Source organism: Janthinobacterium sp. TND4EL3 (assembly GCF_900156175.1).
Lineage (GTDB): Bacteria > Pseudomonadota > Gammaproteobacteria > Burkholderiales > Burkholderiaceae_D > Janthinobacterium.
Window position 1 is genome coordinate 1 of sequence record NZ_FTMV01000014.1, and the last position, 54,055, is coordinate 54,055.

The window sequence follows — 54,055 nt, forward strand, 5'->3', positions numbered from 1 at the left end:
GCCGTGCGGGCGCACCTTCAATGCGCTCACCGGCACGCCGCTGGCGCGCCTGCGCCTCAAGACCTTGTGGCTAGCCTACGCCGATTGCCTGCTGGCATCGGTTTCCGTGCGCAAGGCAGCAAACCAGCTGGGCGTGCACCGCAACACCACCTTTCGCTGGCGCCACCGGTTTTTGACGCTCGCCAGGACGGACCGGCCGCTGTGCCTGCACGGCATCGCCGAGGCCGACGAGGTGTATCTGCTGGAATCGGAAAAAGGATCCAGGCATCTGACGCGTCCGGCACGCCGCCGGGGCGGCCACGCCCGCCAGCGCGGCATTTCCAGTGAACAGGTCTGCATCGTGGTGGCGCGCGACCGCACAGGACAAACCCTCGATTTCGTCACGGGCAAAGGGGCGCTGACCAAGGCGCAGCTGCATGCCTGCCTGCCACCCGTGATCGACAAGGACGTCTTGCTGGTCACCGACGGCCATGCCGCCTATCGCGCCTTCGCCCGTGAAGCGGGCATCAGCCACCGGGCCGTCAACCTGCGTGCCGGCATCCGCGTGCAGGGCGCCGCCCACGTGCAGAACGTCAACGCGTATCACAGCCGCTTGCGCGGCTGGCTGCGCATCTTCCATGGCGTGGCCAGCCGCTATCTGCCGAATTACCTGGGGTGGCGCTGGATCCTCGACGCCGGGCGCATCCGCTCGCCTGAAGCGTTATTGAAAGCAACGGTGGGAGCATTCCCACACCTGACGGTGACATAGCCAATGAAAAAGCCGGCTCGCGCCGGCTTTTTCATGAACCACAGCAATTCTCAGCGGAACTTGCTCTTGTGCCCAGTCTTGAGGTCCAGCGCATAGCGCACGCCATTGTCCGTCAGCATGACTTCATCGGGCGGTTCCTCGCCGGCCAGGGCGCCGTCGATCAGGGGCAGGCCTTCGCCCTTGCGCATCAGCTCGTCGCAGCGCTCGTACACATTGACGCAGCCCGTGGAGGCCATCAGCGATTGCACGATGGCCACTTTCCACGCGTCGACGCCGCCGGCGTTGAATTCGCAGATCAGATAGCCCTGCACGCCGCCGAACAGCTGCACCACCAGGCCCGGCAAGCCCTCGTCTTCGCCCTTGATCAGGGTCAACAGCTGGTTTTCGCCCGCCTTCTTGATGGCCGGCAGTTTTTTCTCGATGGCGGCCTTCACGCGGCGCTTGATCAGCGCGTGGTCGACCGGTTCGTCTTCCTTGAAGCTCCAGATGCGCGCGCGGATCTGCGACTTCGAATTGTAGGCGGCGCGGGCGATGAATTGCTTCGACGAACTCTGCACGATGGCCGTCGAGCCGGGCTTCATCTTTTCCTGCGGCTTGCCTTCGACTTTTTCAATCGCGGACGCGTAAATCCACGATTGGCCCAGCAAGCTCTTTTCCTTGCCCTGTTTGATGGTGATGATCAGCATGTAATTCCAGTAGTGTGAGCGGCGCAAGCCGCCCGTCATATGTCCAATACCCGCATGATACCTCATGCCATCCTGTCGCATCCTCCTGCATTCCATGCCGCCGCTGGCGCAGTCTGTCGCAGCGCGGTACGCAGGCGCCGCCCGCTGGCATACCATGTACTTAGACCAATTCAACACAGGGAGCCAGAATGACACAGCCACTTTTCCACCGCCACCACCGCCGCGCCGGCGCCGCCCTGCTGCTGGCCGCCTGCGCCCTGGCCATCCCGGCCGCGCCGGCGCTCGCTTCGCCGCTCGACTGGATTTCCGGCAACAGCATCCAGGGCAGCGGCAAGCTGCAAAAGCAGGCGCGCGAGGTGGGCAGTTTCCATGGCGTGGCGCTGAACGTGCCGGGCACGGTCGAATTGCGCATCGGCAACACGGACAGCGTCACCATCGAGGCTGACGACAACATCCTGCCGCTGATCGACACCGTCGTGGAAAACGGCACCCTGCGCATCCGCCCCGCCAGGCGCAACACGAATTTCCGCCAGAGCAGCCTGAACATCGTCATCCAGGCGCGCCAGGTGGAACGCGTCAGCGTGGGCGGCTCGGGCAGCATCACGGCGACGGGCTTGCGCGCCGAGAAGCTGCGCTTCGACGTGGGCGGCTCCGGCTCCATCGATGCGCGCGGCCTCGACAGCCGCGCGGTGGCCGTGGCCATCGGCGGCAGCGGCAACTTCAAGGCCAGCGGCAAGACGGAACAGCTGACGGCCTCGATCGGCGGCTCGGGCAACATCCAGGCGGGCCGCCTGGCCGCGCGCGAGGTGCAGGTGAGCATCGGCGGCTCGGGCGAGGCCGAAGTGTGGGCCAAGGATGACCTGACCATCAGCATCGGCGGCTCGGGCGAAGTGAGCTACTACGGCGATCCGCGCATCAGCCGCAGCATGCAGCGCTCGAGCAGCATCCGCCGCCTGGGCGCGGCGCCGGATTAAGCGCCCAGGCCGGCCAGCACGGCGGCCAGTTCCCGCGTGGCGGCCTCGCCCAGCGGCTGCAGCGGCGCGCGCGGCGTGCCCACGTCCACCCCCTGCAGCGCCAGGCCCGCCTTGACGGTGGGCGGCAAGCCCCCTTTCATCAGGCATTGCAGCAACGGCAACTGCCGGAAGAACAGTTCGCGCGCCCGCGCCAGGTCGCCCGCCTGCACGGCCGCATACAGGGCCAGCGGCAAGCCCGCATGCAGGTTGGGCGCGGCCGTGCACCAGCCGCGGGCGCCGGCCGCCAGCGCGGCGAAGGCCAGGGTGTTGCTGCCGTTATACAACGGCAACTCTCCCCCGCTCAGCTGGGCCAGCCGGTGCATGCGCTGGATATCGCCCGTGCTTTCCTTGACCATCGTCACGTTCGGCACCGCGCGCCAGATGCGCACGATCAGCTCGGGCGACATGTCGATGCCGCTGGTGGCCGGGTTGTTGTAGAGCATGATCGGAATGCCGACGGCGTCGCCGATGCGCGCCACGTGGCGCACGATTTCTTCCTCGCTCAGTTTCCAGTACGACACGGGCAAGACCATCACCGCGTCGGCGCCCTCCTTTTCCGCATGGCGGGCGCGGCGCATGGCGCCGGCCGTCGTCAGGTCGGAAATGCCCACCACGGTGGGCACGCGCCTGGCCACGGCGGCCAGCGAGGCGGACGCGACGGCGTCCCATTCCCCGTCCTGCAGATAGGCGCTCTCGCCCGTGCTGCCCAGCGGCGCAATGCTGTGCACGCCGTCGGCGATGAGGCGGTCGATCAGCTGGCGCAGGCGCGGCAGGTCGGCGCCGCCATCGGCCGTGAACGGGGTGACAGGGTAGGCAATGATGCCGTGAAATGGTGTCTGCATGATGTTGTTTCCTTTAATTGGTGTGTGTGCTTATGCGAGGCAATCGGCGTGCCGGCGCAGGGCGCGCCGCGCGTAGTAGGCGAAGGTCACCGTGTCGCGCCGGGCCGTGGAAATCCAGTCGTGCGCCTCGCGCGCCAGGGCCGGCGGCAGCGGCTGGATCTTGCCGGCCGCCATGGCCAGCAATTGCAGGCGCGCGGCCCGCTCGATCAGCAGGGCCAGCATGCACGCCTCTTCCACCGTGCGCCCCACCACCAGCTGGCCATGGTGGGCCAGCAGGATGGCGCGCTTGTCGCCCAGGGCGGCGGCGATGATCTCGCCCTCTTCGTTGCCTACCGGCACGCCCGGCCACGACGGCAGGAAGGCGCAGTCGTCGAACAGGGGACAGGTATCCATGTGCGACACCAGCAGCGGCTGCTCCAGCATCGACAGCGCGGCCACGTGCGTGGGATGCGTGTGGATGATGCAGGCCACGTCGGGACGCTGGCGGTAGATCCAGCTGTGGAAACGGTTGGCCGGGTTGGGGATGCCCTCGCCGTGCAGCACGCGCAGGTCGTGGTCGACCTCGAGCAGGTTGCCGGCCGTGATTTCATCGAAGCCCAGGCCCAGCCGCTGCGTGTAAAACGTGTTGTCCTGCGCGCCGCGGCAGCTGATCTGCCCGGCCAGGCCCGCATCGTGGCCGCCGTCGAACAGGATGCGGCAGGACAGGGCCAGGGTTTGCAGCGCCGTCCACGGGCTGTCCTGCGTGACACTGGCCAGGCGCCGCTCGGCGATGGCCACCAGTTCGTCTTTCGACAAGGCCAGGCTGGCGCCCGGCGCTGCCGCTTCATAGGGAGTATTGTGCTGCATCGTCTTTCCTTCACTCATGCTTGCCACGCTTCCCGGCATGCACGGCAGGGGCCGTGCAACCCAATCCAAGGAAACTGAGTGTATTTTAGGACACTTTGTGTCATGAGGTACAATAGTTTTTTTAAATCGAACGATGCGACCATGGCCATGCGTCTGAAACTGCTGAGAAAACACAAGGGCTGGACCCTGGAACAGCTGGCGGAAAAGAGCGGCTTGACGAAGAGTTATCTGTCCAAGGTGGAGCGGGGCCTGAGCGTGCCCTCGATCGCCGTGGCGCTGAAACTGTCGCAGGCCATGCAGGTGGACGTGGAGCAGCTGTTCAGCGACAGCCACCGGCAGGCGGCCGTCACCATCACGCGCGCGGGCGATCCGGGCGGCGCGGGCGCAATGCCGCCGCTGCCCCATTTCGCCAGCATCGCGGCCGGCGTGGCGCCGAAGAAAATGCTGCCCTTCATGGTGTATCCGGCGCCCGATTTCGCCGCCTCCGCCTTCAAGGAGCATGCGGGCGAGGAATTCCTGTTCGTACACCAGGGCACGATTGAGATCGAATTCCCCCAGGAAACCGTGCAGCTGCACACGGGCGACTCCGTGTACTTCAACGCCCTGATTCCGCACCGCACGCGCAGCATCGGCGCGCAGCAGGCGCAGTTGCTGGTAATCGTCAGCAACGACGAGGACGCGGCCCCGTAACAGCGGCGGCGCCATGCAAAAAGCCCGGAGCGATCCGGGCTTTTTTGCGTTTCAGACAATCAACTTCAGCGTGCCGGCTTCACCGGTTCGCGGTCGATCAGCACGGTGTTGACGCTGTCGGTCAGCCAGATCTGGCCATCCTGGATCGTGCATTGCAGCTGCATGGTGCGCTGCGCCAGCTTGCTCATCTCTTGCGCCGCATCAGACGGCAGGTTGATGACCGTCAAGTTCTTCGCCCGTTCCAGCTTGTTGGCGATCTGCTTCCACCAGATGTGGCTCGTTGCGCCATAGCTGTAGACGATCACCTGCTCCGAACGCCCGCAGGCCTTCAGGATGCGCTTTTCGTCGGGCTGGCCCACTTCGATCCACAGCTCGATGGCGCCCGTCAGGTCCTTCTGCCACAGGTCGGGCTCTTCCGTGTCGAACAGGCCCTTGGTAAACGTCAGCGCCTCGTTGGCGTGGATGGCGAACGCCAGCAGGCGCACCATCATGCGCTCGTCCGTTTCGGACGGGTGGCGCGCCAGGGTCAGCGCGTGATCCTGGTAGTAATTGCGGTCCATGTCGGCGATCTGCAGATCGGCTTTGAAAATTGTTGCTTTGAGGGCCATCGTGTTTCTGTCTCGGTAAAGTGAATAGTGAAGTCGGTATCAGCGGAAAACCACGGTCTTGTCGCCATTTTTCAGGATGCGGTGCTCGACGAACCACTTCACGGCGCGCGCCAGCACCACGCACTCGACGTCGCGGCCGATGGCCGTCAGGGTTTCCGCATCCATCGCATGGTCGACGCGCTCGACGTCCTGCTCGATGATGGGGCCTTCGTCCAGGTCGCCCGTGACGAAATGGGCCGTCGCGCCGATCAGCTTGACGCCGCGGTGGTGCGCCTGCGCATACGGCTTGGCGCCCTTGAAGCTGGGCAGGAAGGAATGGTGGATATTGATGGCGCGGCCATCGAGCGCCTGGCACAGGCCCGGCGACAGGATCTGCATGTAGCGCGCCAGCACGACCAGGTCGATCTTGTGCGTGTCCATCAGCTCGATGATCTTCGCTTCCTGCGCCAGCTTGGCCGCTTCCGGCGCGCCGGTGGCCAGCGGCAGGTGGTGGAACGGGATATTGTAGCTGGCCGCCAGCTGGTAGAACTCCATGTGGTTCGACACGATGGCGGGAATTTCCACGTTCAGCAGGCCGCTCTTGTAGCGGAACAGCAAATCGTTGAGGCAATGGCCGATCTTCGACACCATCAGCATGACGCGCGGCTTGACGCGCGCATCGTGCAGCTGGCCATGGAAGGGTCCATTCAGCTGCATGACTTGCGACAGGTCGGCGAAGTCGGCGCGCAGCTGGGCGTCGCTGACGGCGCCGTCTTCCAGCGCGAAATGCACGCGCATGAAGAAGAGCTGGGATTCCTGGTCGCCAAACTGGGCCGAATCGAGGATGTTGCAGCCATGGTCGGCCAGGAAGCCGGAAACACGGTGCACGATGCCGCGCTGGTCCAGGCAGGACAGGGTCAGGATGTATTCGGGATGCGTCATGGTCGCGAAATAAGACAAAAAAGTGGGCTATGCTCGGCTCAGCCACGCGCGCCGGCCATCGGCTGCGCTGCCGCGAGCTGGCTATTGTCGCATGCCGGGGCCCGTCAACCCGCATTTTCCGCACCACGGCCCCGGCCGCCGCTGGCGGCGGCCCGTATTCACGTTTCTTTGATCTGGCGCAAAGGCACGGCGTTTTGCGGGCGGCCGAAGGCCATTCTCCCCACAAACCGGCATCGGGCATGGAACCTGGCGCGCCGTCCGGCGTCTATCTCTTTGCTTGTTGCAGCACACGCCACACCCGGTGCACCGGGTGTTTTCCGGACCAGATTTTCATTGAGGTAGAACATGTTCACAAACGGTATTACTCCCAGTCTCAGCCCCGCCCTGAAGTCCCACCTGGAAGCCCAGCTCAACTTCGCCACCGAACTGTCGCGCAAGATGTTCGACACGGCGCAGAAAATAAGCGAACTCCATCTGCGGCTGGCGCAAGACCTGTTCCAGGAATGGAGCAACGCCGGCCAACAACTGCTGTGTGCGCGCGACACGGGCGAGTTCATGTCCACGGCAGCGGCCCAGCTGCAACCGGGCGGCGAGAAGCTGCGCCAGTACCAGCAGCAGCTCGGCAATCTCGTCGCGCATGCCAATGTCGAACTGAACCGCACGGCCGAGACGCACATCCCCGAAGCGAGCCGCACGGCCGTGGCCTTCGCCGACGAAGTGGTGCGCAAGACGGCCGAAGAAACAGAAAAAGCCACGCAGCGCCAGCGCGAAATGATCGAAAAAATGCATGCCGCCGGGCACCGCGACGGCGCGGGCGGCAGCCGCGATACCGGCAGGCAATCCGAGCAGGCGCATTGAGCACCGGCATTGACCACTTGACCCCACTCGATCGCAAGGAGAACGACATGGCTAGCAATCAAGGTAACGAACAAGGCAAGGGCGCTGGCAGCAGCCAGAAAGCAGCCGAGTCCGGCAGCACGAAGGGTACGAGCAAGCGCGGCTTCGCCGCCATGAACGAGGAACAGCAGCGCGAGATCGCCAGCAAGGGCGGCCAGGCCGCCCATCAAAAGGGCACGGCGCACGAGTTCGACTCGGAAGAGGCGCGGCGCGCCGGGCAAAAAGGGGGCGAAGCCGTCAGCCGCAACCGTGAACACATGGCGGAAATCGGCCGCAAGGGCGGCGAAAGCCGGCAATCGGCCCAGCGCGCCAATGAGAGCCGCAGCAGCACGGCGGCGCGCGGCGGCACCGAACAGGGCCGCACTGGCCGGCAGGGCGGCAAGGACGACGACGACAAGGGCTGATCGGGCTGGCCGGCGGCGTGCGGCTAGACGACGGCACGGGGCCGCCCTGGCAGCCCCGTGCCAGGGCGGGCCACAGCGCCGGACGCGGCGGTATGGTACATTCTCGCCTCGACCGACCCGCCCGCCCTCCCCGCATGCAGCCATCCCTGAAATACCTGAGCGCCTATTCCGAACAAACGCAAGCGCAAGTGCAGCAGCTGATCGCGCAAGAGAAGCTGGGCGAAGTGTTGCTCAAACGCTACCCGAACGCGCATGAGGTGCGCAACGACAAGGCGCTGTACCAGTACGTGCAGGAGCTGAAGAACGAGTTCCTGCGCAATGCCGAACCCATCAACAAAGTGGCCTTCGACAGCAAGATCCACGTGATCCAGCATGCGCTGGGCTTGCATACCTCGATCTCGCGCGTGCAGGGCGGCAAGCTCAAGGCCAAGCACGAGATCCGCGTGGCCACCATGTTCAAGGAAGTGCCGCTGGAATTCCTGCGCATGATCGCCGTGCACGAACTGGCGCACGTCAAGGAAAAGCAGCACGACAAGGCGTTCTACAAGCTATGCACCTACATGGAACCGCAGTACCACCAGTATGAATTCGACGTGCGGCTCTACCTCACCCAGCTCGACCTGTCGGGCCAGCGCCTGTGGTCCTGAGGAGGACGGTGGCTGTGAGCGCAAAAAAGCCGCCTGAAACAGGCGGCTTTTGCTTTTTGGTGGCTACCGGCGCGGCCGGCGCCAAGTTCCGGCTCGGGCTCAGGCGGCGTTCTTGCGGCGCAGCATGAAGCCCAACAGGCCCAAACCGCCCAGCAGCATGCCATAGGTGGCCGGCTCCGGCACGGCGCTCACGGTGGCGGCGATATTATCGACCTGGAAAGTATGGAAGGCACCCTCTTTCCACGATGCCGACAGCAGGTTATCGAAGCCCGTGAAGGTGTAATTGCTGAACGTATGGCTGCCGTTGAGGTTGAACGTCTGCGTCACCGTGCCGCCGCCCACCTGGTGGCCGACGAAGGTCACGTCGTAGGAGCCGGGAAAGCTGACGAAATCGGCCAGGCTGATGGTGCTCAGCGAAAATGCCGCGCCGTCCGTGCGCTTCAGGGTCGTCGTCGTCAGGGCCAACGCGCCCAGTCCAGCCGAGCCGGCGTAGGCAAAATTGCCTTGATGGGCAGAGCTCAGCAGCCCCAGGAAGCTGCTGTTGAAGTCGTAGCCGCTTTCCGAGTACGACGTAAACACGGAGCCGAAGATGCCCGGATGTTCCAGCGCATCGAAGCTGATGGTGGTGCTTTGTGCCTGGGCGCCACCGGCGGCGGCAAGAATGGCGGCAACAGCAGTCGCGCGCAAGAGGGTCATAGGTTTCAAAATAGCATCCTTTCAAGATGATGAAGTAGCGAGGTCGTGGCAACTTGCAACATGCGGCATCGCAGGGGGCGGCGCCATGCGCCCAGCTGGCGATCCGACATGCCTGTCTTGTGAACCAGGCAAGTAGACCACATACTTACATAAAAAGCATCTTGATTTTCAAAAGAACATGCATTAAAGGAAATGTTATCGAAACATTTTTATCAATCAATTTGTTGAGATTGATCAATTTTCCTGTGTGGAAATAAAAAAGCCATGCACCGGCAGTGCATGGCTCCTAATAAAGTTCCATACGGAAATTTACGGCGCGCATTCCTTCAGGCGCTGCATCAGTGCAGCAGGATCGGCATCGGCATTCAGGTAGGCCGCGTGTTGCGGGCGGATGAAACCCTGTTCCTTGCCGTTTTGCACAAATTCCAGCAAGCCGTCATAGAAGCCGTCGACATTGAGCAGGCCGATGGGCTTGGCGTGCAAGCCCAGCTGTGCCCAGGTCAGCATCTCGAACAGCTCTTCCAGGGTGCCATAGCCGCCGGGCATGGCGATGAAGGCGTCGGACAGGCTGGCCATCATCGCCTTGCGTTCGTGCATGTCCTTCACGATGAACTGGCGCGTCAAGCCCGTGTGCCCTACTTCGCGCTCGACCAGCTGGGTCGGAATCACGCCCGTCACCTCGCCGCCCAGGCGCAGCACTTCATCGGCGATCACGCCCATCAGACCGACCTTGCCGCCGCCATACACCAAGGAAATATTTTCCGATACCAATACGCGCGCCAGCGCGCGCGCCGCCTCCGCATAGTCGGCAGAGACGCCCGCATTGGCGCCGCAGTACACACATAAAGCCTTGATCACGGTATTCCTTACTCTTTCAGTTCATCAATCGCCGCCTCGACCTCGAGGCGCTCCTTGGCGTCCAGCGCCACGCACTGGGCCGCCTTTGCATACAGGGCCAGCGCTTCCGCCAGCTTTTTCTTTCCGTCAAGCATGTTCAACGCGCGCGCATACTCGCTGTGGGCCAGCGCCGAATACGGCGTCAGCGCCAGCGCCGTCTTGAAATGCTGGTAGCCGTCGTCCTTGTTGGCGCCGTAGGTGAGGCTGCCGATCATGGCGCCGACCTTGTCGATAATTTCCGTATGATAAATCCCAAACGCGATATGCGCTTCCGCATGCATGGGCGCTAGGGTCATCGTGCGGTCCAGGCTGTTGCGCACGCGTGCGCCCATGCCCTGGGCCAGCGCCTTGACGACGGAAGTACCGAGCGCATAGCGGCCCAGGCTGTAAGCATGCCAGTAGTAGCCGGCCGGGTTGTCCGGCTGTTCGTTCTGCTGGCGCTCGCAGCGCTCGGCCACTTCCTCGTACATGTCGAGCTTCTGCTTGTCGTCGACTTCCAGGTGCGTGGCATAGATGCAGGTGGCCTTGTGCGCGACCGCATAGCCGGGCACGCCGATGGCCAGGCCCAGCTTCACGGCCCGCTCGAAGTCCCCGGCGTGGAAGGCCAGCCAGGCCTGCACCAGCGCCGCTTGCCGGGGAAACGCTTCCACGTCGCCCGCATGCAGGCGCGGCCAGGCCGCCTCCAGGCTTTGCGGGGTGTGGACATAGGCGTCGTCAGGATAGGGGAATTGTTTCCAGGCCATACCGTGTCTCCTGTTATAAGGTCATGCCCACGCACCCGGCGGCGTTGGCGCGCCGGGCACGGCCGTCAGTCGTTCTTGAGTTTAGTCACATACTCTTCCGACAACTTACGAAACAACAAATGCGTTTCATTGCGCAGATACGGCCCGATCAGCGACAGCACCTGGTAGCAGCCGCGCGCCAGCGCATCGGCCATCGACTGCTGTTCGCTGTACTTGCGCGGATTGCGCACATACTCGTACGACAGCCAGTAGGTGGCGACCACCACCATGTTCGTCGCCATGGCGCCAATTTCCATGTCCGACGCCTCCAGCGACTGTTCGCTGCGCAAGTCTTCGCACAGCTGCGTGGCCACCTTGATCTTGTGCGCCAGGATCAGCTTGAAGTGCAGTTCCAGCTTGCGGTTGCGCGACAGCAAATCGTTGAGGTCGCGGTAAAAGAAGCGGTAGCGCCAGATCAGCTCGAACATCAGGTGCAGGTACAGCCAGACGTCCTCGATATTCGAGCGGCGCCCGTCGGGCACGGTCAGGATGCGTTCGATTTCCGCCTCGAACTGGACGAAGATCGAGTTGACGATATCGTCCTTGTTGCGAAAGTGGTAGTACAAATTCCCCGGCGAGATATTCATCTCTTCCGCGATCACGGTGGTCGTGATATTCGGCTCACCAAACTCGTTGAACAGGCGCAGCGACAATTCCAGGATGCGTTCGCGGGTACGGCGTGGTGCTTTTTGTAGCATGGCGGGCAATCTCTCTTTGTTCTGCCTCAAGCATACCACCTAAGATAGCTGCAATGAAACACTACGCCCCATGGCGGGGGCGAAAACAGCAGGCAAAAAAAAGCCTGCGCAAGCAGGCTAGGGGAGCGTCGGGGCCGGTTCAGGCCGGCGGTGCTTTCTTCTTCGCCGCCGGCCTGGCCGCTGGCTTGCCCGCAGGCTTGGCTGCGGGCCTGGCCGGCGCCCTGGCGGCGGCCGTTTTCGGCGCGGCTTTCGGCGCCGCCTTCACGGCGGGCCTGGCCGCCTTCGCCCTGGCCGTCGGCCTGGCTGCCGGCGCCGTCTTGCCGGACAATGCCGCCACCTGCAGGCTCAGGGCGTCGATCTTGGCGTGCAGCGCGGCGATGTCGTTTTGCATGGGCACGCCGATGGTGGCCAGCGCGCGCGAGACGCGCTCTTCAAACACCTGTTCCAGCCGGTCCCAGGAGCCGCTGGCCTGCTTGCCGACGCCGTCAGCGAGCTTGCTGACGCTGTCGCTGACACCCGCCACCTTGTCCTCGGCGCGCTTCTGGAATTCCGTGCCTTCCTTTACCAGCTTCGAGAAGACGCGGCCGCCCTCTTCCTGCGCCTTGGCGAACGCGCCCAGGCCCGCCTGCCAGATCTGCTGCGCGGACGAGCGCACGGCGTTCGCCAGTTCCTTGTCGTCCGCCAGTTCCTTCAGTTTCTTGACCATCGTCAACTCCCGTCATTTGCAAGGCCATGTTCGTCATGGATGCTTTTTATTCTAGTGAGCAAAACTAGAGACGGGAGTCTAATCCGACAGGAATCCCGCGTGCACGGTGCGCCAGCGCACACGGCGGCCTAGGCGGCCGCCTTGACGGGGCCGTGCAGCAAGCCGTGCAGGCGGAAGCCTTCGCGGATATTCTCGCGCAGCACGGCGCCCTTCCACGGCTTGGTGTAGAAGCGGTCGACGGCGCCGCGGTTGATGGCCGCCATGATGGGCGTCAGGTCGGCAAAGGCCGACAGCATGATGCGGAAGGTGTCGGGGCACAGGTGCTTGACCCGCTCCATGAATTCCGTGCCGCTCATGAGCGGCATGCACTGATCGCACAGGATCACCTGCACCTTGTGCCGCGCCAGGATGTCGAAACCCTCGGCGGCCGTCTGCGCCGTCAGGATGCGGTAGCCGTCCTGCGCCAGGAAGTCGCTGAGCACGTCGAGCATGAAGACGTCGTCGTCGACGATCAGCAAGGTTTGCTGCTCTTCGCTGCCCGCGTCCTGCGGCGCCTGCAGCAGCTTGCCGCCCATCAACATCTGCTCGAACTCTTCCTGCGGCACGGGGCGGCTGAAATAATAGCCCTGCATCTCGTCGCAGCCGTGGCGGCGCAGGTAGGCCAGCTGCGCGTCGTTTTCCACGCCCTCGGCGATCACCTCCAGCTTCATGCTGTGCGCCATGCTGATGATGGCCAGCACGATGGCCGCATCGTCCGGGTTGCTCGTCACTTCGCGCACGAAGGCGATGTCGATCTTCAGCTTGTCGATGGGGAAGCGCTTCAGGTAGGCCAGGCTGGAATAGCCGGTGCCGAAGTCGTCGATGGAAATCTGGATGCCCAGCGCCTTGAGATTGCGCAAGACGGAGATGGTTTCCTCGGCGTTCGACATCAGCGAGCTTTCCGTCAGCTCCAGCTCCAGCAGGTCGGGCGCGATGTCGTACTTGCGGATGGCCTTGAGCACTTCCTCTTCCAGGCCGCCGACAAAGAACTGGATGCCCGACACGTTGACGGACAGGTGCACGGGACCGATGCTGCTGGCGCCCCACTCGCTGATCTTCTTGCACGCCTCGTCGAGCACCCAGTTGCCGACCCGCACGATGAGTCCCGTTTCTTCCAGCAGGGGGATGAACAGGGCCGGCGACACCATGCCGTGGCCGGGGCGGCGCCAGCGTATCAGCGCCTCGGCGCCGCTGATGCGGCCCGAGATGATATTCACCTTGGGCTGGAAGAACAGCACGAATTCCTCGTTCTCGATGGCGCGCCGCAGGGCGTTCTCCATGTCGAGGCGGGCCATCGACTGCGCATTCATCTCCGCCGTGAAGAAGCGGAAGGCGTCGCGCCCCGCCTCCTTGGCGCGGTACATGGCCGTGTCGGCATACTGGATCAGGGTGTCGGCGTCGACGCCGTCGTCGGGATACACGGAAATGCCGATGCTGACCGTCACCGTCACCTCGTGGCCCTGCAGGTCGAAGGGCTTGCGCATCGCTTCGCGGATCTTGTCGACCACGCCCACGGAATGCTGGGCGCCCTCGGGCAGCACCAGGATGGCGGCAAATTCGTCGCCGCCGAAGCGGCCGATGGTGTCGCGCACGCGCAGGCAGTCGACGAGGCGGCTGGAAAACTGGCGCAGCAGGTCGTCGCCGATGGTGTGGCCCAGGGTGTCATTGACGTTCTTGAAGCGGTCCAGGTCCATGAACAGCACGGCCACGGCCCACTGGTGTTCGGCCGCCTGGGCCAGCGAATGGGTCAGCGAGGCGTAGAACTGGCCGCGGTTCGGCAAGCCCGTCAGGGTGTCGAAATGGGCCAGCTTCATCAGGCGCTGCTCGGCATCCTTGCGCTCGGTGATGTCGCGCGCCACGGCCACCAGGATCCAGCTCTGGCCCGAGCGCAGGGTGCGCCGCTGCACTTCCACCGACAGCGGCGAGCCATCCTTGCGCTGCAGCTGCAATTCCGTCATCGGGCCGCCCTGGTCGCCGGCCAGCAGCTTGTTGTACAGCTCTTCCAGCTGGGTCTCGCCCTCGTGGGCGTGGCCCGGCCCCACGCGCAGGAAATCCTCGCGTTCGAAGCCCAGCATGCGGCAAGCCGTCTGGTTGACGTCGACGAAGCACATGCCGGCGCGGTCGACGAGGAAAATCGCATCGGCCGTGGCATCCATCGCCAGGCGGAAGCGGCGCAGGTCTTCATCGAGGCGGATGCGCGCCGCCATGTCCAGGGTCAGCTGCTCGTGATGGCGCTTGATTTCGTCGTACAGCAGCAGGTTGTCGTAGGCGACGGCGATCTGCGCGGCCACCGTGGCGGCGACGCGCTCGTCGACTTCGGAAAACTCGTTCGCGCCCAGCTTGTCGACCAGGTACAGCCAGCCGTGGCTCCGCTCGCGCGAGGCGATGGCCACGCCGAGGAAGGAGTGCACGGGCGGATGCGTGTCGGGCAGGCCCAGCGCGGCCGGATCGCCCTTCAGGCCATTCACGCGGTAGGGCTGGCGCTGTTCCAGCAGCCGGTTCAGGATGCCCACGCGCGGCGCGCTGGCGATGCGCTCCAGGTTGCTCTCGGCGCCGCACGAGGAAAAATAGCTGAGCTTGTCGGCGTCCGGCTCCAGCACGCCGATGCACGCATATTTCGACACGCAGATATTCTGCGCCACCTTGCAGCCCGCCTCGATCAGCGCGCGCGGGTCGCGTTCGGCGCCCAGCTCGATGCCCAGCTCGATCAGGGCCGTCAGGCGCAGGCTGACGGCCTGCAGGCTGCCCAGCGAGCGGGACAGGCGCTCCGTCATGATGGCCAGGTCTTCCGGCACGGCCGCCTGGCCTTCGCCCTGCCCGGCCAGCTGCGAAATCTTCTGGCTCGACGACTCCAGCTCATCGAGGTAGCCGCTGACCTGGTGGTCGATGCCGGTCAGCTTGCTGCCAGCCTGCCCGGGGACGCCGTCCGGGCGGCCCGGCACCCTGGCCACGGGCGGCATCAGCCCCAGCGCCTCGTTGACCGTGCGCACGATGACGTCGGGGTCGGACGGCTTGGGCAGCACCCAGCGCACGCCGCACGCCTGCGCCAGCAGGATCGCTTCCTGTTCGCGGTAGGTGGCCGTATAAAAAATGATGGGCACGTCGGCCAGCGCGGGGTCCTCGTGCACGCGCGTGACGAATTCATAGCCGTCCATGTTCGGCATGAGGATGTCGGAAATGATCAGGTCAGGGCGCTCCGTGCGCATCAGTTCCAGCGCGTCGGCGCCGTTCGCCGCCTCCATCAGGCGGTGGCCGCCGTAGCCCAGCAAGGCGGTGAGGAATTCGCGGTTCAGCACATGGTCATCGACGATGAGTATGCTGGCTATGTCGTTTTTAACTGGCGTCGACGGCGCCCCGGGTAAAAAAGACTCCAGCTCCGCCACGAACAGGTCCGGCTCGATCGGTTTGCCGATATAGCCATTGAAACCCGCTTCGAGCAGGCGTTCGCGGTCGCCCACCATGGCCAGCGCCGTCACGGCCAGGGCCGGGATCTTGCGCAGCAGCGGATCTTTCTTCAGTTCGGCCACCACGCCATAGCCATCAAGCTTGGGCAAATGCACGTCGCAAATGATCAGGTCGGGCACTTCGCTGCGCGCCATGCGCACGCCCTCTTCGCCGTCATAGGCGGCCAGCGGCGTGTACCCGAAGGCACGCAACAGATACACCATCAATTCCATATTGGTGGCGTTATCTTCGATAATCAGGATTCGTGCGGACAATTAGCACCCCCAATAAAAACTGCATTGACCCATTTTCTGCCTGCGCTCATCTTCCGCTTGCGCGTGTAACATGATAATCCTACAACATTTTGCCATACATCCCGGTAAATATCTCGCCGGCGGCGTTCAGCGGCATGGCCAGGCGGCCTCAGGAATGGGTTTCCCGATATCACCTTCCTGACGTTAGCTTAATACAGTACGCCAGTGGAAAACAGCATTTTCTGCCCCTGGCATTGTTAAAAGCAGGCAACAGCAGAGTTAAAACAGACAGTCTTGCCATGCAGATAAAACACAACACGGTTCAGGCCAGGGGAGGGGCAAATGCGGGCCGGGCGACTTCGCTCTTGATAGTGATTTCTTCGAGCACCAGGCGCAGCACGCGCGCGTCGCTGGCCAGCGCCACGTGGCCGATGCCGCCAAAGGCGATATTGCGCGCGCCGGGCAGCTGCGCCGACGCTTGCGGCGCGACGATATTGTCGTGGTGCGAATAGATCGAGGTGATCAGGGCGCGCGCTGCCGGCGTCTCGCTGGCGGCCAGCTGCGCCAGCCAGGGGCTGGGGGCATCGTCAACGCGGCTCATCTGGCGCGCATTCGCGCCCGCCGCCAGATTGGCCAGCGCCGTGCCGTGGTGCGGCGTGCCCAGGGTGATGATGCGCGCGACGCGCTGCGCGCCATGGCGGCGCAGCCAGGCCCGCGCCACCAGGCCGCCCATGCTGTGGGCGACCAGCATCACGCGGTCGCTGCCCGCGCGGGCGCACAGCCGGGCGACGGCTTGCTCGACCTGCGGCACGAAGTCCTCGATGTCGGCGTTAATCGGTTCCAGGTCGACGGCATCGTGCGCGATGCCGGCCCGGGCCAGCTGGCGGCTCAGCTGCGCCCAGTAGCCGCGGTTGCACACATAGCCGTGCACCAGCAGCACCGGCAGACCCTGGCCAGCGACGTTGTCGGCCGCATGCAGGCGCGGACGCAGCATGTCCCACGACGAGGACCGCAGGGTGGCGCGCAGCTCGCCGAAAAACAGGCGCGCGGCACCCATGGCGCCCAGCTGGTATTGCGCTGGCACGGGACTGCCCAGGCGTCGGCTCTGCTGGAAATTGCGCGCCACGATCAGTGCGCGCACGGCCAGCAGCATGGCGGCCGCCAGCAGCAGGGCCATGGCGGGCGAGGCGACGCCCCACGCCTGCATGGCCAGGTACGCCAGCCCCAGCACGGCCAGCACCTGCAGCAGCATCAGCCATTTGAGGATGCGCGCGATCATGCCGTCGTCGCAGCAGAAACGGGAACGGGGGCAGGCTTGCCCGTCAGCTGCCGCGCCAGGCCGCTGGCCAGGCGCGCGGCCAGCGCGTAGATGCTCAGCTGCGGATTGGCGCCGATCGAGGTGGGGAACAGCGAACCGTCGTGCACGGACAGGTTGCGCACGCCGTGGTAGCGGCCGTCGGCCGCCGTCACGCCCAGGCGCGCATCGTCGGACATCGCGCAGCCGCCCATCACGTGGGCCGACACCACGCGCGCCAGCAGCGCCTGCATCGGCAGCTCGCCGATGGCCCGCTTCGCCTGCGCCCAGCCCGTGTAGTGGCTGGCCATCTCGTGCACGGGATACACGCTTTTCGCGCCGGCGGCGAACTGGATTTCCGCCATCGACAGCAGCGCGCGCCGCACGCCATCCCAGATGAAGGGCGTGAGCGGATAGTCGAGCACGGGCGCGCCGAAGCTGTCGATGGAGACCGTGCCGCCGACCGCCTCATGGTGAAAGCCGTCGCGCAGCAGCGCCAGCAAGGCGTGCGCATGGGGGAAGTCGCGCATGGTGCGCGCATGCTCGTCGCCGAAGCCGCCCATGGTGGTGGCCATCAGCAGCGGGTGCAAGGGCGGCGCTTCGAGCTTGTAGCCGATGGGACCGTCGATGGGCGCCACGTGCAGGAAATGGTCGGAATAGATCGTCTGCGGCGCACCCGCGTAGGCGTCGACGCGCTGCGGGAACAGCCCCGCCGACACCACGGTCGGATGCAAAAAAGTGCGCCGCCCCAGCAAGCCGTGCGGATCGGGCGCCTGCGAGCGCAGCAGCAGCGCCGGCGAGTTGATGGCGCCGCCGGCCAGCACAAAATGTTTCGCGCGCAGCGTCAGGCGCACGCCCGTGGGTGCTTGCCCGGCCGCGTCCAGCGCGGTGACTTGCAGGCTGTCGATGCGCTCGCCCTTGAAGGCAAAGCGCTCGGCGCGCGCGTGCACGAGCAGGCCGGCGCCCAGCGCCAGCGCCGAAGGAATCGTCGTCACCAGCATCGACTGCTTGGCATTCGTCGGGCAGCCCATGCCGCAGTAGCCGAGGTTCCAGCAGCCGTTCACGTTGCGCCGGATGGCGGCCGTGGGGATGCCCAGCGCCGTGGCGCCGCGGCGCAACAGATCGTTGTTTTCGTTGGGCGGCACAGCCCAGTCGCTCACGTGCAAACGCTTTTCCATCATGGCGAACCACGGCGCCATGGCGTCCACCGAATAGCCGGACAAGCCAAAGTGCCGGCGCCAGTATTCGAGGGTGCCGGGCGGCGTGCGAAAACTCGAGGTCCAGTTGACGGTGGTCGAGCCGCCCACCGTGCGCCCCTGCAGGATATTGATGGCCTTGTCGCGCGTCTTGCGCGCGGCCGATTCCTGGTACAGGGCGGGATAGGCCTGCGCTTCGCGCATCTTGAAGTCCTTCGAGGACTTCAAGCCGCCCTCCTCGACGATCAGCACTGTCAGGCCGGCCAGCGCGAGGATTTCCGCCGTCACGCCGCCGCCGGCGCCGCTGCCGATGACGACGACGTCCGCCTCCATGGTGCGGCCGGCGGCCAGGGTGCTGGCGTCGGTGACGTTCCAGCCGGCGGCAAGGCCCGCGGCGATGGGATCAGGAATGGGGGATGTGCTCATGGTGGCCTTATGCGCTCAGTTCGGGCAGCGGCCCCGGATAGCCGATGGCGGCCCAGTGGGCGGCATCGGCGTACCAGGCGCCGAGAATCAGGTCATGCAGGGCCAGGTAGGCCGTCTGCAGGGTGGCCAGGCGGTGCGTGCGCCACGACTGCAAAAAGGCGGCCACCTGGGCCGGGTCGGCCCCGGGCCAGCCACCTTTTACGCCGGCGACGAAACGCCGCGCGGGCGCCAGCGCCAGCAAGCCGAACAGATCCTGCACCTCCTGCTGCGCCGCCAGCGGCAAGCCATGGATGGCCGTGTCCACGCCGGCGATGGCGCCGTCGAGGGCTGCCGCCCGCGCGGGCGCTTCCTGCGGCAGGGCGCTGCCCAGCATGGCCGGCACGATGGCCGCCAGCGCCGCGTGCGCCTCGCCATCGAGCACGAAGCGGCCCGGCGGCGCCGGCCCCCGCACGGCGCGGTAGGCGGCGCCGCCGGCGGCCAGCGCACAGGCGCCGAACACACCCAGTTTCAGAAACGATCTGCGTCGCATTCCCATGTCTCCCCTTGTTGTGTACCGCCTTTTGCAGGCCAGTGTACGCCAAAGGCAGTGGGCGTTTGAACGCAAAAACTAGAGCGGGCCGTCTAGTTTGCGCGACTGGAAGCACAGCAGCAGCATGGCCAGCAGCGCCGCCAGCGCGCCGCCAATGGCGATGCCGGGCAAGCCGAAGGCGACGATCAGCATGCCGCCCAGCACCCCGCCCGCCGCCGTGCCCGCATTGAAGGCGGCAATGTTCAGCCCCGCCGCCACCGCGTCGCTGCCCGGGCAATGCTGCTGCGCCAGGCGCAAGAGACGCATGGTCGACAGGGTGACGAGGGCAAAGAACAGCAAGCCCAGGGTGCCGCACAGGGCCAGCATGGCCATGGCATGCGTGCGCAGCGCATAGAACCCCAGCAGGTTGAGCGCCAGCGCGGCCAGGGCCAGCACGGTGCAGCGCAGCGCGTGGGGGCGGTCCGCGCACCAGCCGCCCAGCAGGTTGCCGCCGATGGCGCACGCGCCAAAGCTCAGCATGGCGGCGCTGAGCCAGCCCGCATCGAGTCCGCCCAGTTGCAGCAGGAACGGCGAGATATACGTGAAAAAGCTGAAGGTGGCCACGCTGACCAGCGCCGCCACGCCGGCCGCCAGCAGCAGGGGCGGCTGCAGGATGGCGCGCAGGCTGGCCAGCGCCGGTGCGGCGGGCGCAGGGGTGCGCGCGCGCGGCATGGCGGACAGCAAGCCGGCGCCGCCGCACAGGGCCAGCACGCCGATGGCGGCGAACACCCAGCGCCACGACGCGACGGCGCCCAGCCACGTCCCCAGCGGCACGCCGCCGGCCAGCGCCAGGGTCAGGCCCAGCCAGACGATGGACAGCGCCCTTCCCGCGCGGGACGGGTCGACCAGGCTGGTGGCCGCATGCGAGGCGACGGCCATGAACACGCCATGCGCGAGGCCCACGGCAAAACGCACGCCGAGCAGCGCGCCCAGCGCCGGCGCCCCCGCCATGGCCACGCTGCCGGCCGCCAGCACGAGCATGGTGGCCACCAGCACCTGGCGCACGGGCCGGCGCGCCAGCAGGGCCGTCAGCACGGGCGCGCCGATGGCCGCTCCCAGCGCATACGCGGCGATGGCGCCGCCGGCCGCCGCCACGCTGGCGTGCAGGTCGCGCGCCATGGGGGTCAGCAGGCCGGCGGCGATGAATTCAGACAAGCCAAAGGCAAAGCTGCACAAGGACAGCCAGTAAATGGAAGGGGGCAGCGCGCCGCTGCGCGGCGTAACATTGGACATGGCATTCCCGACAGTCAAAACGCCATGCTGGCCCCTGGGCCATCATCTGTAAAATATCTTATTTATCTTGAAACGAAACTCTCAAAGTCTCATTCGGCAGCGGACAGCCACAGCTGCGCCAGCAGCCGCTCGCGCACGGCGCACGTGCGCCGCGGGTCCCACGCCATGTACAGGTCGAGCTGGCGCAAGGCCTCGGGCGCGCTGCTTGCCAGCGGCAGCATGACGACACCGGCAGGCCTGGACGCCGCCAGGCTGGCCGGCAGCAGGGCCACGCCGAAGCCGGCCGCCACCAGTCCCAGCACCGTTTGCAGCCGGCGCGCCTGCTGCGCCACGCGCGGCACGAAGCCCGCCTGCAGGCACAGGCTGGCCAGCTGGTCATGAAAACCCTGGCCCAGCTCGCGCGGCGAGGCGACGAAATCGTCACCGGCCAGGTCAAGCAGGTCCACCCGCGCCTGCCCCGCGCAGCGGTGTTCCGACGGCAGCGCGATCACGATGTCTTCGCCGGACAGGCGCTCGAAGCGCAAGCCCGGCGTGCTGCGGCCCGGCGCGCGCAGCAGGGCGATATCGACCTGCCCCGCTTCCAGCCACTCGACCTGCTGCTGCGTCGACGCTTCGCGCAAGGTGAATTGCACGGCGGGCGAAGCGGCGCGAAAGGCGCGCAAGGCGTTCAATACGTGGGCATACGGCGTGATGTGGATGAAGCTGAGGCACAGATGGCCTTCGATGCCCTGGGCCACCCGGCGCGTGGCGGCCACGCCCTCTTCCAGGCTGGCCAGCACCTGGCGCGCCGTGGCCAGGAAAGCATCGCCCGCCGGCGTCAGGCTGACCTTGCGGTTGGTGCGCTCGAATACGGGATAACCGAGCGCTTCTTCCAGCCGCAGGATCGCCTGCGACAGCGGCGGCTGCGCCATGTGCAGCCGTTCGGCGGCGCGCCGGAAGTTCAGTTCCTCGCCGACGGCGATGAACTGGCGCAGCAGCCGCGTCTCGATCATGGGCCTTTTTTGGCGACCGCCAGGATATGCCGCGCGATGCCGCGCAGGATATTGACTTCTTCCGTTTCCAGCCCCGTGCGCGAAAACAGGCGTTTCAAGCGCGGCATGAGCTTTTTCGGATTGTCGGCGTCGAGGAAATCGATGGCCACCAGCGCCTGTTCCAGGTGCGCATACATGCCGTCGACCTGGGCCAGGCTGGCCGCGTCGCCATGGAAGCCGACGGGGCTGGCCGCCCGGGCCTCGTCCGACGCATCGAGGGCCGCCACGCGGCACTCATAGGCGACGACCTGCGCCGCCTGCGACAGGTTCAGCGAGGAATACGCGGGATTGGCGGGAATGTTGATGAGCACATTGCACTGCTCGACGATCTCGTTGGGCAAGCCGAAGCGCTCGTTGCCGAAGATGACGGCCGCGTGCAGCTCCGTGCCGGCGGCCAGCTGGCCGGCGATGGCGCGCGGAGTGGTGACGGGTGGCGAGAACTCGCGCAGCCGGGCCGACACGGCCGCCGCGTAATTGCAGCCTTCGAGCGCCTCGGCGATCGAGCCGACGATGCGCGCGCCGGACAGGATATCCTGCGCGCCGCTGGCGAAGGCCACCGCTTCCGCATCCGTCAAGGCATCGGGAAAGCGGGGGTTGACCAGCACCAGATCGGAAAAACCCATCGTTTTCATGGCCCGCGCGACGGCGCCAATGTTGCCGGATCGACTAGTTTCGACAAGAATAAATCGCAGGCGTGTGAAAAGAGACGTGTTGATTTCGGGCAGATTCATTTAAAATAGCGCTATTGCGCGGTATCGATACAGGAAATTTCGGGAAACGGAGCCACAAAACGCTGACTCCAGGCCGGGATTTTAACCACTTCGGCACCGCTCCGCTCTTTAATTCATTCTTGCACTCCATCGTACCGGCGCCGAAAGGCGACGCTGGGCGGTCGCGTGCTTTTAACGGAAGCTCACATGCACCCAATGCTCAATACGGCGATCAAAGCCGCCCGCCGCGGCGCCGCCGTCATCAATCGCGCCTCTTTTGACCTCGACCGCGTCGTCGTCACGGAAAAACAACATAACGATTTCGTCACCGACGTCGACCAGGCGGCCGAACAAGCCATCATCGAGGTGCTGTCCAAGGCCTACCCGGACCACGCGTTCCTGGCCGAGGAATCGGGAGCTTCCGCCAACTCGCACGACGAGAATGAATATCAGTGGATCATCGACCCGATCGATGGCACCACCAACTTTATCCACGGCTTCCCCCAATACTGCATCTCGATCGCCCTCGCGCATCGCGGCGTCGTCACGCAAGCCGTCATCTACGATCCGGTGCGCAACGACCTGTTCACGGCCACCAAGGGCGCCGGCGCCTACCTGAACGAAAAACGCATCCGCGTCACCAAGCTCGACCGCATCGCGAACGCCCTGCTGGGCACGGGCTACGTGGCCGGCAGCGCCCGCGCACTGGACGAATACCTGAAGATGTACCAGATCATGGCCGAACGCAGCCAGGGCGTGCGTCGCGCCGGCTCGGCCGCGCTGGACCTGGCCTACGTCGCTTGCGGCCGCCTGGACGGCTTCTACGAAAAAGGCCTGAAACCCTGGGATATCGCCGCCGGCGCCCTGATGATCACGGAATCGGGCGGCATCGTCGGTGAATTCAGTGGTGAGTCGGAGTACCTGTACAAGGGCGACGTCATCGCCGCCAGCCCGAAGATCTTTGGCCAGATGATTACCCTGCTCACGCCATTCGCTTGATGTAGCGCAAGCAATACCCACGAAAAAACCGGCCCAGGCCGGTTTTTTTGCGTTCAGGGGCCGAGCTGCCCCGCCACGACGAAGCCCAGGGTCATGGCCACCACCATCGCCGCGCCCGTCGGCGTGGGCGGCGTGGGCGATGGCAGGTCGAACCAGCGGCATGCCGCCCCCACCAGCAATCCCAGCACGGCGCCGGCCAGCATGACGTTCATGGCGCCTCCCGTTTTTCTGCCTGCTCGCGGCGCTGCAGGTACAGTCCCGTGAGCCAGTAGCCGCAGCTGGTCAAAAATACCAGCAGCGCGGCGCCCGGCACGGGCGGCGCCGGCACGGGAATGCGCGCCAGCTGGCAGACGAAGCCCACGGCAAAGGCCAGCAGCAGGCCGAGGATGACTTTCTTGCAGCGCATGGCCCTCTCCTCTCTCAGAAAGCGAAGCAGCTGCAGCCCAGCGTGCCCCAGAAGCCGGAAAAGTCACTGATTGGCACGGCCGACTTGCGCGCCCGGTCGTGGGCATGCGCATGCACGCCGCAGGCGCCCGCGCACTGGTGCGGCAGCATGGCTTGCGCCGGCCTGGCCGCTGGGCGGTAATGGCCGGGTACCGCGCGCACGGGCGACCACTCGGGCAGCACGGGAATCGGTGGCGGCGCCAGGGCCGTGAATTCCCCCTGGCCGTAGACGACCTTGCCGCCCACCATGGTCAGCACGGATTCGATGGACTTGATCGATTCTTCCGGCACCGTAAAGTAATCGGCCGACAGCACGCTCAAATCGGCCAGCATGCCCTCGCGGATGCGCCCCTTCTTGCCTTGCTCGCTGGAAAACCAGGCGCTGCCCGCCGTCCACAGTTCCAGCGCCGTGTCGCGCGACAACCTGCCCGCCGCATCTGTCAAGGCCAGGCCGCCCACGGTGCGCCCGGAAACGAGCCAGTACAGCGCCGTCCACGGATTGTAGCTGGCGACCCTGGTCGCATCCGTGCCGCCGCCCACGGGCACGCCCGCGTCCAGCATGCGCTGCACGGGCGGCGTGGCCTTGGCCGCGTCCGCACCATAGCGCTCGACGAAGTACTCGCCCTGGAAAGCCATGCGGTGCTGGATGGCCAGGCCGCCGCCCAGCGCTTTCACGCGGTCGATATTTTTCGGACTGATGGTTTCCGCATGGTCGAACAGCCAGTGCAAGCCGCCGAACGGCGTGTCGCGGTTGACCTTTTCAAACACGTCGAGCATGCGGCTGATCGATTCGTCATAGGTGGCGTGCAGGCGGAACGGCCAGCGCTGCTCGACCAGGTGGCGCACGACCTTTTCCAGCTCGTCTTCCATGCCGGCCGCCAGCTCGGGGCGCGGTTCGAGGAAATCCTCGAAGTCGGCGGCGGAAAACACCAGCATTTCGCCGGCGCCGTTGTGGCGGTAAAAATCGGTGCCGTCGCCGGGTTGCACCATGCCCGTCCACTTCTGGAAGTCCTGCAGTTCCGCGCCCCTGTTTTGCGTGAACAGGTTGTAGGCGATGCGTATCGTCAACTGCTCCTGTTGCGCCAGCTCATCGACGACGGCGTAATCTTCGGGATAATTCTGGAAGCCGCCGCCCGCGTCGATGGCGCTGGTGATGCCGAGGCGGTTGAGTTCGCGCATGAACTGGCGCGTGGAATTGACCTGCAATTCCAGCGGCAGCTTGGGGCCTTTTGCCAGCGTGGCATACAGGATCATGGCGTTCGGGCGGGCGATCAGCAGGCCCGTCGGGTTGCCGGCCGCGTCGCGCACGATTTCGCCGCCGGGCGGGTTCGGCGTGTTCTTGTCGTAGCCGACGGCGCGCAGGGCGGCCCGGTTCAGCAGGGCACGGTCGTACAGGTGCAGGATGAAGACGGGCGTGTCGGGCGCGGCCGCGTTGATTTCATCGAGCGTCGGCATGCGTTTTTCCGCGAACTGGAATTCCGTCCAGCCACCGACGACGCGCACCCATTGCGGGTTCGGCGTGCGCAAGGCCTGCTCCTTGAGCATGCGCAAGGCGTCGGCCAGCGAGGGCACGCCTTCCCAGCGCAGTTCCAGGTTGTAGTTCAAGCCGCCCCGGATCAGGTGCAGGTGCGAGTCGTTCAGGCCGGGAATCACCGTGCGGCCGGCCAGGTCGATCAGCCGCGTGGCGGGGCCGCGATGGCGCATCACGTCTTCAAGGTCGCCGACGGCGAGAAATTTGCCATCGGCGATGGCGACGGCGGACGCCAGCGGCTGTGTCCTGTCGACCGTGTGGAAACGGCCATTGAGTAAAATCGTGTTGGCGTGCATGGGAACTCCCGGTTCAGGTGAAGGGTACGGCCCCGCCGGCGCACGGCGGGGCGGGGCATCAGTGCAAAATCAATGGCCTTCGCTGGCGTTGAACATGGATTTGGCGTAGATCAAGCCCAGGCCATAGCCGCCGCCGTGCGCCACGGCCGTCGCCACCGTGGCATTGTAGGTCTCGCCGCGGGCCCAGTCGCGCTGCAGCTCCAGCAGGTACTGCACGGACGTCATCGGCTGCGCGCCCGCCTGTATCATGCGCTGCATGGCCATCGCATGGGCTTCGTCCGAGACGTCGCCGCTGGCGTCGGCGATCACGTACACCTCGAAGCCCTGCGCCAGCGCCGACAGGGCCGGTCCGACGATGCAGACGGACGTCCACAGGCCGGCCAGCACGATCTTGCCCTTGCCGTAGCCATTGACCTTGTCGGCGATGCGCGCGTCTTCCCAGGTGTTCATGGTGGTGCGGTCGATCGGCGCCCGCTCCGGAAAGACGGACTGGATTTCGTCGAAGATGGGGCCGGAGAAGGACTTGGCCGCCACCGTCGTCAAAATCGTCGGCACCTTGAATTCCAACGCCGCCTTGGCCACCAGGGCCGCGTTGTTGCGCAGCAGGGCCAGGTCGATCGAACGCGTGGCAAACGCCATCTGCGACTGGTGGTCGATCATGATCAGGGTATGATCGTTCGGGGTCAGCAATTTTGGCGCGGCTTGGGCGGTAGCGATAGGCATGATGTTTTCCTTAGTGAAAATAATTGAATATGAAAAAAGCGTTCTCTGTACGGCGATCCTGCTCCTGCCCTTGCGTCACGCAGCGTGTGCCGGGCCAGTGCTGTGCAGTATGGAGGAGCCGCCCCGAAAAGAAAAACGGAAAGAATAGCAAGCTATATTCGATTTTTTCGATAATCAACATGGCACGCACCGACGCGGCCGACACAAGGAGAAAACATGGGATATGAATTCAGGATCACGGCCAGCCTGACGCCAGGCCAGCGCCAGCACGTCACGCAGCTGCTTGAAGCACGGGCGCCGCGCGCGCCCGGCGCCGCCATGCCGGAGACGGATATCCGGCTGACGGAGTCCGGCCTGTATATCTGCCAGAACCTGCGCCCGGACCCGTGGCACGGACTGGCGCCGCTGCGGGCCTACCTGGACGCCGAGGGCGTGCGCTGCGCCGTCGACGAGGTCGACGACTAGGCTACGCTGGCGGGGCGAGGCGGAAGGGGCGGCCAGTTATGGCCGCAAACCAGCGTCGCGGCCGCCAGGCAAGGCCGGGCCGGGCTAGAACTCTTCCCACTCGTCATTCCTGGCCTGGCGCTGGGCCTCGCCGGCCTGCGCGGCGCGCGGCGGCGCCACCCTGGCAGGCGCCGCCTTGGCCGCGGGGCGGGCGGCCAGGCGCGTGACGGGGCGCGCTTGCTTGCGGCGCGGCGCCGGCGGCGCGGCATCCACCTGCGCCGTCCTGAATACGGCCACCGCATCGGCCAGGCGCGCTGCCTGTTCCTGCATGGATTCCGCCGCCGCGGCCGCCTCTTCCACCAGCGCGGCGTTTTGCTGGGTCACCTGGTCCATTTCGGTGATGGCCTGGTTGACCTGCTCGATGCCGGCCCGCTGTTCGTCGCTGGCGGCCGAGATATGCCCGACGATGCTGCTGACCTTGTGCACGCTGTCGACGATTTCGCGCATGGTGTGGCCCGCTTCGTCGACCAGGCGCGCGCCGCTCTCCACCTGCGCCACCGAGTCGTTGATGAGGGCCTTGATTTCCTTCGCCGCGCCAGCGGATCTTTGCGCCAGATTGCGCACTTCCGTGGCGACGACGGCAAAACCGCGCCCTTGCTCGCCCGCGCGGGCCGCTTCCACGGCCGCATTCAGGGCCAGGATATTCGTCTGGAAGGCGATGCCGTCGATCACGCCGATGATGTCGACGATCTTGCGCGACGAGTCGTTGATCGAGCCCATGGTGTCGACCACCTGCGCCACCACCGCGCCGCCCTTGCCCGCCACGGCGGAGGCCGAGGCGGCCAGGCCGTTGGCTTCATGCGCATTCTGCGCGTTCTGCTGTACCGTGCTGGTCAGCTCCTCCATCGAGGAAGCCGTCTCTTCCAGCGAACTGGCCTGCTGCTCCGTGCGCGCGGACAGGTCGATATTGCCCGAAGCGATCTGGCGCGACGCCGTGGCGATGGCTTGCGTGCCGCCGCGCACTTCGGTGACGATGCGCAGCAGGCTGGCCGTCATGTCCTTCAATGCCTGCATCAGCTCGCCCGTCTCATCCTTCGAGCGCACTTCCACCTGCACCGTCAGGTCGCCCTGCGCCACTTGCCTGGCCACGCCGATGGCCGAACGCAGCGGCACGCTGATGTTGCGCGCCAGCCACCAGGCGATGGCGGCGGCCAGGAGCAGCGCCAGCGCGCCGCCGCCCAGCAAGGTCCAGTGCGTGCGCGCCTGCAAGGCCGCCGCCGCTTCCGAACGCTGCGCCAGCAGCACCGTTTCCGCCTGGCCGATCTCGCCCAGCAGGGCCCGCATGGCATCCATGCCCTGCTTGCCCCGGCCCTCCTTTTCCAGCGCCAGCACGGGCTCGATGGCCGCCGTGCCCTGCGCCACGGCGCGCCGCAGGGCAATCACGGGTTCGAGCGCGCCGGCCAGCCAGGCTTGCTTGGCGGCATCGAGCTTCGCCAGCCGTTCCTGCTGGGCCGGGTTGTCGCTGGTCAAGGCGCGCGCCTTGTCCAGGTGCGCGCCGAACGCGGCCTGGCCCGCCTTGTACGGTTCCAGCGAGGCTTCCGCGCCCGTGATCACATAGCCGCGCTGGCCCGTTTCCATATTGATCAGGCTTTCCAGGATGGCGCTGTTTTCAGCGAGCACCTGGTAAGTGTGGGTATTGATGGCATTGGCGTCGGCCAGCCGCGCGACATTCAGCGTGGCGACGGTGACCAGGGCGGCCAGCAGCAGGACGATGGTGGCAAAACCGCCATACAGGCGGGTGGCGATGCGAAGATCGGCGATACGCATGATATTCCTCCTGGAATGAACACCCGGCGCCGCGGCGAGTCCCGCGCTGGGAGTGCTACAGGGAATCATAATGAATAACGCCATGAAAAGGTGCGCCCTGACCATGTATTTCTTTTACCTGTGGTATTGCATACTTTAAACAAACTCGGCGGTTTTTTGCCATGCTGTTATACTTCGCGTGTGCGGCACATATGACCAGTCCCCTTGCCGCTGTCTTTCGACCCCTAATCTGATTGCCTGCGACTGGCGCCCCACGATGGCGACAGGCCGATCTCACAATAAAGTTACCATGTCCTTTTCCTCCCTCGGCTTGTCCGACGCTATCGTACGTGCCGTTACCGAACACGGCTACACCGTGCCGACCCCGATCCAGTCGCAGGCGATTCCCGCCGTGCTCGCTGGCGGCGACTTGCTGGCCGGCGCACAGACCGGTACCGGCAAGACGGCCGGCTTCACCCTGCCCGTGCTGCACCGTCTGTCGACCGACGCGAACGGCGCTGCCATCACCAGCAACACCTCGACGCGCCCCATCCGCGCCCTGATCCTGGCCCCGACGCGCGAACTCGCCGCGCAGGTCGAGGAAAGCGTGCGCGCCTACAGCAAGTACACCAAGCTGAACTCGGCCGTGATCTTCGGCGGCGTCGGCATCAACCCGCAAATCAAGCAGCTGAAACATGGCGTCGACATCCTCGTCGCCACGCCGGGCCGCCTGCTGGACCACATGGGCCAGGGCACCGTCGACCTGTCGAAAGTGGAAATCCTGATCCTCGACGAAGCCGACCGCATGCTCGACATGGGCTTCATCCGCGACATCAAGAAAGTGCTGGCCGTGCTGCCGCCGAAACGCCAGAACCTGCTGTTCTCGGCCACGTTCTCGGAAGAGATCAAGGCCCTGGCCGACGGCTTGCTGAACAAGCCGGCCATGATCGAAGTGGCGCGCCGCAATTCGACCGTGGAAGTGATCAAGCAAAAGATCCATCCCGTCGACCGCGACAAGAAGCACCCGATGCTGTCCTACCTGATCAAGTCGAACAACTGGACGCAGGTGCTGGTGTTTACGCGCACCAAGCATGGCGCCAATAAACTGGTCGAGCAGCTGGGCGCGGACGGCATCGGCGCCCTGGCCATCCACGGCAACAAGAGCCAGTCGGCACGCACGCGCGCCCTGTCGGAATTTAAAGACGGCACCCTGCAAGTGCTGGTCGCCACCGACATCGCCGCGCGCGGCATCGACATCGACCAGTTGCCGCACGTCGTCAACTACGACTTGCCCAACATTCCGGAAGACTATGTGCACCGTATCGGCCGCACGGGCCGTGCCGGCGCCAAGGGCGAAGCCGTGTCGCTGGTCTGCGTGGATGAGCACGAAATGTTGAAAGACATCGAAAAGCTGATCAAGCAAACCCTGCCGCGCGAAGTCATCCCCGGCTTCGAGCCGGACCTGAACGCCCGCGCCCAGCCTGTGCAATTGCGCAGCGGCACCGGCGGTCACCGCAACAACAGCCGCGCGCCAGCCGGCGCCGTCGTGCGCGTGAAAACCGGCGGCGGCGGCGCCAAGCCACGCAGCGCCGGCCCGTCGGGCGGCGGTGGCGGCGGCAACCGTTCCGGCAATGCGCCGCGTTCGGCAGCGAATCACCGCTCCGGCGGCCGCGGCCGCTAAAACGCGGCCTTAAAGCTACTGCGCGGGGCGCTATTGCGTTTGCGTTGCTCGCCGTACTTCGGTACGGCTGCGCGACTCGACGCAATATCACTCCCGCTCGCTACGCTTTCAGGCGGCGTTTGTCTTTGTTAAAAAGACGACAAAAACCGTTCCAGGACTTGTTTCTGGAACGGTTTTTTCATGCACGCCACTGATTGCCGATTTGGGCTAGGATAGTGTCCATCCTCCTTACCTGCGCGCCGCCATGCCGAACTTCGCTGCCAACCTCAGCATGATGTTTACCGAACTGCCCTTCCTCGACCGCTTTGCGGCCGCCAGGGAGGCCGGTTTCGATGCCGTCGAATTCCTGTTCCCGTATGCCGTCGAGGCGCGGCAGATTGCCATGCGGCTGGAACGCCACCATTTGCAGCTGGCCGTGTTCAATCTGCCGCCCGGCGACTGGGAGCATGGCGAGCGGGGCATCGCCTGCGACCCGCGCCGGGGCGAGGAATTCCGCGCCAGCGTGCAGCTGGCGCTCAACTATGCGCTGGCGCTGGGCGCGAAGCAGCTGCACTGCATGTCCGGCATCGTGCCGCCCGGCATGAGCCTGGAACGGGCGCGGCAAAGCCTGATCGGCAACCTGCAATTTGCGGCCGACGCCTGCCGTCCGCACGGCATCAACGTGCTGATCGAGCCGATCAACCGCTACGACATGCCCGGTTACTTTCTGAACCATAGCCAGCAGGCGGCCGACATCATCGCCGACTGCCAGCGCAGCAATATCTTCCTGCAATATGATATTTATCATATGCAGCGCATGGAGGGCGAACTGAGCAACACTATCCGCGCCCTGCTGCCCCTGATCCGCCACATCCAGATCGCCGACACGCCGGGCCGCCATGAACCGGGCACGGGCGAGATCAACTACCGCCACCTGTTCAGGCTGCTGGACCAGGTCGGCTACGCGGGCTGGGTCGGCTGCGAATACCGTCCCGCCAGCGACACCGTTGCCGGACTGGGCTGGCGCGAGCAATTGACCGCGGCAGAGCCGGCACTCAGGCCGCCGCCGCGCTGAAGGGCAAGCTGATACGCGCCAGCACGCCGCCGCCGGGCATGCCGGCCACGCTCAGGCGGGCCTGCTCACCATACTGCTGTGCAAGACGTTCGCGCACGCTGCGCAAGCCCATGCCGCCGCCCCGCGTCGCCGGCGCCGCCTGCAGGCCGACGCCCGTATCGCGCACGTCCAGCAGGAGCATCGCCGGCGCGTCCGGGTCTAGGCGCGCCGACACGCACAGCCGTACGGGCCCGGCTTTCGGCTCGATGCCGTGCTTGATGGCGTTTTCCACCAGCGTATGCAGCAACAGCGGCGCCAGCGGCACGCCAGCCAGCGCCGGCGCCAGCTCGCAACTGGCCTCAAGGCGCGGCCCCATGCGTATCTTCATCAGTTCCAGATAGGCGCGGACGGAATCGATTTCCGAGCCGATAGTGCCGCCGCCATCCTGGCTGGCTGGCACGGCCGCGCGCAGATAGCGTATCAGGTGGCCCGTCATGGCGGCGGCATCGGCTGGCTTGCTGCCCGCCAGGTACTGCACATGCGCCAGGGTATTCCATAGGAAATGGGGTTCGATCTGCGCCCGCAGCACGGTCATTTCCGCCTGCGCCAGCGCCCGTTCCCGCTCGGCCAGGCTCGCCCGTGCCTGCGCCGCCTCAAGCTGCGCCGCCGCCGTGCGGCGTTGCTGGCGCAGGTGGCGCAAGGTGGCCCGTCCCGCCACCAGCAGCGCCAGCCCGCAGGCGCCGAAGATGATGAAATCGCTGCCCCTGTCGCCCTGCATGAATAATTGCGATAAAGACAGAGGCAGCAAGGCGGCGCCGCTGGCGGCCAGGGCAAACACGATGGCCGCGCCCAGCGCCAGTTCCGCCACGGCCATCAGCGCGGCGAGCGCGGCGGCGGCCAGTTCGCCCCTGGCGCGGCGCGCGCCCAGCGCCAGCAGCACGGGCACCGTTCCCAGCGCCAGCCCGGCCAGCAAGCCATGCATGGACACGCTGCTGGCGAGCACCTTTCCGCCCGTCCACTCGATCAGGGCCAGGCCCGGCAGGACCAGCACGGCCGTCAGCAGCGGCACGGCACGGCGGTAAGGATGCGCCCCCATCACATCGCGCGGAACAAATGGTGGTTCGGCAACGATACCTTCAGGCGCGGCAAGTCCACCTTGAGTTCGATCTCCATGGTCTCGCCATGCCGGTGCACGGCGCGGATGTAGCGGCGGTTGACCAGGGTGCTGCGGTGCGTCTGCAGATACAGCCCCGCATCGAGCTGGTCGGTCAGCTGGCGCAGGGAGTGGCGGATCAAGCCGTCGCAGCCCTCGCCCACCACGCGCGTGTACTTGCTGTCGGCCTCAAAAAAATACACGTCGTCAATATGTAGCATGCACACTTCCTTGCCCACGGCGACGTGCAGCCATTCCAGGCGCGGTGGCGGCGCGGCGGACGGCACGGCAATGCCCAGCTGCGCCAGCGCCGCCGCCAGGTCCTGCAAGGGTGCGGACGGCGGCGCAGTGCCCAGGCGCAACTTGGCCACCACCTTCGCCAGGCGCGCCGTATCGAGCGGCTTGAGCACGTAATCGACGGCATTGGCCTCGAAGGCCTGCAGCGCGTGGTTATCGAAGGCGGTCACGAACACCACCCGCGTGCTCGCCTGCAGGGCATGCGCCACCTGCAAGCCCGTCAGGCCGGGCATGCGGATATCCAGGAAGGCGATTTCCGGCTGCAGCGCCTCGATCATGGCCAGCGCCGCGATGCCATCCTCGGCTTCGCCCAGCACGCAAAGCTCCGGCCACAGCGCCAGCAGTTGCTGGCGCAGGGCGGCGCGCATATGCGGTTCATCGTCGGCAAGAATGGCGGTGGGCATGTGATACTTTCCTAAAAGTAAGATAATTGCAATGATAGGCTAGCGCCAGGCCAGCGTCTATCGGCGCGAGCTCGACACCAGCGCGTAGGCGCCGGCGCGCACGCCAGTCGCACGCACTTCCCAGCGCGCGCCCGCATCGGCCAGCGTCGCTGCCGCGCATTCCCACTGCGTCTTCTGCGGCGCCAGGTAGCATAGCGAAGGCGCCTGCACATTACCGTAGCGCGCCTTGTCGAGCACAAAATAGAGGGTGCTGTCGGCCGGCGTGAAATTGCTGACAAATTCGAAGCCATCGATCAAGTGGCCCGGCAACTGCGCCATCGGCAGGCTGGCGTGCCAGTAGGTCGACCATCCGGCCGGACGGGTATAGTCATTGCGCAATTTCGACAGGTGCACGGTGCACGCGATGGCGCGTGGCGCCAGCACGGTGGGAATGCGCGCGCCCATGACCCAGGCCGGATCGCCGGCGCCGGGCAAAGTGGCGACCATGCCGTCGGCGACCGCGCCGCGGTAGTCGTTGATGTCGAGTTTGAGCGCCAGCCCCCCTTCAAGCGCCTGGCTGCTGCCGGCGAGAGACCGCAGGGAGCTGGCCGTATAGCGGTAGCCATTCATGAAAGTGGGCGCGGCGTCCCAGCCCTCCCCGGTCACCGAACGCGTTTCCGGCGACTTGATGCCGCAATACTCGGCCATGGGCACGAACAGGCTGGCGTCGGCCGCCGGGCCGCGCGCCTCGCCATCGCCGCCGACCACGCCGCCACAGGCGCCGAGCAACACGGCGCAAAGCAGGCTGGCTAGGGCGGAGGGTAAAGAAGTACGGATATTCATGCTGGGCTGCCTCGGTGAGTGGATGAGGCCACGATTCTGGCCGGCGCCATGCGGGGGCGCAGCCGCCTTGCGACGAATGGCGGCAAATGTCCGAGCAACACCGCCTTCGGGCCGACGAATGCCCATGCAATATTGCCATGAGACACTATTACAACTGCTATACTTATGCTTATTTCATAACGCCCGCGGGCCATGCCGGCAATGCCATCTTCCGACCATCCGCTGTCCTGCCGCCTGGCCGCCTGCCTGCTTGCCCTGTGTGGCACGGCCCATGCTCAAGCCCCCTCCCTCGACGCGGATACCGTGCTGCAGATGCACAGGTTGCAGCAACTGGAACTGGCAACGGGCAGGCCGCTGGCGCTGGCGACGGCGCTGTGCATGGATGAGAGGCTGGGCGCGGCGTGGAAGCTGCCCGGCACGGGCGCGATGCCGCCCAGCCGCTGGCAGCCGGTGGCCGAGCGCATGCGGCTGATGGCGGAGCAATGCACCGTGCAAGATGACGACAGGCAATATCGCGATACGGCCAGCTGGCGTGCCGCGCTGGAGCAAAAGCTGCAGCGGCGCACGCAGATGGAGGCGGAACGGCAGCGCCTGCGCGCCTGCGTGGCGCAGGCGGCGACGACCGATGCGCTGCAAAGCTGCATCGCCGCGCCAGGCCAGCCGCCGCTCACGCCGCAGGCATGGCAGCGCTGGCTGACCATCTATGCCAACCGCGAGCGCACATGAACAGGCGCTTCCTTGCCCGCCGCCGGCTCATGCAGGCGGCATGCGCGAGCCTGGTCGCGCCATGGGTCCACGCCAGCGGGGATGACGGCGGCACGGCGCCGGACGCGAACCTGTTTCCCGTGCTGCAGGCCAAGGTGAAAACGGCGATGGCGCTGCTCAGCAATAAACAGTTCCTGGCGGCCCAGCCCCTGCTCGCCGAAGCGCTGGCCGTGGTGGATGCCGATCCGGCCCGGCGCTGGCCGTGGCGCGTGTATGTACTGCCCACCTATGGTTTTGCCGAACTGGGCCTGGGACGCACCCAGGTCGCCGTCGATGCCTTGCGCCTGGCCGTGCAGGCCGAGGAGCGCATTGCCGCCGAACAACTACAGCCATTCGCCCAGCTGTCCGCCGCCATGGACAGGGCGATGGGCAAGCAGCTGCTGAAAGTGGAATACGGACGCCAGATGCTGACGGCCATCGGCGCGCCGGGCACGCTGCGCACCGTCGGCGAGCTGCCGTACGACACGGACCATTCCGCGGCCGAGCTATGGTTCACCACGGCGCGCGCCCTGCACGCGAATGGCGACGTGGAGGAGCTGGCGCGCTTTTACCGCCAGCACGTCGCGCCCAGGCGGGCCGCCACGGAGGACGTGCCCGCCGTGCTGGCGCAGGAGTACCGGCACTTCAAGATCGGCCTGCTGCTGTGGCAGGCTGGCCAGCACGACGCCGCCGCCGAAGCCTTTGCCGCCGCACTGGACAGCAATAGCCAGCGCTTTTCCCATATGGATCAGACCAGCACCACCATGGAGGCCGTCTGGTCGGCATTCGTCATGCGCCGCACCATACTCGCCGCGCAGCTGGAGCAGGCGCGCCAGAACGGCGCACTCGACAGCGCCGTCCCTGTGCTGCTGGCGCGCATGGTCAGCGCCAAGGGCGGCGGTGTGCGCTACCACGAAGCCATGCTGCGCCAGCTCCATGCCAGCACGGACGCGCAGCTGCGGCAAAACCAGGCACAGTTGCGGCAAGTGGAAGACCAGATCGCCGCCCTGCCGCAAGCCATGCGCGACCTCGGCCTCTTCATGAAACTTGCCCTCATGAACAGCCTGCAAGTCGGCCAGGTAGCGGGCGCGCTGCGCATCGAGACACTGCCCTTGCCTGACCGAAACGGCATCGACCTGGCAGCCGTGCAACGCGGCCTGGGCAACGATGCCGTCATCGGCTTTTTTGTCTATGCGCCACCGTCGGCCACGTCGTTCGCTCCGGCGCCGCCCCGCTATCTGCGCTACTGCCTCACCGCCGCATCCATCAGCGTGTGCGATCTGGGTCCGCAGCGCGCGCTGGAACAGGCCGTGCACGGCTACCGGAGCGAGCTGATGAGCAAAACCATGGCCGCCAGCCGGGCCGGCGGCAGCGCGCTGGCGCAGCGGCTGCTGCGCGACTTGCCGCCGGCGGCGCTTGCCGCTGCCGAGTGGATACTCGATCCGGACGCGGCCCTGCATCTGCTGCCCTTCGACGCCCTGCCCGATGCCCAGGGCCAGCCGCTGGCGCTGACGCGCTCGTGCCGCCATGTCAATTCCCTTCTGCAATTACTGCCAGACAAGACCGCCGCCGCGCCCGCGTCCGCGTCCGGCGCGGCGTGTATCTTTGCCAACCCGGCATATGGCGCGGGGCTGGCCCAGCCGGCCACGGCCGCCACGCGCTTTGCCATGGCAGGCGAACACGCGGCCGGCGCACAGCGCATCGTCGCCGTCGCGCCACTGCCCGATACGCGCGGCGAGGCGGACGCCGTCAGCGCCGGCCTGCACAAGCTGGGGATGGCCACGCGACGCTACGAAGGGGAAGCAGCCAGCATGGCCGCCATGCAGGCCAGCGTATCGCCCGTCGTGCTGCACGTCGCCGCGCACGCCATCCTGGGGCAGGATACGGGTCCCGCACCCGATGACGGGGCCGGCGGGGAAGCGGAATCGATGGACTTGCTGCTGCCGGGCCGGCGCGCCGGCCTGCTGCTGTCGAACAAGGGACAGGCCGAGCTGATGCTGGCCAAGGATATCGCCCGCCTGCCGCTGCACGGCACGCAGCTGGTGGTGTTATCGGCCTGCAACACGGGCAATGGCGCCGTCTTGCCGGGAGAAGGCCTGGCCAGCCTGCGGCGGGCCGTGGAACTGGCGGGAGCACGCAGTTCCATCACATCCCTGTGGAGCGTGCCCAGCGAGGCGAGCACGGAACTGATGCGCGCCATGTACGGCCACATCGGCAACGGCATGGCGCCCGGCGCGGCCCTGCATCGCGCCAAACAGGCCATGATCAGGCTGGGCCGGCCGCCGCTGGACTGGGCCGGCTTCGTGTTCGCGGGCACGGATGCGGCCCTGGTCGCGCCGCGTCCCGCCTGACGCTCAGCGCCTGGCCGGCTGCTTGACGCTGGCGGCTGTCTTGGCGCGGTAGGCGTCGATTTCGCGCACGGCCTTGTTAAAGTCGAGCGCCTTCACTGCGGCCTCGATGGCTGCGTATTGCATTTTCTCGGCCACGTCCATGCTGGCTTTCTTGGCATTGACCTGCGTTGACATGCCGATCGCGTCCGCATGGATATTGAGCGCGGAGTCAGCCAGTGACACGCTGATCCAGGCCACGCTCACCCCGTCGAGTACCGTCGCGTCGCCAGTGACTGCCAGCAACAGCTTCTTCTCATTGAGCAGGGCGCACTGCGCATCCGAAATGGGCCAGCCGCCGTTCGCATTGACGACGCGGCGAATATCGGCCGTCGTGCTGTCCTTCATGGGACATCCGGCTTGCGCCGCCGGAAGCACGGCCAGCAAAGTCAGGGCGGCGAAGAAGATTTTTTTCATGATTTGTTTCCTTACGTGAGGATGCCTGGGCATCATGTCTGTCGGTTGGTTTGCGTCGTGCAACTTGTCGTTTCCGGCTGCATGAACACCATTCTGGCCGTGCGCTGGAGACGCCGCAGCCGGCTTGGGACGAAGCCCGCCAGCGGCGCGACGAACGCCCCCCGCACGGCGACGAACGGCGGGCAAGATGCCACAAATTTTGCTTAACCGCAAATTCGATCGGGCCGGAAGGAGCGACAATTCCCACTCGCCCTCACTGATCAACGCCCATGAAACAGCTGACCGCCTGCGCCGCCCTACTCCTGAGCCAGCTACTGCCCGGCTGCGCCGGCCTGCCCACGGCCGCCCCCGAACTGGCGCAGGTACGCGCGCTGGCCGCTGGCGAACAAGCCTTGCCGGCCTTCGGCGAACTGGCCCTGCGCCACCGCGACAGCTATGCGCGCCTGCGGCCCTACCTGTCGCCGCAGCAGGACGCCAGCGAACAGGTCCTCGACCGGCAGCGCCGCGCCATGCACGCCGACGTGGCGCTGATCCAGCGCGGCGTGTCGCTGTACTTGCAGGCCCTGGGACGGCTGGCGGGCCAGGAATACCTGTCCCTGGACAATGAAATCAAGGCCGCCGGCAGCGCCATCCGCGCCTGGCCCGACAGCGGCATCGTCGACCGCGACGTGGCGGCCTACACCGCCGTGCTGCGCCTGCTGGCCCGCCTGCAGGGGGAAGCCGGCCAGCGCGCACAACTGGCGCACGTGCTGCGCGAAGGCGACGACGCCGTGCAGACGCTGCTGTCCACGCTGGCAAGCCTGCTGCGCCTGTACGACAAGGCGGGCGACAACGAACGCGATATCGTGCTGGGCCAGCTGGAAATGGACCTGGCCTTCGCCGACACGCCGCAGCAGCGCCTGCTGGTGGTGCTGGCCAGAACCCTGCAACAAAGCAAAACAGAGGAATACCGCCTGTACGGCCTGCGTCATACGCTGGCAGGGCAGCAACTGGCGGCCCTGGCGCGCGAACATGCGCGCCTGGCCATGGCCGGCACCCACATCCCGGAGGCAACATGGACGGATCACCAGGCAGCGAACGCCGCGAAGCGGCCCTGAGCAGCGCCATGCGCGTCGAGCAGCTGGCCGACAGCCTGTCGCAGGCGGCCGTCACCCTGCATGGCGCCGTCATGCGCGCCATCCGCAAGCGCGCCAGCCAGGGAGAAAACGGCATCAGCCTGAGCCAGGCACACGCCGTCTTCGCGCTGGAAGTGGCCCTGCGCCAGCAAGCGAACCAGCTGTATGCCGATGCCGCCGGGCATACCGTCGCCGGCCTGGACACGGCGCAGCGCCAGCTCAGCGGCCTGCTCGACACGGTGCGCCTGAGCATCGCCCGCAACGACGACGTGCGGCACTGGATCAGCCTGGCCACGAGTTTATTGCACCTGGGCAGCTCCGTACTGGCAGGCAGCCCCGAGCGCATTCTCACCAGCGTCGGCAAGGTGCGTGAGCGGCTGCAAGAGATGGCGCAGGACTGATTGAAATTGGCTGGCGAGCGCCTATACTGGGACGTCCCCGCATGGCAATCACGCCCGCGGGACGACCAGAGGAGGCCAATATGCGTATCGAACCGTATTTGCAATTCAATGGCAATTGCGCGCAAGCGATGGAATACTACCGCCAGCACCTGCATGGCGAGAATCTGTGCCTGATGCCGTTCCGCGGCTCGCCGGGCCAGGAGCAAGTGAAGGAAGACTGGTACGACAAGATCATGCACGGCTCCGTGCAACTGGGTCCCACCATGCTGATGGGCTCGGACGGCGGCTGCAGCGAGGATGGCGCCAGGGGCATGAGCGGCTGCTCGGTCTGCCTGACCCTCGATACGCCGGAGGAAGCGGAACGGGCCTTCGCCGCGCTGGCGCGTGACGGCAGCATCCAGATGCCGCTGGCCGAAACCTTCTGGGCCAAGCGCTTCGGCATGCTGAAAGACCAGTTCGGCGTCGCCTGGATGGTCAACTGCCTGAAAGAGCCAGCATAGAACGGCCCTTGCCTGCCTGCGCCGCGTCAAACGCGGCGCGGGTGGTAGCGCAAGCAGAGTCGCCCATCCTGGACTACCATAGAGGAGAGACGCCTATCGGGGACAGCCATGAACGGATTGCCGCAAGACCAGCTGCAGCGCCTGCGCGACGAGCTGGAGCAGCGCAAGCTGGCGCTGCAGGAACAAATCGACAGTGAAGCGGCCGAGGCGGATGCGCGCGCCTCGCTGCTCAATGAAATCGAAGCCTCGCCGGCCGACAACGCCAGCGTGCGTACCTTGAACGCCCTCGTCAGCGAAGCGGCCGAGCACAATATGGCGCAACTGGCCATCATCAAGCACGCGCTGGCCAAGTTTGCCGACGGCAGCTACGGCCTGTGCGACAACTGCGGCGAAGCCATCGGCCTGTCGCGCCTGAACGCGCGCCCGGAAGCGCGCCTGTGCATCGATTGCCAGACGCGGCTGGAAAAATCCCTGCGCTCGGTACCATGACGCTGCCATCCGGGCGGCACAACGACAAAGGGCAAGGCATCGCTGCCCTGCCCCCTGCTTTCCAGCCTTGCCGCCATGCGGCCGTTCGTCCCCCGCCAGCATCGTGCGTGCCGGCTGGCTGGACGGGTCTCCTCTGCTGCCCTTGCCCTGCTGCAAGCTGCGCGCTTGCCTGACTCAGCTTGCTTAACTCATGTGCTGCCCGCCATTGATGGCGATGTTCGCGCCCGTGACGAACGCCGCCTCGTCGGAGGCCAGGTAAGCCACCAGCGCCGCCACCTCGTCCGGCTCGCCCAGGCGGCCCAGGGGAATCTGCGGCAGGATCTTCGTTTCCAGGATATCGGCCGGCACGGCCGTTACCATCTGCGTGCGCAAGTAGCCGGGCGAGACCGTGTTGACGGTGATGCCGTGGCGCGCCACTTCCAGCGCCAGCGCCTTGCTGAAGCCATGCACGCCCGCCTTGGCGGCCGCATAGTTGCACTGGCCAAACGCGCCCTTCTGGCCATTCACGGACGAGATATTGATGATGCGGCCCCAGCGCTGTTGCAGCATGGGTTCGAGCACCTGCTTGCTCATGTTGAACAGGCTGTCGAGATTGGTGCGCATGACTTCGGACCAGTGCGCCAATTCCATCTTGCGCATGCTCTGGTCGCGCGTGATGCCGGCGTTGTTCACCAGCACGTCGATGCGGCCGAACTGCGCCAGCACCTTGCCGACGGCCTCGCTGCACGCGGCGAAATCGGCCACGTCGACGGCCAGCGCCTGGAAATGGTAATGCTGCTCGCGCTGCTCGTCGAGCCAGTGCTGCACGCGCGGATTGCCGGGCGTATGCGCGGCCACGACGATCAGGCCCGCGTCATGCAAACGCCGGCACAGGGCCGTGCCCAGGCCGCCCATGCCGCCCGTCACCAGCGCCACCTTTTGTTCCTTCATTGCCGTCTCCCCTCTGGTTGTGGTTGTTCTGCGTGGGATCAAGTGTAGGTGGCGCTTTTGGCGACGGCATTGCGCCAGATCAAAGGCTGAGCCTGCATATGGACGCGTTCGTCTGCGCTGTGTCCATACGAGAAAAATTATCAAAATCATACTTTGCAAGGAGGTGATGGCACCTCGGCGGGCAAGGCAGCTAATCCTTACCTGATGGCATGATTCAAAGGAGAACGCGATGGAAATCCAGGACGATACGGAAGCATTGAGGGACTTGTTCAACGAGATCAATCCCGGCATGAGCGACGTGGAATCGCTGCATCAGGCGGAACTCGATCCGCACCATGCGCTGGCCCTGATGGCCAACCCGAAAGCGGCGCTGAAAGCCATGGGCATCCCCGTCAGCGATGCCTCGCAAGTGCAGGTGACCATGAAGAACCGCGCCGACCGCGCCATGATGGAGGTGGCGCAAAGGGCGGCGCAGTTGCGGCGCATTATCATCATCGTGATTCATTACCGCAACTGCGACGCCGATATCATCATCATCGGCATGAGCTGAGGCAGCAAGCGCCGGCCGCAGTCGTGCGCGGCCGGCGCCCCGGACTGTGCCAGAATGGGTCTTACTGCACAGCGAGAGGCCAGGCCATGACGTACAAGACCGTATTGCTCCACATCGACGACAGCGCGGGACGCGCCGCCCGCATCGAAGCGGCCGCCAGCATCGCCCAGGCTTGCGGCGGCCACCTGACGGGCGTGGCCCTGACGGGCGTGTCGCGGCTGCTGTACCAGAACCAGCCCGACCTCGATGCCGATCCGAACCTGGCGCTGCACCTCAATTTCCTGCGCGAACGGGCCACGCGCTCCCTCGACGGCTTCGAGGCGCAGGTGCGCGCGGCCGGCGTCGCCTCGTTCGAACAGCGCGTCGTCGACGACGAGGCGGCGGGCGGCATCAGCGTGCTGGCCCGCTATGCGGACCTGGTGGTCATCAGCCAATACAATGCCAAGGATAAATCGCCGTCCGTGATGCGCGATTTTCCCGCCTATGTGCTGCTGCACTCGGGCCGGCCCGTGCTGATCGTGCCATATGCGCCGCCGTTGCCCCTGCTGGCGCCGCCGGCGGCCGCGCGCAATGTGCTCATTTCATGGAATGCCAGCAAGGAAGCGAGCCGCGCCGTGACCGCCGCCCTGCCCCTGCTGCAGCGGGCTGAACATGTGCACGTGGCCATCTTCGACGCCCAGGTGCATGCGGCCGAGCACGGTGAACAGCCGGGCGCGGAACTGCTGCACTACCTGGCACGCCACGGCGTGGCGGCGCGCGTGCACCTGCTCGATGGCGGCGGCGTGCGGCGCGGCGACATCGGCGAGGCCCTGCTGTCGCAGGCGGCCGACCTGTCGGCCGATTTGCTGGTGATGGGGGCGTATGGCCATTCGCGCCTGCGCGAAACCATCCTGGGCGGCGTCACGCGCACGATTCTGCAGAGCATGACGATCCCCGTGCTGATGGCGCACTAGGCAGTGGGAAAGACGGCAGGGCTAGCTGCCCTGCCAGGGCTGGCTGCGGATCTTCGCCACCTGGCGCTGCGCCAGCCATTGCCACAGCTGCAGCGCGGCATCCTGCGGCAGGGCCGACATGTGGCGCGGGCTGGCCAGGGCGATTTCGCAATCGCGGTCCGACCATTCCTCGAAAGTGACTTCGCCCCCGCTAGCGACCTCGACCTGATACATCAGGCCGTCATCGTAACCAAAACGCAACATGACGGCGGCCGGCCCGCCATCCGGCGTGGCGGCGGGCCCCCGGTACACTTCGGCCAGCGCATCGGCCAGCTGTGCCGGCGAGGGCGCGCAGATGTCGCGCCCGTCTGCCCGTGTCAGGATGAACCATGCCTGTGTCATGACGCGCCCTCCTATTCATACTCGTTAGCATGCGAGGCAAGTACTACGGGCAGTCACCTGGGTCCACGCTCACTTCGGGCGCACGGAAACTATCCCTGTCGGCATTGTTTTAGCAATCACTACCAATACTAACAAGAATAATACCTAAATTTCGTGCTGCGCGGCATTTATGCCATGGCCGACGATATTGCCGCCACATCAGGCCACCAGCACGGGTATGCTGAGCGGGTCGAAGTCATGCCAGTCGCCATTGGCGATCGTGCCTTCCGCTTCCTCGATATGCTCGGCGCCCAGGCGGTGCAGCGCCTCGAGCGCCCGTTCGCGCTCGTCGAGTCCGCTCAGCGCCACGGCGATCAGCATGCCCGGATGCCGGGGCTGGCGGCGGTTTTCGCCATTCCCGTCGCCATGGCCTTCCGGCTCGCCCGCCTCCTTCATCTTGTTGAAACTGTATAGCGAGCCCACGTGGGCGCCCACCAGCGGGCCGACGACGGGACCGAGCGGCCCCGTCGCCAGGGCGGTGGCCGCGCCGATGCCGGCCCCGACGGCAGCCCCGACCGCCACGCCTTCCACCACGCCCACAGGCGTCTCTCTGGCGCCGGGCGAAATGTCGCGGTCGCCGCCGAGCGCATGCAGATCGTGCTGGCCCGGCTGGTTGACAAAGAAGGCGCTGATGCGGCTATCGGGAAAGCCCGCCTGGTTCAGGGCGGCGCGCGCGGCGTCGACCTGTTCCTGCAACTGAAAATGACCTGCAATGATGCGTGACATGATGCTGTCCTCCTGGTCGGCTGCTGGCGCACCGCGCGCCACTTGCCACGATAGCGTGCGCCCGACGCCGGCGAAATACCGTTCGCTTGCGCACACAGCCGCGCAATCGTCAGGCGGGAAGGCCCAGCGGGCTGCGGATATCGGCCAGGAATTGCCGCGCGCGCGGATGTTGCGGACGCGCAAAGAACTCCTCGGGCGTGGCCCGCTCCAGCACTTGTCCGTGATCCATGAACCACACGCGGTCCGCCACCTCGCGCGCGAAACCCATTTCATGCGTGACGCACACCATGGTCATGCCGTCACGCGCCAGGTCGCGCATCACCTGCAGCACCTCGCCCACCATTTCCGGGTCCAGCGCGCTCGTCGGTTCATCAAAGAGCATCAGCGGCGGCTGCATGGCCAGCGCGCGGGCAATCGCCACCCGCTGCTGCTGGCCGCCGGACAGGTCCGCCGGCCTGGCGCGGGCCTTGTGCGCCAGTCCCACCCGTTCCAGCAGGGCAAGCGCCCGCGCCTCGGCATCCTGGCGGCCCAGGCCGCGCAAGCGCTGCGGCGCCAGCGTGCAATTGTCCAGCACGGATAAATGCGGAAACAGGTTGAATTGCTGGAAGACGAAACCGATATGCGAGCGCAAGGCGTTCACGTCCAGGCCCGGCGCGTGGATGTCCTGGCCGCCCACCGTGATGCGGCCCGAGGCGACCGGTTCCAGGCGGTTGATGGTGCGGATCAGGGTCGACTTGCCGGAGCCGGACGGGCCGCACACGACCAGCACCTCGCCCCTGGCCACGTGTTCAGTGATCTCGCGCAAAGCGTGATACTCGCCATAGTATTTGTTGACGCTGTCAAAGGTAATCATCTGGCCGCTTTCAGAAGACGCGCCTGGCGCCGCTCAAGCCAGAAGGCGGCGCGCGACAGGCTGAAACACAAAACAAAATACGTTATGCCCAGCAAGAAATACACTGGCACGGGCTTGGTCAGCACGAGGCCGTTCACTTGCGAGGCGATGAACGACACTTCGGCCAGGCCGATGATGTAACCGAGCGAAGTTTCCTTGATGGTCGAGACGAACTGGTTGACCAGCGAGGGCAGCATGTGGCGCAGCGCCTGCGGCAGCACCACCGTGCGCAGGCTGTCCAGGTAGTTCAGGCCCAGCGAACGGGCCGCCTCCACCTGCCCCTTGGGCACGGCTTGCACGCCGGCCCGCACGATCTCGGCCAGATAAATGCCGTCGAAAATGACGAGGGCGGCCAGCATGGTGCCGAACTGCCCGCTTTCATGCCCGGTGATGCTGGGCAGGAAGAAATACGCCCAGAAGATGACGAGCAGCAGGGGAATTCCCCGCACCACGTGGATCAGCGCGGCGACGGGCCAGCGCAGCAACGGCCAGGGGCTCAGGCGTGCCAGGCCCAGCAGCAAACCCAGGGGCAGGCTCAGCACCAGCGCCAGGCTGGCCAGCACGACCGTCAGCGCCAGGCCGCCCAGCGGCCCCTCGGGATAGCGTCCCACCAGAAAATACAGCCAGTAATCGTGAAGCAGTTCCAGCATCAGGACACCTTCCTTTGCAGCAAGGCCGCCAGGCCGGACAGCAGCAGCGAGACGGCCAGGTAGGCCGCGCTGGCGAAGACGAAGGCCTCGACGCTGCGGAACGAGGCCGCTTCCACGCGCTGCGTCTGGTACATCAGTTCGGCCACGCCGATGACGGTGGCGATGCTGGTGTTTTGCCACAGGGTCAGGGTTTGCGACAGCAGCGGCGGCGCGGCCAGCCGCAGCGCCTGCGGCACGATGCACAGGCGCATGGTGGCGAGAAAACTCAGGCCCAGCGCCCGGCCCGCCTCGAATTGCTGGGCGGGAATGGCGCGGATGCCGCTGCGGATGTCTTCGGCCATGTAGGCGGCCGTATATAAAGTCAGGGCCGTGACGGCGCTGACGGCTTCGATATTGCCGGCGTACAAGCGCTCCTTCCACGTGTCGGGCAGCAGTTCGGGCGCGCCGAAATACCAGAACAGGAAGTGGGCCAGCAACGGTACGTTGCGGATCAGCTCGACATACGCCACGCCCAGGCCGTTGAGCAGGCGCGACGGGGCCAGCCGCAGCATGGCCACGCCGCAGGCCAGCGGCAGGGCCAACAGCAAGGTCATGCCCATCAGGCGCAGGGACAGCAGCAGGCCGGAGACGAGCCAGTCGCGGTAGTCGCCGGCCAGCAAAAAGTTCAGATCAAATTGGAACATGATGGTGAAATATCATTGATGCCTAAGAAAACCGTAGCGAGCGGCAGTGATTTGTGGCTGAGAAGCGCAACCGTGCTGGAGCACGGTGAGCATCGCAGGCCGCAAAGCGCGCCGCGCAGTAGGTTTGCTTAGGCGTCAATCTTGTCCGATTCAATCTTGAATGTGCGCTTCTGAAATTTCACATTGCTCGTGGGGCCATACCATTTGAAAAACAGTTTTTCCGCCTCGCCCGACTTTTCCAGGCTCCGCAGCACCTGGTCGACGGCCGTTTTCACGCCCTTCTCGCCCTTGCGTATGCCGAAGGCAAACACTTCCTCGCTGATGTTTTGCGGCAGCACAATATAGTCCTTTTGCGCGGCGCCCAGCTTGGCGTAGTTGTTGAGCAGCGAGACTTCATCATCGACATAGCCGACGCCCTTGCCCTGCTGCAAGCCCAAATACGCCTGGCCCGCCGTCTCGAACGTCACCACGTCCACGCCGGGCACGGCCTTGCGGAGATTCGGTTCCTGCGTGCCGCCCTTGACGGTCAACACTTTCTTGCCGGCCAATCCCGCGACCGTCGTGATATTGCTGCTTTTTTTGACCAGCACGCGCTGGCCCGTGTAAAACGTGGACAGCGAGAAATCGACGAGCGCTTCGCGTTCCTTGTTGTGCGTCAAGGACGCCGTCAGGATATCGACGCGGCCCTGCTGCAGCTCGGGAATGCGGGCGGCCACGGCCAGCTGTTTGATCACCGGCTTGACGCCGATGCCCTGGGCGATGGCGCGGCACAGGTCCACTTCATAGCCGACCAGCTGGCGCGACTTGGCGTCGATGAAGCTGTTCGGCTCGTCCGTGCCCAGGGTGCCGCAGACCAGCTCGCCTTTCGCCTTGATGGCGGCCAGCTGGTCCGCTTGCGCCACCTGGGTGAAGGCGATGGAAATGAAAAGAAGCGCGGCGAAATGAAGACGGGTCTGCATGGGATTCCTCTGGTGGATAACGAATGCCGCCATTAGACCGCAGCGTCCTTATTTCCAAAAAGGAATCTTTTCAGCCTTGCTTATGAAGAATTCATCTAAGGCGGATGATCGCCGCCCTGGCGCCCACGGCGCCCGGATAGCTGGGGTCGAGCTGCAGCGCCTGGCGATACGCCTCGACGGCCTGCGGGCGCAAGCCTTGCTCCACATAAAACTCGGCCAGGCTGTCGTGCAGGTTCGCGTCGCGCGGATGCAGGCTGACGGCCGCCTGCAGCACGGCCATGCCTGGCGCCACGGCGCCGCTGCCTTTCAAACGGTAGGCTTCCAGGTTCAGCGCCGCCGGACTGGCCGCCCCCAGCGGGTCGCGGGCCAGCGACAGGCGCAGGGCAGCCGTGGCATCGTTCGTCTTGCCGGCGCGCAGCAAGGTCAAGCCCTGCAGCGCATGCGCGCCGTCGCTGAGCGGATACAAGGCCACGGCCAGGCGGCCGGCCGCCAGCGCCGCCTCGGTGTCGCCGCGCGCGGCCGACGCTTGCGCCAGCTCAAGCAGCTCGGGCACGAAATCGGGATAGGCGCGCTGGCCATGGAAGGCAGCGCGCAGCTGGCCGTCGAGCGCGGCGATGGACACGGGGGCCTGCGGCCAGGCGATGGCCGCCGTGCCGTCCCAGCTGGCGGCCAGGGTCACGATGGCTTGCTCGAAGGCGGGATCGAAACGGGGCAAGGTGCCGGACGCTTTGCCTTGCGACAGCAGAATATAGTCGCGCGCAAACGCCAGCGCGCCGCCGCGCGAATAGGTATCCAGGTCGGCGCCCGACCGGCGCAGCGCTCCGGCCATGCTGGCGCCGGCCGTGAGAAACACGCGCCCGCCCGCGGGATGGCGGGCCGTTTCGATGTAGGCGCGCGCGGCCGTGGCGTCCGGCGCCAGCGCTTGTTGCTTGATGTGCGCAAAGGCTGCCCGCGTGGCGGCCGCATCGGCATACGCCTGATCCGTGCGCTCGGCGTAGGCCCGGCCCTCCTCGAACAGGCCTTGCGCCACCTGGTAAGCGCGCTGCGCGCCCGCATCGGCGATATACGTGTGCAGCTGCCACGGTTCGCCCGTGACCACCTCGAACAGGCGCTGCACGAAGGCTTCCGGATTGACGCGCTCGAGATTGGACGCGACGGCAAGGGTGAGCTTGCGCGAGGGGAAACTGTACAGATAGGTGACGGTTTCCGGCTGCTGGCCGCTGTGCGCGATGGCGTAGCGCCCGCCCGCGGGAGGGATTTCCCAGCCCATGCCGTAGTGCGTCAAGCGGCCCGCGCGCGTGGCCATCGGCTGCACCATGGCCGCCACGCTGGCTGGCGACAGGATTTTGCCTTCATGCACGCCCCGGCCGAAGGCCAGCATGTCGGGCACGCTGGCGCGCGTGCCGCCGGCCGAAAAGCGGCTGCTGATGTCGACGAATTCCGAATTCTTCAACGCCGTGCCGGCCAGCCGGTAGCCGCGCACGCGGTGGGCGATCACGGCGTCGGGGTCGTCCATCACGGTGGTGTCCATGCCCAGCGGCCCCCACACGTGGCGCCGCATGTAGCCGCCATAGCTTTCGCCCGAGGCGCCCTCAATGACGGCGCCCAGCAGGTTGTAGCCATAGCTCGTGTAGCGGAAGCGCGTGCCCGGTTCGGCCACCAGGTCGAACTGCTCGAAGACGGCGATGGACTGGCGCGTATCCTTGTGCTCCTTGAAATGCTGTTCCACCTGGCTGTTGCGGTAGGCGTCGATGCCGCCCAGGTGGCCCAGCAGCTGGCGCACCGTCACGGGGAAGGGTTTCACAGGGAAGTACGGCACATAGGTTTGCACGGGCGCATCGAGGTCGACCTTGCCCTGCTCGGCCAGCTGCAGGATGGCCACCGCCGTCATGGGCTTGGTGACGGACGCCAGCCGGTAGCTGGAGCTGGCCGTGGCCGGCACGCGGTTTTCCAGGTCCGCATGGCCATAGCCTTTTACCCATTCCACGTCGCCCTGGCTGAAACCGACGGTCACGCCCGGGATGCGCTGCGCGGCCATGCGCCGGGCCACCCAGCCATCGAAGTCCGCCAGGCGCGCGGCCAGCGCAGGAGAGGGAGCAGACGCGGGAACAGATGAGGGGGCGGCCTGCGCCACGCCGCACAGCAGCGCCAGCGCGCCGGCGAAGCCGTAGTATTTGCTGCTTTGCATAGTCATGCTTCCATGGTGAGGGCCGCGTCCACCACGCGGCGCTGATGCATGGTAAGTGGCTTTCACACCTCCTTGTCGCGCCGTGCACGAAATGCACGCTGACTGCATGAACGGCACCGAAGTGGATGAAAATGTTGCAAAGGGTTGGCAAATGAGCAGCTACAATGCCCGCCATGCCCTCCCTCTTCCGCTACCTGCCGCGGTACTGCCTCGCCTGCTGCCTGGCCTGGCCCTGTTTCGCCATGGGCATGGACAGGCTATCGCTGGACGAGGGCTGGCGCGCCTGCGGCGCGGGTCCCTCCGCGCCCGCCGCCGCGCTGCACCAGTTGCTCCGGCCGGGCCAGCTGCTGTGCATCGAGCGCGAACTGGTCCTGGCCGCCACGCCGCCGTCGACGCAGCTGCTGGTGCTGTCGGCGCTCGCTGCCAGCGAGCTGTGGCTCGATGGCAGCTTGATCGGCAGCAATGGCCAGCCGGCCCGCCAGGCTGGCGGGGAACGCGCGGGCGACATCGATTTCGCCATCCACCTGAGGCCGCAGCAATTGACCGCAGGCAAACACCACCTGCGCCTGCTGCTGTCGACGCAGCAGGCGCCGGCGCGCCTGGCGTCGCCCTTTTATGCGCTGTACCTGGTCGACCGGCAGGACTACCGCGCGGCACTGGCCTGGTACCGGCTGCCGCCGCTGCTGCTGGCCGGGGCGCTGGGCGCCGTCGCCCTGCTGTTCCTGGCCTTGAGCACGCTGTACCAGCGGCAGCGGCACTGGGCCATGTTTGCCGCGCTGTGCCTGGTGGCGGCGCTGCTGCTGGTGGTGGAGCTCTGGCGCAGCGTCACGGGCTACGCCTATCCCTGGCACCTGCCGCGCCTGTATGCCGTCAGCGCCCTGACCTGGCTGTTTTCCGCCCTGCTGCCCCTGTACTTCTATACGGCGTACCGCCTGCCCCGCTGGCCGCTGGCGGCGGCGGTGCTGCTGGCGTGCATTGCGCTGGCCGGCGCGCTGCCCGCGCATTTCGACGCGCGCTGCTGGCTGATGTTTCTGGCGGGCCTGGCAGCGAGCCTGCTGCTGAACCTGGTCGCCCTGTGGCGCCGCCTGCCCGGCAGCCGCGGCGGCACCCTGATCGCGCTCGCTTCGTGCGCCCTGTTCCTGCTGACGGGCAGCCAGTTTGCCGAAGGGGGCTTCGCCCTCGTCGTGTGCTTCCTGCTGCTGCCCCTGTGCGCGCAATTGCTGGCGCAACTGTTGAGCGAACGCGGCAAGGCGGCGCGCGCCTGGCAGCTGGAGAACCAGCTCTTGCGCAAAAGCATGCAGCCGCATTTCCTGATGAATTCCCTGAGCCTGATCGGCGAACTCAACGCGCAATCGCCGCAGGCGGCCGAAACCTTCATCGAGGCGCTGGGCGCCGAGTTACGCATGCTCAATGAATTTGCGCAGCAGCCCAGCATTGCCCTGACGCAGGAACTGGCCCTGTGCCAGAATTACCTGAGCATCATGGGCACGCGGCTGCAGCAGCCGTGCGGCCTGCTGCTCGACGGCGACGCGGCAGGCATCACCGTGCCGCCCGCCATCTTGCTGACGGCCCTGGAAAATGCGTTCAGCCACAACCGCTACCGCCAAGGCGCCCGCTTCGTGCTGCGCATCGTTCAACATGCGCAAACGCACATGCTGGCCCTGCTGCTGCCCGAAGGCGAGGCACGCCCCCATGCGGGCGGCGGCGTGGGCGAACAATACATCCGCGCCAGCCTGCATGCCGTGTTTGGCGAGCGCGCCCGCTATGACATTGAGCAACAGCAACAAGGCTGGCTCGTCACCTTCACCCTGCCGGCCACCCCATGAACGTATTGATACTGGAAGACGAACCGCTGATCGCGCAAGGCCTGGCACGCGAAGTACGCGCGCATTTCGGCGCGCGACTCCGCAATCTCGTGCTGCATGACAATGTGCCGCAGGCGCTGGCCGCCTTGGCGCAGGAGCAAGAGCAGGTCGACTTGCTGCTGCTGGACTTGCACCTGCACGGCGCGGACGGCTACGAGCTGCTGCGCCAGGTCCGGCACGCCCCGTTCCAGACCATCATCGTCTCGGCCCACGCGGAGCGCTCGATCACGGCCTTCGAGTTCGGCGTGCTCGATTTCGTCGCCAAGCCTTTCAGCCGCGAACGGCTGCACAAGGCGCTGCAACGCTATACGGAACGGCACGCGCAAGCGGCCTCGCTGGCCGTCAAGAAACGCGGGGCGCTGGAATGGATCGCCATGGCCGAGATCGACCACGTGCAGGCCGATGGCCACTACAGCAATATCGTGCTGCGCAGCGGCGAACGGTGTTTTCATGACTTGCCTATCGACAAGCTCATGGCCCTGCTGCCGCCCCACTTCCTGCGCGTGCACCGCTCCTACCTCGTCAACAGCCTCGGTTTCAAGCGGCTGCAGATCGCCGCGGGCGGCAAATATGCGCTCGACACGCAGACCAGCACGGGCATCCCCGTCTCGCGCAGCAGCTATCCCGCGCTGAAACGGCGGCTGCTGGGCTGAAGTCCCCGCCTACCAGTGCGGCGCGTAATTGGGAAACGGCGAAGCCATGTGTTCGGGCTCCACGGGCGGCGCCATCCAGTCGCGCGGGTCGACCTTGTAGTACTTGAGAAACTCCTCGTACAGTTCCGCATGGTGCTCGGCCATCTGGTAGGGCTTTTCAAAGAAGGTTTCCGTCGCCACGGCAAAGAATTCGGCGGGATTGGTGGCGCCGTAGTGGTCCATCACGCTTTGCTGCCGGTACATGGCGTCGTGGCGCAGGTTGTCGAAGTCGCGCGACAGCACGGTGGCCCAGCTGCGGTAGCTCGACACGCTGGGCAGGTAGGGCGCGCCATTCGCGGCGCCCGATTCGCTGTCGAGCTGGTGGGCGAATTCATGCAGCACCACATTGTGGCCATCGGTCCAGTCGGCCGCGCCGCGCTGCACGTGGTCCCAGGCCAGCACGACGCGGCCATCGCCCCAGGATTCGCCCAGCAAGCCATTCGCAGACGGCGTGACGACGCCGCCCGGCCCCACTTCATCGCGCCTGACGATGAATTCCGTGGGATACACGAGGATGGTGTCGAGCTCGGGATACACCTGGGTCTGGCGATTGAGCAGCAGCAAGCACGCCTGGCCGGCGATGGTGTAGCGCATCTCGTCCGTGATCTCCAGGCCGCCGCAGCCGACGAATTTCTTCTGGTACAGGAACTGCACGACGAGGTGGCGCAACTGCTGCTGCAGCGCTGGCGGCATGCGTGTGTAGACGGGAATGTTCTTCTCCAGCACGGCCAGGCCTTCGGCCGGCAAGGGCCTGGCCAGCGCCCGCTTCAGGCGCCAGCGGGGCAGCCACAGCGACAGGGCGATGGCGGCCGTGACGAGAGCGATCCACAGCAGCGGGTTCATGCGGCGGCCCGATGCAGGATGACGTAGCAGGAAAACAATACGGCGGCGTAGGCAGGCAAGGACAAGCTCCTTCAGGTGAAGCCGCGCGTCGCGGGCGGCAGTTCAGCCCACATGGGGTTGATTAACATCTTTTCAATCCGCCAAGATCAAAGGGCCAGCTCGAACGCCAAAAGCCGGGTGGCAACCCGGCTTTTATTCCTTCATTACAACGCCTGACAAAACCGTCGCGAACGGCGGTGCTTTGTGGCCAAGAAGCGCAACCGTACTCCAGTACGGCAAGCATCGCAGGCCGCGCGCCGCGCGAGGCTTGCTCAGGTGTTATTCTGCAGTTTTTTGCTGCGGCGCACCAAACAGGGCGGCCACCAGCGGATCGCGCGTCACGGGACCGCGGTTGACGCGGATGGCGTAATGCGTGTCATCGGCCAGGATGTGGAAGTGGCGGCCGCTGCCTGCCATGCTTTGCTCGCGCAGGCCGGGACGGTCCTTGCGCGGTGGCGCGCCTTCGCGTTTCGGCTGGACGATGGCGGCCAGGAAGGCGCGCACGCGCTCAGGGTCCGGCGTCAGCTGGTACACTGCCTTGCCCAGGTAGGTGGCCGTGCCTTCGATGTAGCGGGCCAGTTCGATCACGCCCGCTTCGCGCAGGTCGCGGATGTATTTGCGGGCGCCCGATGGCGAAAACTTGAGGAACCAGGCGATTTCGTCGGCCAGCATCTCGTGCAGCGACAATTCGCCGATCAGCTTTTGCATGTTTTCGATGCGGCGCAGCGTGGCCGACGTCGAACGCACGCGCTCGATCGGTGCCATGGAAATAGGATTCATGCGTTCCGGGGGGATAGGTGCTACACGTTCGACCATTTGCGAGCCTTTTTCGGGGCTACGAAGTTCCTGGTGCGCTGCCTTTAATTCGCTCTTCACGTGAGACTGAGTCATTGCATGCATTTGAATACTCCTTTTTAACGATTGCCGGTAGCCCGGATTGTTAAGTTCTTGGCAATTTTTATGCCAGAAAGCCACAAATCCTGGGCGTCTGACCACAGAATGCCATCGTCCCTCCCCTTGGTCTGTGCGTTAACGAACATTAGAAGCAAGAAAGTGAAAAATATTTCTTCAATGAATTATTTCTCTGATGCCTATACATTTGTACAAACGGGATTTCTGCGCCCAAGGTTAAATAGCGAACAGAAGCGTCAGCATTCTTGCAATAAATTCAAGCTTCACGCGCGGCGCAAGCGCAGGGCGCAGGCCCGGCTGCCCGCACCGCCCGCATCGTGCCCTTCTTGATACTCTGCAAAGGAACCATCATGAACCTGCCTTCCCTGCTGGCCGCCACCGCCCTGCTCACCCTGTCCGCCTGTAAAAAGCCGGCCGAACCGCCGCTGCCCGAAACGGCCCCCAATCCCGCGTCCGCCCCGCAAGTCATGCCAATGCCGGCCCCCATCACGCCGGCCAGGCCGGAAGCCGGTCCCGGCCATGTGACGCCACCCGCGCCGCTGACGGACCCGGCCACCGCACCGGCACTGCCGCCAGTCACGGCGCCCAAGTAAATAAGGCCGCCTGACGGCCATCGATCAGGCGCCCGCGCGGCGCCGCCCCTACTCCACGGGGGAGTTACGCGTTGCCAGTCCGTTTGCAACGCGTTTTTTTACGATTGGAGTGGGCCGCGCCATTTAGGTTCATCCGCGCGCGCCAAAACTGCCTGCGCCAGCCTCCTCCCGCCCCCGGCGCCAGTGCGGCAATCCGCA

At 65.8% G+C, this 54,055-nt stretch carries 57 protein-coding genes; 21 read left to right on the forward strand and 36 right to left on the reverse strand.

The window, feature by feature from the left end; translation table 11 throughout:
- Window positions 1-748 (forward strand): IS1595 family transposase (locus BXA07_RS20270; RefSeq protein ID WP_076570309.1); only part of this gene is annotated, 748 nt, incomplete at its 5' end.
- Between the two features lie 50 nt (window positions 749-798).
- Here the strand turns inward: BXA07_RS20270 and BXA07_RS20275 are convergent.
- A complete protein-coding gene (locus tag BXA07_RS20275; protein WP_071324556.1) occupies window positions 799-1,434 on the reverse strand; it encodes a class I SAM-dependent rRNA methyltransferase in 636 nt (211 codons plus the stop codon).
- A 188-nt stretch (window positions 1,435-1,622) separates the two neighbouring features.
- On the opposite strand from BXA07_RS20275, the gene BXA07_RS20280 reads away from it, so the two are divergent.
- Window positions 1,623-2,408 carry a head GIN domain-containing protein gene (locus tag BXA07_RS20280; protein WP_076570311.1) on the forward strand — a complete coding sequence of 262 codons (786 nt, stop codon included), beginning with the start codon at window positions 1,623-1,625 and terminating at the stop codon, window positions 2,406-2,408.
- Here the strand turns inward: BXA07_RS20280 and BXA07_RS20285 are convergent.
- Window positions 2,405-3,289 (reverse strand): dihydrodipicolinate synthase family protein, encoded by an 885-nt coding sequence (locus tag BXA07_RS20285; RefSeq protein WP_076570313.1) that lies wholly within the window; start codon window positions 3,287-3,289, stop codon window positions 2,405-2,407. The two genes, BXA07_RS20280 and BXA07_RS20285, sit on opposite strands and share 4 nt — an antisense overlap.
- A gap of 30 nt (window positions 3,290-3,319) precedes the next feature.
- Window positions 3,320-4,135: an aldolase gene (locus BXA07_RS20290; protein WP_076570315.1), complete on the reverse strand. Its 816-nt coding sequence runs from the start codon at window positions 4,133-4,135 to the stop codon at window positions 3,320-3,322.
- Window positions 4,136-4,276: 141 nt separating this feature from the next.
- Here BXA07_RS20290 and BXA07_RS20295 point away from each other — a divergent pair, with 141 nt between their 5' ends.
- Entirely contained in the window at window positions 4,277-4,825 is a 549-nt protein-coding gene (locus BXA07_RS20295; RefSeq protein ID WP_076570644.1) for a helix-turn-helix domain-containing protein, read from the forward strand.
- Between the two features lie 65 nt (window positions 4,826-4,890).
- Here the strand turns inward: BXA07_RS20295 and BXA07_RS20300 are convergent, their stop codons facing one another.
- Together BXA07_RS20300 and purU are read right to left on the reverse strand one after the other, a co-directional pair.
- Window positions 4,891-5,433, reverse strand: a complete 543-nt coding sequence (locus BXA07_RS20300) for a YaeQ family protein (RefSeq protein ID WP_076570317.1) — start codon at window positions 5,431-5,433, stop codon at window positions 4,891-4,893.
- Window positions 5,434-5,472: 39 nt separating this feature from the next.
- Window positions 5,473-6,354 (reverse strand): formyltetrahydrofolate deformylase, encoded by an 882-nt coding sequence (purU, locus tag BXA07_RS20305; protein ID WP_076570318.1) that lies wholly within the window; start codon window positions 6,352-6,354, stop codon window positions 5,473-5,475.
- A 345-nt stretch (window positions 6,355-6,699) separates the two neighbouring features.
- Here purU and BXA07_RS20310 point away from each other — a divergent pair, with 345 nt between their 5' ends.
- The 3 genes from BXA07_RS20310 (at window position 6,700) to BXA07_RS20320 (ending at window position 8,302) form a co-directional block, all read left to right on the forward strand.
- On the forward strand, window positions 6,700-7,212 hold the full coding sequence (locus BXA07_RS20310) for a phasin family protein (protein ID WP_076570320.1): 513 nt from the start codon (window positions 6,700-6,702) through the stop codon (window positions 7,210-7,212).
- A gap of 47 nt (window positions 7,213-7,259) precedes the next feature.
- Complete coding sequence (locus tag BXA07_RS20315) at window positions 7,260-7,655, forward strand: KGG domain-containing protein (protein WP_076570322.1); 396 nt, start codon at window positions 7,260-7,262, stop codon at window positions 7,653-7,655.
- A gap of 134 nt (window positions 7,656-7,789) precedes the next feature.
- The gene (locus BXA07_RS20320; protein WP_076570324.1) at window positions 7,790-8,302 is read left to right on the forward strand and encodes a YgjP-like metallopeptidase domain-containing protein; all 513 of its coding nucleotides are present in this window, start codon (window positions 7,790-7,792) and stop codon (window positions 8,300-8,302) included.
- A 99-nt stretch (window positions 8,303-8,401) separates the two neighbouring features.
- On the opposite strand, the gene BXA07_RS31395 is transcribed toward BXA07_RS20320, so the two are convergent.
- From BXA07_RS31395 to BXA07_RS20380, 12 genes are all read right to left on the reverse strand, one after another.
- Window positions 8,402-8,998: a PEP-CTERM sorting domain-containing protein gene (locus BXA07_RS31395; RefSeq protein WP_244556350.1), complete on the reverse strand. Its 597-nt coding sequence runs from the start codon at window positions 8,996-8,998 to the stop codon at window positions 8,402-8,404.
- 309 nt (window positions 8,999-9,307) lie between these two features.
- Entirely contained in the window at window positions 9,308-9,853 is a 546-nt protein-coding gene (locus tag BXA07_RS20330; protein ID WP_076570646.1) for an LOG family protein, read from the reverse strand.
- A gap of 11 nt (window positions 9,854-9,864) precedes the next feature.
- Window positions 9,865-10,638: a tetratricopeptide repeat protein gene (locus BXA07_RS20335; RefSeq protein WP_076570326.1), complete on the reverse strand. Its 774-nt coding sequence runs from the start codon at window positions 10,636-10,638 to the stop codon at window positions 9,865-9,867.
- 65 nt (window positions 10,639-10,703) lie between these two features.
- Window positions 10,704-11,375, reverse strand: coding sequence for a TetR/AcrR family transcriptional regulator (locus tag BXA07_RS20340; RefSeq protein ID WP_076570328.1), 672 nt, complete (start codon window positions 11,373-11,375; stop codon window positions 10,704-10,706).
- 139 nt (window positions 11,376-11,514) lie between these two features.
- Complete coding sequence (locus BXA07_RS20345) at window positions 11,515-12,081, reverse strand: phasin family protein (protein WP_076570330.1); 567 nt, start codon at window positions 12,079-12,081, stop codon at window positions 11,515-11,517.
- A gap of 128 nt (window positions 12,082-12,209) precedes the next feature.
- Complete coding sequence (locus BXA07_RS20350) at window positions 12,210-15,839, reverse strand: EAL domain-containing protein (protein ID WP_076570332.1); 3,630 nt, start codon at window positions 15,837-15,839, stop codon at window positions 12,210-12,212.
- A gap of 301 nt (window positions 15,840-16,140) precedes the next feature.
- Window positions 16,141-17,097 (reverse strand): esterase/lipase family protein, encoded by a 957-nt coding sequence (locus BXA07_RS20355; RefSeq protein ID WP_076570333.1) that lies wholly within the window; start codon window positions 17,095-17,097, stop codon window positions 16,141-16,143.
- Window positions 17,094-18,734, reverse strand: a complete 1,641-nt coding sequence (locus tag BXA07_RS20360) for a GMC family oxidoreductase (protein WP_076570335.1) — start codon at window positions 18,732-18,734, stop codon at window positions 17,094-17,096. Before BXA07_RS20360 ends, BXA07_RS20355 begins: the two co-directional genes overlap by 4 nt.
- A 7-nt stretch (window positions 18,735-18,741) precedes the next feature.
- The gene (locus tag BXA07_RS20365) at window positions 18,742-19,269 is read right to left on the reverse strand and encodes a hypothetical protein (protein WP_076570337.1); all 528 of its coding nucleotides are present in this window, start codon (window positions 19,267-19,269) and stop codon (window positions 18,742-18,744) included.
- 72 nt (window positions 19,270-19,341) lie between these two features.
- A complete protein-coding gene (locus BXA07_RS20370) occupies window positions 19,342-20,535 on the reverse strand; it encodes an MFS transporter (RefSeq protein WP_076570339.1) in 1,194 nt (397 codons plus the stop codon).
- A gap of 89 nt (window positions 20,536-20,624) precedes the next feature.
- Window positions 20,625-21,527: a LysR substrate-binding domain-containing protein gene (locus BXA07_RS20375; protein ID WP_076570341.1), complete on the reverse strand. Its 903-nt coding sequence runs from the start codon at window positions 21,525-21,527 to the stop codon at window positions 20,625-20,627.
- Window positions 21,524-22,297, reverse strand: coding sequence for an RNA methyltransferase (locus tag BXA07_RS20380; RefSeq protein ID WP_076570343.1), 774 nt, complete (start codon window positions 22,295-22,297; stop codon window positions 21,524-21,526). Before BXA07_RS20380 ends, BXA07_RS20375 begins: the two co-directional genes overlap by 4 nt.
- A gap of 195 nt (window positions 22,298-22,492) precedes the next feature.
- Here BXA07_RS20380 and BXA07_RS20385 point away from each other — a divergent pair, with 195 nt between their 5' ends.
- Window positions 22,493-23,275, forward strand: a complete 783-nt coding sequence (locus BXA07_RS20385; RefSeq protein ID WP_076570345.1) for an inositol monophosphatase family protein — start codon at window positions 22,493-22,495, stop codon at window positions 23,273-23,275.
- Between the two features lie 53 nt (window positions 23,276-23,328).
- Here BXA07_RS20385 and BXA07_RS20390 read toward each other — a convergent pair whose 3' ends face one another.
- The 4 genes from BXA07_RS20390 to BXA07_RS20405 form a co-directional block, all read right to left on the reverse strand.
- Complete coding sequence (locus tag BXA07_RS20390) at window positions 23,329-23,487, reverse strand: XapX domain-containing protein (RefSeq protein ID WP_076570347.1); 159 nt, start codon at window positions 23,485-23,487, stop codon at window positions 23,329-23,331.
- Window positions 23,484-23,681: a XapX domain-containing protein gene (locus BXA07_RS20395; protein WP_076570349.1), complete on the reverse strand. Its 198-nt coding sequence runs from the start codon at window positions 23,679-23,681 to the stop codon at window positions 23,484-23,486. Before BXA07_RS20395 ends, BXA07_RS20390 begins: the two co-directional genes overlap by 4 nt.
- 14 nt (window positions 23,682-23,695) lie before the next feature.
- Window positions 23,696-25,546, reverse strand: a complete 1,851-nt coding sequence (locus BXA07_RS20400; RefSeq protein WP_076570351.1) for an amidohydrolase — start codon at window positions 25,544-25,546, stop codon at window positions 23,696-23,698.
- Window positions 25,547-25,615: 69 nt separating this feature from the next.
- The gene (locus BXA07_RS20405) at window positions 25,616-26,269 is read right to left on the reverse strand and encodes a hydrolase (protein WP_076570353.1); all 654 of its coding nucleotides are present in this window, start codon (window positions 26,267-26,269) and stop codon (window positions 25,616-25,618) included.
- A 216-nt stretch (window positions 26,270-26,485) separates the two neighbouring features.
- Between BXA07_RS20405 and BXA07_RS20410 the strand changes: the two genes are divergently transcribed.
- Window positions 26,486-26,734 carry a hypothetical protein gene (locus BXA07_RS20410; protein WP_076570355.1) on the forward strand — a complete coding sequence of 83 codons (249 nt, stop codon included), beginning with the start codon at window positions 26,486-26,488 and terminating at the stop codon, window positions 26,732-26,734.
- Between the two features lie 84 nt (window positions 26,735-26,818).
- On the opposite strand, the gene BXA07_RS20415 is transcribed toward BXA07_RS20410, so the two are convergent.
- Entirely contained in the window at window positions 26,819-28,540 is a 1,722-nt protein-coding gene (locus tag BXA07_RS20415) for a methyl-accepting chemotaxis protein (protein WP_076570357.1), read from the reverse strand.
- Window positions 28,541-28,829: 289 nt separating this feature from the next.
- Between BXA07_RS20415 and BXA07_RS20420 the strand changes: the two genes are divergently transcribed.
- Together BXA07_RS20420 and otnI are read left to right on the forward strand one after the other, a co-directional pair.
- A complete protein-coding gene (locus BXA07_RS20420) occupies window positions 28,830-30,200 on the forward strand; it encodes a DEAD/DEAH box helicase (protein WP_076570359.1) in 1,371 nt (456 codons plus the stop codon).
- 244 nt (window positions 30,201-30,444) lie between these two features.
- A complete protein-coding gene (gene otnI, locus BXA07_RS20425; RefSeq protein WP_076570361.1) occupies window positions 30,445-31,254 on the forward strand; it encodes a 2-oxo-tetronate isomerase in 810 nt (269 codons plus the stop codon).
- Here the strand turns inward: otnI and BXA07_RS20430 are convergent.
- From BXA07_RS20430 to BXA07_RS20440, 3 genes are read right to left on the reverse strand one after another with little or no spacing between them, the layout of a single operon-like run.
- A complete protein-coding gene (locus tag BXA07_RS20430; protein ID WP_076570363.1) occupies window positions 31,235-32,329 on the reverse strand; it encodes a sensor histidine kinase in 1,095 nt (364 codons plus the stop codon). The genes otnI and BXA07_RS20430 overlap by 20 nt on opposite strands.
- Window positions 32,329-33,087: a LytR/AlgR family response regulator transcription factor gene (locus tag BXA07_RS20435; RefSeq protein WP_076570365.1), complete on the reverse strand. Its 759-nt coding sequence runs from the start codon at window positions 33,085-33,087 to the stop codon at window positions 32,329-32,331. The genes BXA07_RS20430 and BXA07_RS20435 overlap by 1 nt, the downstream gene beginning before the upstream one ends.
- A 57-nt stretch (window positions 33,088-33,144) precedes the next feature.
- Window positions 33,145-33,909 carry a hypothetical protein gene (locus BXA07_RS20440; protein WP_139335676.1) on the reverse strand — a complete coding sequence of 255 codons (765 nt, stop codon included), beginning with the start codon at window positions 33,907-33,909 and terminating at the stop codon, window positions 33,145-33,147.
- A 201-nt stretch (window positions 33,910-34,110) separates the two neighbouring features.
- On the opposite strand from BXA07_RS20440, the gene BXA07_RS30315 reads away from it, so the two are divergent.
- Together BXA07_RS30315 and BXA07_RS20450 are read left to right on the forward strand one after the other, a co-directional pair.
- Complete coding sequence (locus tag BXA07_RS30315; protein ID WP_076570369.1) at window positions 34,111-34,635, forward strand: hypothetical protein; 525 nt, start codon at window positions 34,111-34,113, stop codon at window positions 34,633-34,635.
- Window positions 34,632-37,004 (forward strand): CHAT domain-containing protein, encoded by a 2,373-nt coding sequence (locus BXA07_RS20450; protein WP_139335677.1) that lies wholly within the window; start codon window positions 34,632-34,634, stop codon window positions 37,002-37,004. The genes BXA07_RS30315 and BXA07_RS20450 overlap by 4 nt, the downstream gene beginning before the upstream one ends.
- A 3-nt stretch (window positions 37,005-37,007) precedes the next feature.
- Here BXA07_RS20450 and BXA07_RS20455 read toward each other — a convergent pair whose 3' ends face one another.
- Window positions 37,008-37,457, reverse strand: coding sequence for a hypothetical protein (locus BXA07_RS20455; RefSeq protein ID WP_076570373.1), 450 nt, complete (start codon window positions 37,455-37,457; stop codon window positions 37,008-37,010).
- Window positions 37,458-37,726: 269 nt separating this feature from the next.
- Here BXA07_RS20455 and BXA07_RS20460 point away from each other — a divergent pair, with 269 nt between their 5' ends.
- The 4 genes from BXA07_RS20460 (at window position 37,727) to BXA07_RS20475 (ending at window position 39,962) form a co-directional block, all read left to right on the forward strand.
- Window positions 37,727-38,554, forward strand: a complete 828-nt coding sequence (locus BXA07_RS20460; RefSeq protein ID WP_076570375.1) for a hypothetical protein — start codon at window positions 37,727-37,729, stop codon at window positions 38,552-38,554.
- Window positions 38,512-38,973 (forward strand): hypothetical protein, encoded by a 462-nt coding sequence (locus BXA07_RS20465; protein ID WP_083708428.1) that lies wholly within the window; start codon window positions 38,512-38,514, stop codon window positions 38,971-38,973. The genes BXA07_RS20460 and BXA07_RS20465 overlap by 43 nt, the downstream gene beginning before the upstream one ends.
- An 80-nt stretch (window positions 38,974-39,053) precedes the next feature.
- Window positions 39,054-39,473, forward strand: a complete 420-nt coding sequence (locus tag BXA07_RS20470) for a VOC family protein (protein WP_076570378.1) — start codon at window positions 39,054-39,056, stop codon at window positions 39,471-39,473.
- Between the two features lie 108 nt (window positions 39,474-39,581).
- Complete coding sequence (locus tag BXA07_RS20475) at window positions 39,582-39,962, forward strand: TraR/DksA family transcriptional regulator (RefSeq protein WP_076570380.1); 381 nt, start codon at window positions 39,582-39,584, stop codon at window positions 39,960-39,962.
- Window positions 39,963-40,145: 183 nt separating this feature from the next.
- Here BXA07_RS20475 and phbB read toward each other — a convergent pair whose 3' ends face one another.
- Window positions 40,146-40,892, reverse strand: coding sequence for an acetoacetyl-CoA reductase (gene phbB, locus BXA07_RS20480; RefSeq protein ID WP_076570382.1), 747 nt, complete (start codon window positions 40,890-40,892; stop codon window positions 40,146-40,148).
- A gap of 229 nt (window positions 40,893-41,121) precedes the next feature.
- On the opposite strand from phbB, the gene BXA07_RS20485 reads away from it, so the two are divergent.
- Both BXA07_RS20485 and BXA07_RS20490 read left to right on the forward strand, forming a co-directional pair.
- Window positions 41,122-41,442: a hypothetical protein gene (locus BXA07_RS20485; protein WP_076570384.1), complete on the forward strand. Its 321-nt coding sequence runs from the start codon at window positions 41,122-41,124 to the stop codon at window positions 41,440-41,442.
- Window positions 41,443-41,528: 86 nt separating this feature from the next.
- The gene (locus BXA07_RS20490) at window positions 41,529-42,395 is read left to right on the forward strand and encodes a universal stress protein (RefSeq protein WP_076570386.1); all 867 of its coding nucleotides are present in this window, start codon (window positions 41,529-41,531) and stop codon (window positions 42,393-42,395) included.
- A gap of 21 nt (window positions 42,396-42,416) precedes the next feature.
- On the opposite strand, the gene BXA07_RS20495 is transcribed toward BXA07_RS20490, so the two are convergent.
- The 7 genes from BXA07_RS20495 to BXA07_RS20525 form a co-directional block, all read right to left on the reverse strand.
- Window positions 42,417-42,776: a hypothetical protein gene (locus BXA07_RS20495; protein WP_076570388.1), complete on the reverse strand. Its 360-nt coding sequence runs from the start codon at window positions 42,774-42,776 to the stop codon at window positions 42,417-42,419.
- Window positions 42,777-42,974: 198 nt separating this feature from the next.
- Window positions 42,975-43,541, reverse strand: coding sequence for a hypothetical protein (locus tag BXA07_RS20500; RefSeq protein WP_076570649.1), 567 nt, complete (start codon window positions 43,539-43,541; stop codon window positions 42,975-42,977).
- Window positions 43,542-43,650: 109 nt separating this feature from the next.
- Window positions 43,651-44,394 (reverse strand): amino acid ABC transporter ATP-binding protein, encoded by a 744-nt coding sequence (locus BXA07_RS20505; RefSeq protein WP_076570390.1) that lies wholly within the window; start codon window positions 44,392-44,394, stop codon window positions 43,651-43,653.
- The gene (locus tag BXA07_RS20510; RefSeq protein WP_076570392.1) at window positions 44,391-45,083 is read right to left on the reverse strand and encodes an amino acid ABC transporter permease; all 693 of its coding nucleotides are present in this window, start codon (window positions 45,081-45,083) and stop codon (window positions 44,391-44,393) included. Before BXA07_RS20510 ends, BXA07_RS20505 begins: the two co-directional genes overlap by 4 nt.
- Window positions 45,083-45,766: an amino acid ABC transporter permease gene (locus tag BXA07_RS20515; protein ID WP_076570393.1), complete on the reverse strand. Its 684-nt coding sequence runs from the start codon at window positions 45,764-45,766 to the stop codon at window positions 45,083-45,085. The genes BXA07_RS20510 and BXA07_RS20515 overlap by 1 nt, the downstream gene beginning before the upstream one ends.
- Window positions 45,767-45,894: 128 nt before the next feature.
- The gene (locus tag BXA07_RS20520) at window positions 45,895-46,725 is read right to left on the reverse strand and encodes a transporter substrate-binding domain-containing protein (protein ID WP_076570395.1); all 831 of its coding nucleotides are present in this window, start codon (window positions 46,723-46,725) and stop codon (window positions 45,895-45,897) included.
- 91 nt (window positions 46,726-46,816) lie between these two features.
- Window positions 46,817-48,913, reverse strand: a complete 2,097-nt coding sequence (locus tag BXA07_RS20525) for a serine hydrolase domain-containing protein (RefSeq protein WP_076570397.1) — start codon at window positions 48,911-48,913, stop codon at window positions 46,817-46,819.
- A 173-nt stretch (window positions 48,914-49,086) separates the two neighbouring features.
- Here BXA07_RS20525 and BXA07_RS20530 point away from each other — a divergent pair, with 173 nt between their 5' ends.
- The gene (locus BXA07_RS20530) at window positions 49,087-50,739 is read left to right on the forward strand and encodes a histidine kinase (protein ID WP_170909701.1); all 1,653 of its coding nucleotides are present in this window, start codon (window positions 49,087-49,089) and stop codon (window positions 50,737-50,739) included.
- Window positions 50,736-51,431: a LytR/AlgR family response regulator transcription factor gene (locus tag BXA07_RS20535; RefSeq protein ID WP_076570401.1), complete on the forward strand. Its 696-nt coding sequence runs from the start codon at window positions 50,736-50,738 to the stop codon at window positions 51,429-51,431. The genes BXA07_RS20530 and BXA07_RS20535 overlap by 4 nt, the downstream gene beginning before the upstream one ends.
- A 9-nt stretch (window positions 51,432-51,440) precedes the next feature.
- Here BXA07_RS20535 and BXA07_RS20540 read toward each other — a convergent pair whose 3' ends face one another.
- Complete coding sequence (locus tag BXA07_RS20540; RefSeq protein WP_076570403.1) at window positions 51,441-52,313, reverse strand: M90 family metallopeptidase; 873 nt, start codon at window positions 52,311-52,313, stop codon at window positions 51,441-51,443.
- Window positions 52,314-52,631: 318 nt separating this feature from the next.
- The gene (locus BXA07_RS20545) at window positions 52,632-53,132 is read right to left on the reverse strand and encodes a winged helix-turn-helix domain-containing protein (protein WP_226938940.1); all 501 of its coding nucleotides are present in this window, start codon (window positions 53,130-53,132) and stop codon (window positions 52,632-52,634) included.
- 482 nt (window positions 53,133-53,614) lie between these two features.
- Here BXA07_RS20545 and BXA07_RS20550 point away from each other — a divergent pair, with 482 nt between their 5' ends.
- On the forward strand, window positions 53,615-53,857 hold the full coding sequence (locus BXA07_RS20550; protein ID WP_076570408.1) for a hypothetical protein: 243 nt from the start codon (window positions 53,615-53,617) through the stop codon (window positions 53,855-53,857).
- The last annotated feature ends 198 nt before the right edge of the window (window positions 53,858-54,055 follow it).

Excerpts from the sequence above, each read along its gene's own strand:
- BXA07_RS20275 (WP_071324556.1), bottom strand. The coding sequence starts at position 1,434 with ATGCTGATCATCACCATCAAACAGGGCAAGGAAAAGAGCTTGCTGGGC.
- BXA07_RS20280 (WP_076570311.1), top strand. The coding sequence starts at position 1,623 with ATGACACAGCCACTTTTCCACCGCCACCACCGCCGCGCCGGCGCCGCC.
- BXA07_RS20285 (WP_076570313.1), bottom strand. The coding sequence starts at position 3,289 with ATGCAGACACCATTTCACGGCATCATTGCCTACCCTGTCACCCCGTTC.
- BXA07_RS20290 (WP_076570315.1), bottom strand. The coding sequence starts at position 4,135 with ATGCAGCACAATACTCCCTATGAAGCGGCAGCGCCGGGCGCCAGCCTG.
- BXA07_RS20295 (WP_076570644.1), top strand. The coding sequence starts at position 4,277 with ATGGCCATGCGTCTGAAACTGCTGAGAAAACACAAGGGCTGGACCCTG.
- BXA07_RS20300 (WP_076570317.1), bottom strand. The coding sequence starts at position 5,433 with ATGGCCCTCAAAGCAACAATTTTCAAAGCCGATCTGCAGATCGCCGAC.
- purU (WP_076570318.1), bottom strand. The coding sequence starts at position 6,354 with ATGACGCATCCCGAATACATCCTGACCCTGTCCTGCCTGGACCAGCGC.
- BXA07_RS20310 (WP_076570320.1), top strand. The coding sequence starts at position 6,700 with ATGTTCACAAACGGTATTACTCCCAGTCTCAGCCCCGCCCTGAAGTCC.
- BXA07_RS20315 (WP_076570322.1), top strand. The coding sequence starts at position 7,260 with ATGGCTAGCAATCAAGGTAACGAACAAGGCAAGGGCGCTGGCAGCAGC.
- BXA07_RS20320 (WP_076570324.1), top strand. The coding sequence starts at position 7,790 with ATGCAGCCATCCCTGAAATACCTGAGCGCCTATTCCGAACAAACGCAA.
- BXA07_RS31395 (WP_244556350.1), bottom strand. The coding sequence starts at position 8,998 with ATGACCCTCTTGCGCGCGACTGCTGTTGCCGCCATTCTTGCCGCCGCC.
- BXA07_RS20335 (WP_076570326.1), bottom strand. The coding sequence starts at position 10,638 with ATGGCCTGGAAACAATTCCCCTATCCTGACGACGCCTATGTCCACACC.
- BXA07_RS20340 (WP_076570328.1), bottom strand. The coding sequence starts at position 11,375 with ATGCTACAAAAAGCACCACGCCGTACCCGCGAACGCATCCTGGAATTG.
- BXA07_RS20345 (WP_076570330.1), bottom strand. The coding sequence starts at position 12,081 with ATGGTCAAGAAACTGAAGGAACTGGCGGACGACAAGGAACTGGCGAAC.
- BXA07_RS20355 (WP_076570333.1), bottom strand. The coding sequence starts at position 17,097 with ATGATCGCGCGCATCCTCAAATGGCTGATGCTGCTGCAGGTGCTGGCC.
- BXA07_RS20360 (WP_076570335.1), bottom strand. The coding sequence starts at position 18,734 with ATGAGCACATCCCCCATTCCTGATCCCATCGCCGCGGGCCTTGCCGCC.
- BXA07_RS20365 (WP_076570337.1), bottom strand. The coding sequence starts at position 19,269 with ATGGGAATGCGACGCAGATCGTTTCTGAAACTGGGTGTGTTCGGCGCC.
- BXA07_RS20370 (WP_076570339.1), bottom strand. The coding sequence starts at position 20,535 with ATGTCCAATGTTACGCCGCGCAGCGGCGCGCTGCCCCCTTCCATTTAC.
- BXA07_RS20375 (WP_076570341.1), bottom strand. The coding sequence starts at position 21,527 with ATGATCGAGACGCGGCTGCTGCGCCAGTTCATCGCCGTCGGCGAGGAA.
- BXA07_RS20380 (WP_076570343.1), bottom strand. The coding sequence starts at position 22,297 with ATGAATCTGCCCGAAATCAACACGTCTCTTTTCACACGCCTGCGATTT.
- BXA07_RS20385 (WP_076570345.1), top strand. The coding sequence starts at position 22,493 with ATGCTCAATACGGCGATCAAAGCCGCCCGCCGCGGCGCCGCCGTCATC.
- BXA07_RS20390 (WP_076570347.1), bottom strand. The coding sequence starts at position 23,487 with ATGAACGTCATGCTGGCCGGCGCCGTGCTGGGATTGCTGGTGGGGGCG.
- BXA07_RS20395 (WP_076570349.1), bottom strand. The coding sequence starts at position 23,681 with ATGCGCTGCAAGAAAGTCATCCTCGGCCTGCTGCTGGCCTTTGCCGTG.
- BXA07_RS20400 (WP_076570351.1), bottom strand. The coding sequence starts at position 25,546 with ATGCACGCCAACACGATTTTACTCAATGGCCGTTTCCACACGGTCGAC.
- BXA07_RS20405 (WP_076570353.1), bottom strand. The coding sequence starts at position 26,269 with ATGCCTATCGCTACCGCCCAAGCCGCGCCAAAATTGCTGACCCCGAAC.
- BXA07_RS20410 (WP_076570355.1), top strand. The coding sequence starts at position 26,486 with ATGGGATATGAATTCAGGATCACGGCCAGCCTGACGCCAGGCCAGCGC.
- BXA07_RS20415 (WP_076570357.1), bottom strand. The coding sequence starts at position 28,540 with ATGCGTATCGCCGATCTTCGCATCGCCACCCGCCTGTATGGCGGTTTT.
- BXA07_RS20420 (WP_076570359.1), top strand. The coding sequence starts at position 28,830 with ATGTCCTTTTCCTCCCTCGGCTTGTCCGACGCTATCGTACGTGCCGTT.
- otnI (WP_076570361.1), top strand. The coding sequence starts at position 30,445 with ATGCCGAACTTCGCTGCCAACCTCAGCATGATGTTTACCGAACTGCCC.
- BXA07_RS20430 (WP_076570363.1), bottom strand. The coding sequence starts at position 32,329 with ATGGGGGCGCATCCTTACCGCCGTGCCGTGCCGCTGCTGACGGCCGTG.
- BXA07_RS20435 (WP_076570365.1), bottom strand. The coding sequence starts at position 33,087 with ATGCCCACCGCCATTCTTGCCGACGATGAACCGCATATGCGCGCCGCC.
- BXA07_RS20440 (WP_139335676.1), bottom strand. The coding sequence starts at position 33,909 with ATGAATATCCGTACTTCTTTACCCTCCGCCCTAGCCAGCCTGCTTTGC.
- BXA07_RS30315 (WP_076570369.1), top strand. The coding sequence starts at position 34,111 with ATGCCATCTTCCGACCATCCGCTGTCCTGCCGCCTGGCCGCCTGCCTG.
- BXA07_RS20450 (WP_139335677.1), top strand. The coding sequence starts at position 34,632 with ATGAACAGGCGCTTCCTTGCCCGCCGCCGGCTCATGCAGGCGGCATGC.
- BXA07_RS20455 (WP_076570373.1), bottom strand. The coding sequence starts at position 37,457 with ATGAAAAAAATCTTCTTCGCCGCCCTGACTTTGCTGGCCGTGCTTCCG.
- BXA07_RS20460 (WP_076570375.1), top strand. The coding sequence starts at position 37,727 with ATGAAACAGCTGACCGCCTGCGCCGCCCTACTCCTGAGCCAGCTACTG.
- BXA07_RS20465 (WP_083708428.1), top strand. The coding sequence starts at position 38,512 with ATGGACGGATCACCAGGCAGCGAACGCCGCGAAGCGGCCCTGAGCAGC.
- BXA07_RS20470 (WP_076570378.1), top strand. The coding sequence starts at position 39,054 with ATGCGTATCGAACCGTATTTGCAATTCAATGGCAATTGCGCGCAAGCG.
- BXA07_RS20475 (WP_076570380.1), top strand. The coding sequence starts at position 39,582 with ATGAACGGATTGCCGCAAGACCAGCTGCAGCGCCTGCGCGACGAGCTG.
- phbB (WP_076570382.1), bottom strand. The coding sequence starts at position 40,892 with ATGAAGGAACAAAAGGTGGCGCTGGTGACGGGCGGCATGGGCGGCCTG.
- BXA07_RS20485 (WP_076570384.1), top strand. The coding sequence starts at position 41,122 with ATGGAAATCCAGGACGATACGGAAGCATTGAGGGACTTGTTCAACGAG.
- BXA07_RS20490 (WP_076570386.1), top strand. The coding sequence starts at position 41,529 with ATGACGTACAAGACCGTATTGCTCCACATCGACGACAGCGCGGGACGC.
- BXA07_RS20495 (WP_076570388.1), bottom strand. The coding sequence starts at position 42,776 with ATGACACAGGCATGGTTCATCCTGACACGGGCAGACGGGCGCGACATC.
- BXA07_RS20500 (WP_076570649.1), bottom strand. The coding sequence starts at position 43,541 with ATGTCACGCATCATTGCAGGTCATTTTCAGTTGCAGGAACAGGTCGAC.
- BXA07_RS20505 (WP_076570390.1), bottom strand. The coding sequence starts at position 44,394 with ATGATTACCTTTGACAGCGTCAACAAATACTATGGCGAGTATCACGCT.
- BXA07_RS20510 (WP_076570392.1), bottom strand. The coding sequence starts at position 45,083 with ATGCTGGAACTGCTTCACGATTACTGGCTGTATTTTCTGGTGGGACGC.
- BXA07_RS20515 (WP_076570393.1), bottom strand. The coding sequence starts at position 45,766 with ATGTTCCAATTTGATCTGAACTTTTTGCTGGCCGGCGACTACCGCGAC.
- BXA07_RS20520 (WP_076570395.1), bottom strand. The coding sequence starts at position 46,725 with ATGCAGACCCGTCTTCATTTCGCCGCGCTTCTTTTCATTTCCATCGCC.
- BXA07_RS20525 (WP_076570397.1), bottom strand. The coding sequence starts at position 48,913 with ATGCAAAGCAGCAAATACTACGGCTTCGCCGGCGCGCTGGCGCTGCTG.
- BXA07_RS20530 (WP_170909701.1), top strand. The coding sequence starts at position 49,087 with ATGCCCTCCCTCTTCCGCTACCTGCCGCGGTACTGCCTCGCCTGCTGC.
- BXA07_RS20535 (WP_076570401.1), top strand. The coding sequence starts at position 50,736 with ATGAACGTATTGATACTGGAAGACGAACCGCTGATCGCGCAAGGCCTG.
- BXA07_RS20540 (WP_076570403.1), bottom strand. The coding sequence starts at position 52,313 with ATGAACCCGCTGCTGTGGATCGCTCTCGTCACGGCCGCCATCGCCCTG.
- BXA07_RS20545 (WP_226938940.1), bottom strand. The coding sequence starts at position 53,132 with ATGAATCCTATTTCCATGGCACCGATCGAGCGCGTGCGTTCGACGTCG.
- BXA07_RS20550 (WP_076570408.1), top strand. The coding sequence starts at position 53,615 with ATGAACCTGCCTTCCCTGCTGGCCGCCACCGCCCTGCTCACCCTGTCC.